57 protein-coding genes, 2 pseudogenes and 1 other annotated feature (2 of these 60 cut by a window edge) are annotated in these 57,671 nt (G+C 33.4%); of the genes and pseudogenes, 2 read left to right on the top strand and 57 right to left on the bottom strand.

Annotated elements, in window-relative coordinates:
• From RGC78_RS01180 to RGC78_RS01115, 14 genes are all read right to left on the bottom strand, one after another.
• A protein-coding gene (locus tag RGC78_RS01180) for a methyl-accepting chemotaxis protein (RefSeq protein WP_309555841.1) crosses the window boundary here: on the bottom strand, nucleotides 1–1,728 show its 5' portion. It extends 21 nt beyond the left edge of the window; 1,728 of the gene's 1,749 nt are visible here — the first part of the coding sequence; its start codon is at nucleotides 1,726–1,728; its stop codon lies off the left edge, out of view.
• A 252-nt stretch (nucleotides 1,729–1,980) separates the two neighbouring features.
• The gene (locus tag RGC78_RS01175; protein WP_309555840.1) at nucleotides 1,981–2,889 is read right to left on the bottom strand and encodes a PLP-dependent cysteine synthase family protein; all 909 of its coding nucleotides are present in this window, start codon (nucleotides 2,887–2,889) and stop codon (nucleotides 1,981–1,983) included.
• Nucleotides 2,873–3,325 carry an S-ribosylhomocysteine lyase gene (locus RGC78_RS01170; RefSeq protein ID WP_252211658.1) on the bottom strand — a complete coding sequence of 151 codons (453 nt, stop codon included), beginning with the start codon at nucleotides 3,323–3,325 and terminating at the stop codon, nucleotides 2,873–2,875. The genes RGC78_RS01175 and RGC78_RS01170 overlap by 17 nt, the downstream gene beginning before the upstream one ends.
• Complete coding sequence (locus RGC78_RS01165; RefSeq protein WP_252224012.1) at nucleotides 3,318–4,469, bottom strand: trans-sulfuration enzyme family protein; 1,152 nt, start codon at nucleotides 4,467–4,469, stop codon at nucleotides 3,318–3,320. Before RGC78_RS01165 ends, RGC78_RS01170 begins: the two co-directional genes overlap by 8 nt.
• 17 nt (nucleotides 4,470–4,486) lie before the next feature.
• On the bottom strand, nucleotides 4,487–5,113 hold the full coding sequence (locus RGC78_RS01160) for a class I SAM-dependent methyltransferase (RefSeq protein ID WP_252211656.1): 627 nt from the start codon (nucleotides 5,111–5,113) through the stop codon (nucleotides 4,487–4,489).
• Nucleotides 5,114–5,326: 213 nt separating this feature from the next.
• Nucleotides 5,327–5,576: a binding site (T-box leader), on the bottom strand.
• A 349-nt stretch (nucleotides 5,577–5,925) separates the two neighbouring features.
• A complete protein-coding gene (locus tag RGC78_RS01155) occupies nucleotides 5,926–6,693 on the bottom strand; it encodes a pseudouridine synthase (protein WP_309555838.1) in 768 nt (255 codons plus the stop codon).
• Between the two features lie 365 nt (nucleotides 6,694–7,058).
• Complete coding sequence (locus tag RGC78_RS01150) at nucleotides 7,059–7,877, bottom strand: FAD binding domain-containing protein (protein ID WP_252211654.1); 819 nt, start codon at nucleotides 7,875–7,877, stop codon at nucleotides 7,059–7,061.
• On the bottom strand, nucleotides 7,871–8,347 hold the full coding sequence (locus RGC78_RS01145) for a (2Fe-2S)-binding protein (protein ID WP_252211653.1): 477 nt from the start codon (nucleotides 8,345–8,347) through the stop codon (nucleotides 7,871–7,873). Before RGC78_RS01145 ends, RGC78_RS01150 begins: the two co-directional genes overlap by 7 nt.
• Before the next feature lies 1 nt (nucleotide 8,348).
• Nucleotides 8,349–10,478, bottom strand: coding sequence for a xanthine dehydrogenase family protein molybdopterin-binding subunit (locus tag RGC78_RS01140; RefSeq protein ID WP_252211652.1), 2,130 nt, complete (start codon nucleotides 10,476–10,478; stop codon nucleotides 8,349–8,351).
• Nucleotides 10,479–10,841: 363 nt separating this feature from the next.
• Nucleotides 10,842–12,845 carry a KUP/HAK/KT family potassium transporter gene (locus RGC78_RS01135; RefSeq protein WP_309555836.1) on the bottom strand — a complete coding sequence of 668 codons (2,004 nt, stop codon included), beginning with the start codon at nucleotides 12,843–12,845 and terminating at the stop codon, nucleotides 10,842–10,844.
• A gap of 485 nt (nucleotides 12,846–13,330) precedes the next feature.
• On the bottom strand, nucleotides 13,331–14,176 hold the full coding sequence (locus RGC78_RS01130; protein WP_309555834.1) for a GNAT family N-acetyltransferase: 846 nt from the start codon (nucleotides 14,174–14,176) through the stop codon (nucleotides 13,331–13,333).
• 22 nt (nucleotides 14,177–14,198) lie between these two features.
• Entirely contained in the window at nucleotides 14,199–14,954 is a 756-nt protein-coding gene (locus RGC78_RS01125) for a class I SAM-dependent methyltransferase (protein WP_309555833.1), read from the bottom strand.
• Between the two features lie 71 nt (nucleotides 14,955–15,025).
• Nucleotides 15,026–15,889: a sugar nucleotide-binding protein gene (locus RGC78_RS01120; RefSeq protein ID WP_309555832.1), complete on the bottom strand. Its 864-nt coding sequence runs from the start codon at nucleotides 15,887–15,889 to the stop codon at nucleotides 15,026–15,028.
• An 83-nt stretch (nucleotides 15,890–15,972) separates the two neighbouring features.
• Nucleotides 15,973–16,623: a TetR/AcrR family transcriptional regulator gene (locus tag RGC78_RS01115; RefSeq protein WP_309555830.1), complete on the bottom strand. Its 651-nt coding sequence runs from the start codon at nucleotides 16,621–16,623 to the stop codon at nucleotides 15,973–15,975.
• A 314-nt stretch (nucleotides 16,624–16,937) separates the two neighbouring features.
• Between RGC78_RS01115 and catA the strand changes: the two genes are divergently transcribed.
• Nucleotides 16,938–17,597, top strand: coding sequence for a type A chloramphenicol O-acetyltransferase (gene catA, locus RGC78_RS01110; protein WP_309555829.1), 660 nt, complete (start codon nucleotides 16,938–16,940; stop codon nucleotides 17,595–17,597).
• Nucleotides 17,598–17,725: 128 nt separating this feature from the next.
• Nucleotides 17,726–17,926 (top strand): annotated as a pseudogene (locus RGC78_RS01105) (ATP-binding protein); the annotation flags it as partial.
• 202 nt (nucleotides 17,927–18,128) lie between these two features.
• On the opposite strand, the gene RGC78_RS01100 reads toward RGC78_RS01105, so the two are convergent.
• The 43 genes and pseudogenes from RGC78_RS01100 to RGC78_RS00890 form a co-directional block, all read right to left on the bottom strand.
• Nucleotides 18,129–20,714 carry an ABC transporter permease gene (locus RGC78_RS01100; protein ID WP_309555827.1) on the bottom strand — a complete coding sequence of 862 codons (2,586 nt, stop codon included), beginning with the start codon at nucleotides 20,712–20,714 and terminating at the stop codon, nucleotides 18,129–18,131.
• Nucleotides 20,711–21,394, bottom strand: a complete 684-nt coding sequence (locus RGC78_RS01095; RefSeq protein WP_309555826.1) for an ABC transporter ATP-binding protein — start codon at nucleotides 21,392–21,394, stop codon at nucleotides 20,711–20,713. The genes RGC78_RS01100 and RGC78_RS01095 overlap by 4 nt, the downstream gene beginning before the upstream one ends.
• An 82-nt stretch (nucleotides 21,395–21,476) precedes the next feature.
• A complete protein-coding gene (locus tag RGC78_RS01090) occupies nucleotides 21,477–22,466 on the bottom strand; it encodes a sensor histidine kinase (RefSeq protein WP_309555825.1) in 990 nt (329 codons plus the stop codon).
• Complete coding sequence (locus tag RGC78_RS01085) at nucleotides 22,453–23,139, bottom strand: response regulator transcription factor (RefSeq protein WP_309555824.1); 687 nt, start codon at nucleotides 23,137–23,139, stop codon at nucleotides 22,453–22,455. The genes RGC78_RS01090 and RGC78_RS01085 overlap by 14 nt, the downstream gene beginning before the upstream one ends.
• On the bottom strand, nucleotides 23,136–23,330 hold the full coding sequence (locus RGC78_RS01080) for a helix-turn-helix domain-containing protein (protein WP_309555823.1): 195 nt from the start codon (nucleotides 23,328–23,330) through the stop codon (nucleotides 23,136–23,138). The genes RGC78_RS01085 and RGC78_RS01080 overlap by 4 nt, the downstream gene beginning before the upstream one ends.
• Nucleotides 23,331–23,823: 493 nt before the next feature.
• On the bottom strand, nucleotides 23,824–24,510 hold the full coding sequence (locus RGC78_RS01075; protein WP_309555821.1) for a hypothetical protein: 687 nt from the start codon (nucleotides 24,508–24,510) through the stop codon (nucleotides 23,824–23,826).
• Nucleotides 24,511–24,760: 250 nt separating this feature from the next.
• Nucleotides 24,761–25,387, bottom strand: a pseudogene (locus RGC78_RS01070) (GyrI-like domain-containing protein); the annotation flags it as partial.
• 131 nt (nucleotides 25,388–25,518) lie between these two features.
• Complete coding sequence (locus RGC78_RS01065; protein ID WP_309555820.1) at nucleotides 25,519–25,686, bottom strand: hypothetical protein; 168 nt, start codon at nucleotides 25,684–25,686, stop codon at nucleotides 25,519–25,521.
• Between the two features lie 19 nt (nucleotides 25,687–25,705).
• Nucleotides 25,706–26,587 (bottom strand): hypothetical protein, encoded by an 882-nt coding sequence (locus RGC78_RS01060; protein ID WP_309555819.1) that lies wholly within the window; start codon nucleotides 26,585–26,587, stop codon nucleotides 25,706–25,708.
• A gap of 29 nt (nucleotides 26,588–26,616) precedes the next feature.
• Nucleotides 26,617–27,036 (bottom strand): hypothetical protein, encoded by a 420-nt coding sequence (locus RGC78_RS01055; protein WP_309555818.1) that lies wholly within the window; start codon nucleotides 27,034–27,036, stop codon nucleotides 26,617–26,619.
• 71 nt (nucleotides 27,037–27,107) lie between these two features.
• On the bottom strand, nucleotides 27,108–29,450 hold the full coding sequence (locus RGC78_RS01050; protein WP_309555817.1) for a DUF262 domain-containing protein: 2,343 nt from the start codon (nucleotides 29,448–29,450) through the stop codon (nucleotides 27,108–27,110).
• 43 nt (nucleotides 29,451–29,493) lie between these two features.
• Nucleotides 29,494–29,727, bottom strand: a complete 234-nt coding sequence (locus tag RGC78_RS01045) for a helix-turn-helix domain-containing protein (protein WP_309555816.1) — start codon at nucleotides 29,725–29,727, stop codon at nucleotides 29,494–29,496.
• A gap of 137 nt (nucleotides 29,728–29,864) precedes the next feature.
• Nucleotides 29,865–31,433 carry a recombinase family protein gene (locus RGC78_RS01040; RefSeq protein ID WP_309555814.1) on the bottom strand — a complete coding sequence of 523 codons (1,569 nt, stop codon included), beginning with the start codon at nucleotides 31,431–31,433 and terminating at the stop codon, nucleotides 29,865–29,867.
• Complete coding sequence (locus tag RGC78_RS01035; RefSeq protein ID WP_309555813.1) at nucleotides 31,420–31,854, bottom strand: serine integrase family protein; 435 nt, start codon at nucleotides 31,852–31,854, stop codon at nucleotides 31,420–31,422. Before RGC78_RS01035 ends, RGC78_RS01040 begins: the two co-directional genes overlap by 14 nt.
• 4 nt (nucleotides 31,855–31,858) lie before the next feature.
• Entirely contained in the window at nucleotides 31,859–33,418 is a 1,560-nt protein-coding gene (locus RGC78_RS01030; protein ID WP_309555812.1) for a recombinase family protein, read from the bottom strand.
• Between the two features lie 52 nt (nucleotides 33,419–33,470).
• Nucleotides 33,471–33,698 (bottom strand): SHOCT domain-containing protein, encoded by a 228-nt coding sequence (locus tag RGC78_RS01025; RefSeq protein WP_309555810.1) that lies wholly within the window; start codon nucleotides 33,696–33,698, stop codon nucleotides 33,471–33,473.
• A 166-nt stretch (nucleotides 33,699–33,864) separates the two neighbouring features.
• Nucleotides 33,865–34,545 (bottom strand): N-acetylmuramoyl-L-alanine amidase, encoded by a 681-nt coding sequence (locus tag RGC78_RS01020; RefSeq protein ID WP_309555809.1) that lies wholly within the window; start codon nucleotides 34,543–34,545, stop codon nucleotides 33,865–33,867.
• Nucleotides 34,545–34,949 (bottom strand): phage holin family protein, encoded by a 405-nt coding sequence (locus tag RGC78_RS01015; protein WP_309555808.1) that lies wholly within the window; start codon nucleotides 34,947–34,949, stop codon nucleotides 34,545–34,547. Before RGC78_RS01015 ends, RGC78_RS01020 begins: the two co-directional genes overlap by 1 nt.
• A 20-nt stretch (nucleotides 34,950–34,969) precedes the next feature.
• On the bottom strand, nucleotides 34,970–36,322 hold the full coding sequence (locus tag RGC78_RS01010) for a hypothetical protein (RefSeq protein ID WP_309555807.1): 1,353 nt from the start codon (nucleotides 36,320–36,322) through the stop codon (nucleotides 34,970–34,972).
• 196 nt (nucleotides 36,323–36,518) lie between these two features.
• Entirely contained in the window at nucleotides 36,519–36,806 is a 288-nt protein-coding gene (locus RGC78_RS01005; protein WP_309555806.1) for a hypothetical protein, read from the bottom strand.
• Between the two features lie 193 nt (nucleotides 36,807–36,999).
• On the bottom strand, nucleotides 37,000–37,146 hold the full coding sequence (locus RGC78_RS01000; RefSeq protein ID WP_309555805.1) for a hypothetical protein: 147 nt from the start codon (nucleotides 37,144–37,146) through the stop codon (nucleotides 37,000–37,002).
• Nucleotides 37,147–37,260: 114 nt separating this feature from the next.
• On the bottom strand, nucleotides 37,261–38,388 hold the full coding sequence (locus RGC78_RS00995) for a hypothetical protein (protein ID WP_309555804.1): 1,128 nt from the start codon (nucleotides 38,386–38,388) through the stop codon (nucleotides 37,261–37,263).
• Nucleotides 38,389–40,245 carry a phage tail spike protein gene (locus RGC78_RS00990; RefSeq protein WP_309555803.1) on the bottom strand — a complete coding sequence of 619 codons (1,857 nt, stop codon included), beginning with the start codon at nucleotides 40,243–40,245 and terminating at the stop codon, nucleotides 38,389–38,391.
• Complete coding sequence (locus RGC78_RS00985) at nucleotides 40,245–40,952, bottom strand: distal tail protein Dit (RefSeq protein WP_309555802.1); 708 nt, start codon at nucleotides 40,950–40,952, stop codon at nucleotides 40,245–40,247. The genes RGC78_RS00990 and RGC78_RS00985 overlap by 1 nt, the downstream gene beginning before the upstream one ends.
• Nucleotide 40,953: 1 nt before the next feature.
• Entirely contained in the window at nucleotides 40,954–43,404 is a 2,451-nt protein-coding gene (locus RGC78_RS00980) for a phage tail tape measure protein (RefSeq protein WP_309555801.1), read from the bottom strand.
• Between the two features lie 201 nt (nucleotides 43,405–43,605).
• Complete coding sequence (gpG, locus tag RGC78_RS00975; RefSeq protein WP_017894908.1) at nucleotides 43,606–43,890, bottom strand: phage tail assembly chaperone G; 285 nt, start codon at nucleotides 43,888–43,890, stop codon at nucleotides 43,606–43,608.
• 41 nt (nucleotides 43,891–43,931) lie between these two features.
• Nucleotides 43,932–44,762 carry a major tail protein gene (locus tag RGC78_RS00970; RefSeq protein ID WP_294180996.1) on the bottom strand — a complete coding sequence of 277 codons (831 nt, stop codon included), beginning with the start codon at nucleotides 44,760–44,762 and terminating at the stop codon, nucleotides 43,932–43,934.
• A gap of 3 nt (nucleotides 44,763–44,765) precedes the next feature.
• The gene (locus RGC78_RS00965) at nucleotides 44,766–45,098 is read right to left on the bottom strand and encodes a hypothetical protein (RefSeq protein ID WP_217821407.1); all 333 of its coding nucleotides are present in this window, start codon (nucleotides 45,096–45,098) and stop codon (nucleotides 44,766–44,768) included.
• Complete coding sequence (locus tag RGC78_RS00960) at nucleotides 45,095–45,475, bottom strand: HK97-gp10 family putative phage morphogenesis protein (protein WP_294180999.1); 381 nt, start codon at nucleotides 45,473–45,475, stop codon at nucleotides 45,095–45,097. The genes RGC78_RS00965 and RGC78_RS00960 overlap by 4 nt, the downstream gene beginning before the upstream one ends.
• The gene (locus RGC78_RS00955; RefSeq protein WP_294181001.1) at nucleotides 45,468–45,794 is read right to left on the bottom strand and encodes a phage head closure protein; all 327 of its coding nucleotides are present in this window, start codon (nucleotides 45,792–45,794) and stop codon (nucleotides 45,468–45,470) included. Before RGC78_RS00955 ends, RGC78_RS00960 begins: the two co-directional genes overlap by 8 nt.
• Nucleotides 45,791–46,363, bottom strand: a complete 573-nt coding sequence (locus RGC78_RS00950) for a head-tail connector protein (RefSeq protein ID WP_294181002.1) — start codon at nucleotides 46,361–46,363, stop codon at nucleotides 45,791–45,793. The genes RGC78_RS00955 and RGC78_RS00950 overlap by 4 nt, the downstream gene beginning before the upstream one ends.
• A gap of 59 nt (nucleotides 46,364–46,422) precedes the next feature.
• Nucleotides 46,423–46,884 (bottom strand): hypothetical protein, encoded by a 462-nt coding sequence (locus tag RGC78_RS00945; protein ID WP_294181003.1) that lies wholly within the window; start codon nucleotides 46,882–46,884, stop codon nucleotides 46,423–46,425.
• Nucleotides 46,885–46,991: 107 nt separating this feature from the next.
• Nucleotides 46,992–47,474, bottom strand: coding sequence for a PDDEXK-like family protein (locus RGC78_RS00940; protein ID WP_294181005.1), 483 nt, complete (start codon nucleotides 47,472–47,474; stop codon nucleotides 46,992–46,994).
• Between the two features lie 164 nt (nucleotides 47,475–47,638).
• Nucleotides 47,639–48,922: a phage major capsid protein gene (locus RGC78_RS00935; protein WP_294181007.1), complete on the bottom strand. Its 1,284-nt coding sequence runs from the start codon at nucleotides 48,920–48,922 to the stop codon at nucleotides 47,639–47,641.
• Entirely contained in the window at nucleotides 48,919–49,758 is an 840-nt protein-coding gene (locus RGC78_RS00930) for a head maturation protease, ClpP-related (RefSeq protein WP_294181009.1), read from the bottom strand. Before RGC78_RS00930 ends, RGC78_RS00935 begins: the two co-directional genes overlap by 4 nt.
• Nucleotides 49,745–51,031: a phage portal protein gene (locus RGC78_RS00925; RefSeq protein ID WP_309555797.1), complete on the bottom strand. Its 1,287-nt coding sequence runs from the start codon at nucleotides 51,029–51,031 to the stop codon at nucleotides 49,745–49,747. Before RGC78_RS00925 ends, RGC78_RS00930 begins: the two co-directional genes overlap by 14 nt.
• Nucleotides 51,032–51,042: 11 nt before the next feature.
• Entirely contained in the window at nucleotides 51,043–52,593 is a 1,551-nt protein-coding gene (locus RGC78_RS00920) for a terminase large subunit (RefSeq protein ID WP_309555796.1), read from the bottom strand.
• Between the two features lie 2 nt (nucleotides 52,594–52,595).
• A complete protein-coding gene (locus RGC78_RS00915) occupies nucleotides 52,596–53,066 on the bottom strand; it encodes a phage terminase small subunit P27 family (RefSeq protein ID WP_309555794.1) in 471 nt (156 codons plus the stop codon).
• Nucleotides 53,067–53,131: 65 nt separating this feature from the next.
• Nucleotides 53,132–54,340: a protein NO VEIN domain-containing protein gene (locus tag RGC78_RS00910; RefSeq protein ID WP_058953047.1), complete on the bottom strand. Its 1,209-nt coding sequence runs from the start codon at nucleotides 54,338–54,340 to the stop codon at nucleotides 53,132–53,134.
• Between the two features lie 100 nt (nucleotides 54,341–54,440).
• The gene (locus tag RGC78_RS00905; protein WP_309555793.1) at nucleotides 54,441–55,160 is read right to left on the bottom strand and encodes a virulence-related protein; all 720 of its coding nucleotides are present in this window, start codon (nucleotides 55,158–55,160) and stop codon (nucleotides 54,441–54,443) included.
• Between the two features lie 239 nt (nucleotides 55,161–55,399).
• Nucleotides 55,400–55,711, bottom strand: coding sequence for a hypothetical protein (locus RGC78_RS00900; RefSeq protein WP_309555791.1), 312 nt, complete (start codon nucleotides 55,709–55,711; stop codon nucleotides 55,400–55,402).
• Nucleotides 55,712–55,779: 68 nt separating this feature from the next.
• Complete coding sequence (locus RGC78_RS00895; protein ID WP_309555790.1) at nucleotides 55,780–57,024, bottom strand: site-specific DNA-methyltransferase; 1,245 nt, start codon at nucleotides 57,022–57,024, stop codon at nucleotides 55,780–55,782.
• 277 nt (nucleotides 57,025–57,301) lie between these two features.
• On the bottom strand, nucleotides 57,302–57,671 hold the 3' portion of the coding sequence (locus RGC78_RS00890) for an HNH endonuclease (RefSeq protein WP_309555788.1). It continues 8 nt past the right edge of the window; the window shows 370 of its 378 coding nt (coding positions 9–378); the start codon falls outside the window, past its right edge; the stop codon is at nucleotides 57,302–57,304.

Genomic DNA, 57,671 nt, shown 5'->3' with positions numbered 1-57,671 from the left:
AATTAACTCACTTAACTCTTCTGCAATAATAGCTAAACTTTCACCTGAATTTGCAATCTCCTGAATTGTTGCTGCTTGTTCTTCCATTGATGCAGCTACTTCCTCTGTTCCTGCTGCATTTTCTTCTGAAATAGCAGATAAATTTTGTGTAATTCCTATAATCTTATTTTTGTTATTAATCATTAATTCAGCTGAGTGATTTAATTTTTTAATAATATCTTTTACTGAATCTATTGCCATTGCTATAAGATCAAACTTATTTTCTGTATCTTTTACACTTCTTGCTTGAGAATCTACGATACCTTTTACATCTTCCATAGTTTGAACTGCATCTTGAGATTTTAACTTTAACTCATCAATTACTACTTTAATATCATTTGTAAAACTATTTGATTGTTCTGCAAGTTTCCTGATTTCATCCGCGACAACAGCAAATCCTCGACCTGCTTCTCCTGCTCTTGCTGCTTCTATTGCTGCATTAAGTGCTAAAAGATTAGTTTGATCAGCTATATTTTGAATCATAATACTAGCTTCTTCAATTTTTTCTGCACTTTCATTATTTCCTACTATAATTTCATATACTGATTTTGTCGCTTCATTACTTTGATTTGTCTTATTTACTAGCTCTTTTAATATATGAAATCCTTCTTCTTTCTGAATATCTATATTAGTTGTAGCCTTATTTAATTCTTTAATATAATTTGAATCATCTTCAATTATTCTTCCCATTTCCTCTATACTTTCAGCAGTTTCTTCAGTATCTTTTGCCTGCGCGCTTGCTCCACTTGCTATTTGTTCAATTGTCTTTGCAACTTCTTCTGAAGTAGTAGCAGTTTGATGTGATGTAGCTGTTAACTCTTCAGATGAAGCTGCTACTTGCTGTGCCACATCAGAAGTTTTTATAATAAAATTACGCACATTATCATCCATTATCTTAATAGAATTTGCCATACTGCCTATTTCATCTTTTCTTGTTATATAATTTATTAATTCTGATTTCTTATCAACAGTAAAATCCAAATTTGCTTGTTTATTTATAAGTTTTGTAATTACTGTTATAGGCTTTACAATTGACATTCCTACAAAATAACTTATTGCTGAAGCTATTACTAAAACAAGAATAACTAGTAAAGCTACAGATTTAATTGTAGACATCATACCTTCATTAATTATTGACTCAACAGATTCAATAGATTTACCAACAAAGTAAATTCCAATAATTTTTTTATCCTTATCATACATAGGTGTATACTTTGTTATGTATTGTTTTCCAAGAATATTTGCTTCACCAAAATATACATTTCCATTTGCTACTTCTTCATATGCCTTTCCTTTATTATCTAATTTGGTGCCAATAACTCTTTCACCATTCTCCTCATTAATTGTAGTAAGTATTCTTGTATAATCATTACCATTTTTAACAAAAACAGTTGCAACAACATCCATACCTTTAGATAACTTATCTATGTACTCAGATCTCTCCTCAATAGAATTTCCAAAACTATCCACCATCTTACCATCACCATCAATACTCAATGTTCCAAACTGTTCATTAAGATATATTTCAAGCATATTGTCTGCTGAAGTCAATTTATCTTCAAATTGTGCTTGAACAGTTTTTTTAGTTACATTAAATCCATTTATTAATCCAATAGTAACTGTAGATAATGATGAAACTATAACTAAAATTAAAATAATGCTTATAATTTTCCCTTTTAAACTTTTCATCTTTAATTAGCCCCCTTTTATAAACTTTTATTTAAATAAAAGTTATTGAATTAAATATGATAAATATTAATTCTTTAACACCTTTATTCAACTCAATTTTTGTTTTTAAGTATATCTATATTAATTATTTATATTGTCGAATAATATATAATAATGTTTAATTTATTATATATTAAAAACTAAAAGAGGACTAAGAGATTTTTCCCTTAATCCACCTAATAATCAATATATTATTTAAAATATCCAAATATATTAATATATATTTTTGCTAAAATATCTTTCTCCTCTATCTGGTAATAACGTTACGATATTACCACTATCTATTTTACTTGCTAGTTTAAGAGCTGCTGCTACTGCTGCTCCAGAAGATGTCCCAACAATTAATCCTTCTTTTAAAGCAAGTTGTTTTACAATATGAAATGCTTCTTCATCATTAACCTTTATAACATCATCAACATAAGTCATGTCCATAGTTTTAGGAATAAAGTTATTTCCTATCCCTTCTATGTCATAACAAGCTTCTTCTCCGCCTCCCATAGTTGACCCCTCTGGATCTACTAAAACTCCTTTTACATTAGAATTCTTTTCTTTTAAATACTTTAATATACCAGTATACGTTCCTCCACTACCTGCACCACAAAGGAAATAGTCTATTTTTCCATCTAAATCTTTATATATTTCAGGACCTGTAGTTTCATAATGGGCTAATGGATTAGATTTATTCTCAAATTGTTTTAAAGTTACAGAATTCTTTATTGTTTTTAAAAGTTCATTAGCCTTTTCAACAGCTCCTAACATTCCGTCTTCTCTAGGAGTATTTACTATTTCTGCCCCAAGGGCCTTCATTAACGTCTGCTTTTCTACAGAAAATTTTTCTGGTACAACAAATATTACTCTATACCCTTTATTTATGGCTGCTAATGCTATACCAAGCCCTGTGTTACCTGCTGTAGCTTCTATTATTGTATAGCCTGCTCTAAGTAATCCCTTATTCTCAGCATCTTCTATCATGTATATACCTATTCTATCTTTAACACTTCCACCAGGATTTAAAAATTCTAATTTAGCAAATACATTTACGCCAGCTCTTATTCCCATATTATTTAGTTTCATAATAGGTGTATTTCCTATATAACTTCTAATGTCATCTATATATCTCACTACTAATCCCCTCTTTTAATATTAATTTAATATATTCTTTTGCTGCAAATAATGAATGATCTCTATAATTCCCACATTGAAATTTATTTGTTGCTGGTATTTCTTCTGTTTCTAATATTTTATTTAATGAATAATTTAATGCTTCTATTACTTTCTCCACTTCAGGAGTTCCCCATGCAACCATATAAAATCCAGTTCTACATCCCATAGGAGATATATCTATTATTCCATCTAATTTTTCTCTCATATATCCAGCTAATAAATGTTCTAATGTATGCATTGCACCTGTTGGCATCTCTTTTTCATTCGGTTGTAAAAATCTTAAATCAAATTTAGAAACTATATCTCCATTATTACCCTTTTCAAAGCCACATTTTCTTACATATGGTGCTTTTACCTTTGTGTGATCTAATTCAAAACTTTCTACTTTAACCATTAATTTTCCCCCATTCTAATGCTTTTTCTAAATCCTCAATAATATCTTGTGCACTTTCTATCCCAACTGAAAGTCTTATCAAATTATCAACAATACCTACCTTTTGTCTTATTTCATATGGTATTGCTCCATGAGTCATACTTGCTGGGTGGCATGCTAAAGATTCCACTCCTCCTAAACTTTCTCCAAAAGTTATAAATGCTAATTTTTCAAAGAATTTTTTATAATCATATCCATCATTTAATACAAAAGATATCATTCCACCATATCCTTTTGCTTGTTTTGATTGAATATTATATCCCGGATGTTCTTCAAATCCTGGATAATAAACTTTATTAATTTCTGGTCTATTTTTCAAAAATTCTGCTATAGATTTAGCATTTGAATTGTGTCTATCCATTCTAACTGCAAGAGTTTTTATACCTCTTATAAGTAAGAATGAATCAAATGGTGATAGTATACCCCCTGTAGAATTTTGTATAAAATGAATTTTTTCTTTTAATTCCTCATTATTTACTACTATTAATCCAGCAATTAAATCACTATGTCCTCCTAGATACTTAGTACCACTATGAATAACTATATCTGCTCCTAATGTTAGTGGCTTTTGCAAGTATGGTGTCATAAAAGTATTATCCACTATTGTAAATAGATTATTATCTTTAGCTATTTTAGCTACTTCTTCAATATCTGTTATATCCATTAATGGATTTGTTGGTGTTTCTATATATATTGCTTTTACAGTCTCATCAATAGCTTCTTTAATTTGCTTTAAATCTGTTGTATTTACTATCTTATATCCTATATTAAAATTCTTAAAAATTTTATCTAATACTCTAAAACTTCCACCATATAAATTATCTGAAATTATTATATTATCTCCTGACTTAAAAAGAGAAAATATTGCTGTTATGGCTGCCATACCTGAAGAAAATGCAAATCCACCAACACCTTCTTCTAGATCAGCTATAAGTTTCTCAAGAGCTTCTCTTGTAGGATTACCAGTTCTTGAATATTCATATCCTTTATTAATTCCTAAGCCTTCTTGTTTATACGTAGATGTTTGATATATAGGAACATTTACTGCTCCTGTAAACTTATCTCCGTCAATTCCTCCGTGTATTAAAACTGATTCAAAATTCATAATATTTTTCTCCCCTCTTATAATTTTTTAGCACTTGCTATAAATATTTTTGTTTCTGTATATTCGCCTTTACTTGAATACCCTTTGCAATATAAATCCGTATTTTCTATTTCTACATTTTTAAAATTATATTTATTTAACCAATTAGTTATTTGATCATTTGAAAATCCTAACCATTCATCGTACATTTCCTCTTTTGCCCATTCTCCATCATGTTCTGTAACATCAGAAATTACTATACTTCCACCTTTTTTTAATACTCTATAAATTTCTGATATAGCTTTTTCTATATTAGCTACATGATGTAATGCCATATTTATAAATACAACATCTACTGACTCATCAAACAATACAATATTTTCCATATCAGACTTAATTGGATATATATTTGTTATATCTCTTTTAGAAACTTCTTTTTTTAATTCCTTCAACATGTTATTAGATTGATCTAGAGAAAATATTAAATTTGCTTTTTCTGATAAAGCTAAAGATATAAAACCAGTACCACATCCTAAGTCTGCTGCAATCTTATTTTCTATTGATGCTTTAGATAAAACTTTATATTTTAATTTTTCCTCAAAATATTCACTTCTTATTACATTCCAGCTATCTGCTATAGAATCAAAGTAATTTAATGACTTCATAATTAATCTTCCCCCTATTTTATAACTCTTCATTCTTAAATATTTTTAAATTTTTATACTATATTGTTTGTGTAAATTCTCTGAGATTTAGATAAATATTAATACTACTTTAAAAAATTTCATTTTAATTCTAGAATTACTTAATAAACTTATATATTAAATACGTATTATACAGTTTTATATTTTTATATAAACAAAAAAAACCCTACCTCATTTAGAGGCAGAATTTTTATTCCGCGGTTCCACTCTAATTATTATATACAAAAAATATAATATCTTATTTTGGTACAAACATACCTCAACGCTATAACGTGCGTACACGCTGACTCCTACTAAAAACGTATTTTTTCGGGACAGTGCTCAAAGATGCATTCTCATAAGTTATAACTAAAGTCTTTTTCAGCCTAGAAGACCATTCTCTGAAAGTTTCCCTCATGATACTATTTCTTTTCTTAACATATAACAATATAATATTTTATTATAAAACATATTATTCTTATAGGATTACTCTGCTTTATAATAAATAATATATCCCTATTATTTTAATTTGTCAATATATTTTTTAATATAAATTAAAAATATAGGTATAGGTGATATTTAGATATAATTATTAATAACCAAATCTTTAGTTATTTCTTTTCCAAAAACGTAGTTAATAATTTTCTTAAATATCTCATATATCCTAAATTAAACGTATTTTTTATTTTCATAATGTTCTTAATGCTAAAATAATCAAAGGTACCATATTTCCTCTTATATAAGAAATATGGTACCTTTTAATTATCTTTATTTATAAAATTTTGTACATATCTTTATTCAAATATGCTTTCAATTTCTTTCTTTGTTAATTCTCTATAATCACCCATTTTTAAAGATTCATCTAACTTTAATCCACCAATAGATATTCTTTTCAAATATATTACATAACAACCTACTGCCTTTAACATTCGTTTAACCTGATGTTTTTGCCCCTCTGAAATAGTAAGATATCCTGAAACAACAGGCTGATGATCTTTATTCTCTAAATTATTACTAGGAATTTCTTCTTTAAATTCTATATATGATCCTGATTTATGTACATCTATTTTTGCAGGCTTTGTTAATGCTTCATTATTTCCAATAAAAAGACCTTCTTCTAATTGCTTTTTATCTTCATCATCTAAAGAACCTAATGCCCAAAAGAAATAAATTTTTTCAACATGTTTTTCTGGATACATTACTTTATGCTCAAATTCACCATCATTAGTAAGCAACAATAATCCTTCAGTATCTTTATCCAATCTCCCAACATGGAATACTCCACTCATATTTTGATTGTTAAAATAATCAAATACTGTTCTATGAATATTATCTTTTGTTGCAGTAATGCATCCTGATGGTTTATTAAACATATAATATACCTTACCAGTATGAATAACTTTTTTTCCAAGGTATTCTACATCATCAAATTTTTCACTAATATCTATTGAAGGTTCAGTTATAATTTCACCATTAACCTTTACCATTCCATCTTTAATATAAGTTCTAACAGTTTTTCTTCTACCAACAGCTGATTCTGCCAAAAATTTATCTAATCTCATACGTTTATAATTTCGCTTCCTTTGTAAATTTTCGTATCTCTTAAAATAATTATTATATAATTTAGCTAAATAATTTTTATTTAAATATATTAATATAATACCATTGATATTTTACTAAAAAAAGTTTCACTTAAATTTTTATGTATTTAATCCTAAACTCTCTTAAAATTAACCTTAAGTTTCTTTATATATTTTTATTACTAAATTAAAAATCCAAGTATATCCTAATAAAAGAGAGCGATTAAAGTAAATATATACTTTCTCGCTCTCTTATAAAATATATCCTAAAAATATATTAAATATTATTCTTATCTTATAATTAATAAATGCTAATATTACAATTTTCTATTGCTCTAACTTAACTCTTATATACCTTTCTCATTTAAAAAATCCTTTATTAAATTAATACATACCCTTTTTCTATAATCGGCTGAAACTCTACCCTTTGTAGGTATAATTTTTTGTTTATATGCATCAATGAAATCTTCTTTTATTTTACTTGCCTCCACTAATGTTTTACCTATCATCATTTTTTCTAATTCTTTAAATCTTAATACTGTACCTGACACTGCTCCAAAAGCAATTGCAATATCTTTTATTATTTCATCATCAATTTTTATTATCCCAGCAAATGAAACACGAGATATCGCTAATGCATTTCTAGCTCCTATTTTCTTATAGTAATAATTCTCTAAACCAGTTTTAGGCAATAAAATTTCTACTATCAATTCATCTTTTCCTAAATCTAGCTCTTTTCTTCCTTTATAGAAATCATCAATATTAACTATTCTAGTATTTGAAGCAGATGATAATACTATTTTTGCATCTGTAACATATTCAATCAATACAGAATCTGCCTTTGCTGAACCATTTCCTATATTACCTGCCATGGTTCCAGAATTTCTTATAGCAGGTGCAGCAATTCTTGAAACAGCTTGTTTCATAATTTCAGGAACAATATCAGATTCTAATACCTCAGTAAAAGTACATGATCCTCCTATTCTGATATACTCTTCATCTTCAACAATACATTTCATTTCAGGAACTTTATTTAAAAACAAATAGTTAACATCTTTTTGTCCTTCAATCATTAAATCTGTTCCCCCACCATATGGAACAACATCATAATTTGAACGAATATCTAAAGCTTCCTTTAAAGATTTAGGCATAAAACCATTTACCATAATCCCTTTCCCTCCTCTGCTGAAATTTTAATTGCCTTTACAATAGCATTATATCCTGTGCAACGACATAAATTTCCAGAAATTCCTTCTCTAATTTGTTCTAATGTAGGATTTGGATTCTTAGATAATATAGCTTCTGTAGCTAGTACCATTCCTGGAATACAATATCCACATTGCACTGCTGACACATCAGCATAAGCTTTATCTATTACTTTAAAACGTTCTGTTTCTCTAAACCCCTCTATAGTAACAATTTCACTTCCTTCACATCTTCCCATTGCTACCATACAAGAATTAATTAATTCACCATCCATAAGAATAGAACATGCTCCACATTCACCTTCTTTACAACCACATTTTACACCTTTTAAATGATAATAATCACGAAGCACATCTAATAATCTATCAGTAGCTTTTCCATCATATATTACCTCTTTACCATTTAGCTTAAATGTTATATTATTACTCATCTTACTCTCCCTCCTCCATTAAAACTTTTATTGTATCTTCTGCTGTAAATGGTGCATGATTAACCTTTGCTCCATGTCCAAGTGCCTGTTCAATAGCTTCAGCATAAGCCCCTGGTGCTCCAACTAAAGGTAACTCTCCTGCACCCTTAGCTCCATAAGGTCCATAAGGATATTTTTCATCTACATACATATCTACTTTAAGATTAGGTACATCAACTGCTGTTGGTATAATATAATCTGAGAAAGAGTTGTTTCTGATACGCCCCTTAGCATCTGCCACCATATATTCTGTTGAAGCATATCCTATACCTTGTAAGAATCCACCCTCCATTTGACCAACAGCAATGTTGTAATCCATAGGCGTTCCTATATCAAAGCATCCATATGCTCCTAGTATCTTTGCAAGACCTGTGTAAGTATCAACTTCAACTTCTATTGCATTAACTGCCCAAGAATAAGTTGGATAAGCATCACCTTGGAATTTATCAATATAAAATGGAATCATAAAATCTGGTTCTTTATAATGCTCTTCTATAATTTGATCTTCTCCTTCTATCCATTGATCACGAAGTTTTATAGCTGCACGACGTAAAAGTTCCCCAACAGTCATTAAACTACGTGAAGCAACTGTAGGACCTGAATCTGGTACTACATCCGTATCTGGATATTCATAAAATACATTTTCTAAAGGTAAATTTAGCTCCTTTGCCACTATCTTAGGAAAAGTTGTACGAAGTCCTTGTCCTATATCTGTATTTGAAGCAAGTACTTGAACTCTTCCATCAGGGTATTTGTGTAATTTAGCTACTGCCTTAATAATGTCCCTTTCACCTGAACCTGTAAAACCAGCTCCATGAAAATACATAGATATTCCTATTCCTTTTCTATATCTTCCATTTTGATCATTAGAATATTCTTTATGTTTTCTTCTAAAGTCGCAAGCTTTATCGATGCGTTCAATCATATTTGGAATTGGTACTGGAAAATGATACTTACCAGAAGTTGAAGTACTATCTCCTTGTTTTACTAAATGCATTTCCTTAAATTCTAAAGAATCTTTTCCTAAATCCTTTGCAATATGATTCATCATGACTTCAGCAGAGAAAAATGTTTGTGGTGCTCCAAATCCCCTATATGCTCCACTAGGAGTTGTATTAGTTTTTACAGCTCTTCCACGTACTTTAAGATTTGTAATATCATAAATGCCATTTGCGCATATAATTCCCCTTTGAAGAACAACCGCTGATAAAGTTGTATAAGCTCCTCCGTTGAATTTTACATCTATATCCATAGCTGTAACCCTTCCATTTTTCACAGCTACTTTATAAGTATTTAATGAAGGATGTCGCTTTGATGTAAACTCCAAGTCTTCTCTTCTATCAAAGATACAGCGAACTTTTTTTCCAGCTTTTTTTGCAGCTACAGCAACTTGACATGCTAATATAGATGGGAATGCTTCTTTTCCTCCAAATCCACCACCTGTAGCATCTTGCGCTATTCTAACTTTATCTGGACCAAGATTCATAGCTCTCATAACTGCACCTTTAACATAATATGGACATTGCATAGATCCATGTACGTAAACCTTTTCATCTTCTAGAATTTCAGCCATGAGTCCTTGAGTTTCTAAATAAGTTTGATCTTGATAACCTGTTTCGAACTCTTCTTCATATATTTTATCTGCCTCTGAAAATGCCTTTTCAACATCTCCTTTTCCAAATCTATAATCAAAAAAAACTGTATCAAAGTCTCTTATATTAATAACAGGTTCTAATTCTTCATATATAACTTCAATTTCAGATAATATTTTATTTATAATTTCTTCATTAGGACCACAAACCATCCCTATAGGCTCTCCGATATATTCTACTGTGTCTGTTGCATAAACAGGTGTATCGTCTTTAACTATGTTAACCTTGTTATCCCCAGGTACATCTGTTTTATCCACATAGTAATATCCATCTAATAATTTAGGAACCTTAACATCAATAATTTTTGCTTTTGCCTTTGTTGACCTTAGCATTTTACCTATTAAAATATCATCTTCTTCATAATCTCCTACGTAGATAGCTTTTCCTGAAATTTTTGAACTATGGTCTCTTTTAACCACTGATTTACTAATCTTCTTCATATCTACCTCTCCTTTACCATTTAATGCCCCAATATATTTGTTAATATATGTTAATTATATTGTAATAAAAAAATATCATCAAATTCTTCTTAAAAAGAACTTGGTGATATTTCATAAATAACATAATATAATTTTTAATATAATTATCTAGTCTATTTAAAATTTTATCAATATACAAAAAGGATAGTAAATTAGTTTTACTATCCTTTTTTTGTATTTATGTATATATTTATTTTTATATCATTTTAATGTTTTATTATTATATTATTTTCACCCAAAATAAGGATTTAGGCACTTAGTTTTGGCTACCAGTATTATTGGTCAATGACATAAATCTAGAAAATGAATAAAATTCAAACGAAATTATTTTGAAGTTCTTTTTAAAATCGTACCCTCAGTGTGTCCTAAAAATAGTGGGATTTTTTCAATATAAACATCACTAGTATCAAGCCCAAACCATTTTTCTGGTGAAACGGTAAATCTTTTTATAAATAATTTAGACCTAAGTATAAATGAATCCCAAAAACCTAATCCTGATTCATATGAAAGTTCTTCTTGAGTTAAAATAAAACGGAAATCTCCAACTTTTCGATTAGGAATTATAGTATACGTTCTAGATTGAAGTTTTATTTCTCCACTCTCAACTAATTCAGTTGAAATTTGACGCAAAAAAACATTTAATTTTTGCTCTACTCTGAAACCAAGTTTTAGTCGAACTCTTACAATATTAGATGTTCCAAAAGTATCTACACTATACTCTGATTGATATGGTTCATCAGTAACAGAAATATGAACAAACCAGTAAACATCTGCTTTCTTAGGTCTTTTATCAAAGATTGAGTACATTATTGATCTTTCAATTTGTTTAGGATCATGAGTAGAAGTTAAACATACAAGGTTAGTTGTATATTTAGGACGGTCAGGATCTTGACATAATCTATTTAATTGATTTATATAATCTTCAATTTGAACATTATCTGCTAATTCCATTTTAATATTGTAGCCTTTTATCCAAATATACATAACATATAATATTGCACAGGCAATTAAAACAGCTATAAATCCTCCATGCATAAATTTAGCAACATTTGCAATAAAGAAAGAAAATTCAAAGCTAGCAAAGAAAATAAGCATAACTAGAGCAATAATAAATGGAATCTTTTGCTTTAATAAATAGTTAAATAACAGAATAGTTGTCATTAACATAGTAACTGTAATTGATAATCCATAGGCTGCTTCCATATGTTCGGAATTTTTAAAGTAAAGCACAATTCCAATACAAACAATCCATAAAAGTCTATTAACCGCTGGTATATAGAGTTGGCCCTTAGAACTAGATGGATACATAGTATGTAATTTAGGAAATAAGTTCAATTTAATAGCTTCAGATACAAGTGTAAAAGACCCTGAAATTAATGCCTGAGAAGCAATAATTGCAGCTAAAGTTGAAATTATTATACCAAATACCAGAAGACTATTTGGAATCATTTGAAAAAACGGGTTTAAGTCTTCCGAATTAATAAAGTTAGGATTGTTCTTCACTGCCAATATCCAAGCCCCTTGACCAAAATAATTTAATAATAAACATATTTTTACAAAAGGCCAAGTTCCATAAATGTTATTTTTACCAACGTGTCCAAGATCTGAATAAAGAGCCTCAGCACCTGTTGATGATAAAAATATACTACCAAGTATAAAGAATCCCAATTTATTTTCACTACTAAAAAGAATGCTAATTCCGTAGTGCGGAGATAGTGCACGTAATAATGTCCAATCATGAGAAATATTAATAATTCCAAAGAATGCTAAACTACAAAACCAAATAAGCATAATTGGACCAAACATTTTCCCAATTAAATCAGTACCAAAATGTTGAATAAAAAAGAGAATACTTATAATTACTATTACAATTGTAATAATACTATTTTGATGACTACCAAAAACTGTATTAAATTCTGGAATTAACTTTAACCCTTCAACTGCTGAAGTTACAGTCACAGCGGGTGTCAACATTCCATCAGCTAAAAGTGCAGATCCACCAATCATAGCAGGAATAATAAGCCACTTTGCACGATTACGAACTAAGGTGAAAAGAGAAAAAATACCACCTTCACCCTTATTATCTGCTTTTAAAGTGATAAGAACATATTTTATTGTTGTTAAAATAGTAATTGTCCAAAAAACCAGAGATAAAGTTCCAAGAATAAAATTTTCAGATACATTTTCTAAGCCACCATTACCATTTAGGACTGATTTCATTACATAAAGTGGTGAAGTTCCGATATCTCCATACACCACACCTAATGTTACTAAAATCCCTCCTAAGGTCAATTTAGAAATATTGTTTTGTTTTATAATTGATCGCATGTTTAATCTTCCTTTTCTGCATTTAAAATAGTAATATATAAATTCTAATTACGCTTATATATTTGAATTAATTTTTTTAAATTATTCTTTAAACTTTTTTTACATTGCAAGTGTATATTATTAATTCAACACATTTAGTATTTGTTTATTATTGAAATAATATTTATTATAAAACGGTAAAAAAATAAGTCAATCTAATTTTTCTAAGATTAGTAAAATTAGATTATATTTTAATATTCTAAATTATATAAAACAAAAATCCCAACTAGATAAATTTCTAATTAGGATTTCTATTACTGCATTTAATACCTATTTTTTATTAATTTTACTAAATTTTCAATATGTGCCTTTACGCCAATTATGATAGGTAAATTACTTTGTTGAGTCTTATTTGGCAAGAAAAATCGTTCTATCAAACTTTTTGAATCCATTTTTAATATAAATTTTTCTATAATTCAGTATTCATAACATTTTTAAATAAACAGTTATATTTTCAAAATCATCTCGTACTGTCCAACAATATATTCAAACCCTAAATTAATCAGGAAGTCTTTAGTACATTTAGATTCATCATCTACATTAAGAACACTGATTTCAAATGATTCTGTGTTCTCTATTAAATCAGTAATGATGCTTCTGGCAATTCCTTTACCTCTATAATGTTTATTTACTGCGATTTGAGGGATATCTCCTGTTCTTTTATCAATAATGCCATATCCAACAATTGTATTATCAAAACGTACAATAGAATATAGAAATTCCTCTGACACTGCATTAATTGAATCGATTGAATTTTGCCAAGAGGGTTCAAAATCCCAAAACTCCGTTAATTGTTCCCATACCATTTTGTCCGTGTGCTCAACTTTATAGGTTTTCAAAGGAAGATAACTCTCTTTATCTAATTGAAAGCATGGAAACTTCCTTTTAATCTCGAATCCTTCTTTATTGTAAAATTGAAATGCAGATGTATTAGATTGAATAACCTCAAGCAAATACTGCTCTACTTGTTTTTGTTTAAGTATTTCTTTGGCTTTCAAAAGCATACTACTAGTGATGCCTTGTCTTCTGTAATCAATGATAACGCCTGTTCCAATATCATACACAGTTGTTTTTCCGTTCAAACTTCTAAGTCCATTTAGAATAAAACCAACCAATATATCGTTTTCAAACGCACCTATTGATATCTCTGGAGCATATCCTCTTCTTTGAAGTGTTTGTTTAAACTTTCCAATAGATAAATCAATTTTAACCTGATAATCAGAAAATGCACCCAGAAATGCTTTGTGAAGTGTTTCTATACTTGTTTTATTTAAAGTTCTATATTCTAACATTTTTCCTCCTATACCTAATGGCTTAACAATCACAGCTGAATTCTGACTTTCTCGCTTTTATGATTAAAAATGTAGGTTTAATAAATTCTTTCATCAAATCAGGTTTTTCTTCCAATGCCCATGCTTCTGGCGTAGGTTCTATCATATCTGTAATCATAAAACCTGTATGTGCTAATGTTGATACGATTTCTCCCATAGAACGATGGTAATTAATCACACCATCAACAAACCATGTACCTACACGTTGCCCGCTCTTTGCATAGTCAGAAAAAGTGTAGGACACAAAGTTTCCATTTTCATCCAGATTATGATGCCCCTTACAATCCATGGTAGCAGTTACAATGGGATGTTCCTGCGAATAAATTAAGTACCCTCCCTTGTTTAAGAGATCATAAACATCTTTGATAAGCTTTTGAAAATTCTCAGCATAATGAAATGCAAGCGAACTGTATACCATGTCAAATTTTTGTGTCAAAGCCAATATTTCAGACATATCCATCTGGCGATACTCAATGCAAGGATGACAAGATTCCTTTTTTGCTACTTCAAGCATCTTTTGTGATATATCAATGCCGATTACTTTTTTAGCCCCGTTCTGTGCAAATAAAAGACTATTGTGTCCGTATCCACACCCTATATCTAAAATCGTTTTGCCCTTTATATCTGGTAATAATTTATTTATTTCCGGTTGCTCTAATAAGTCATTATAGCTTTTTTCGTTCCTTAGTTTCATATACTCTATAAAAAATATTTCATTGTCGTATATGTTCTGGCTCATATAAGTTCCTCCTATTTTAAATGACAATCATAAATAGCAATGACTTTTTAGCTAAATCTTAATAATTGTTATCATTTTAGTAAATTAAATGCTATTGTTCGCCATGAATGGTTAAGCCTTTCCAATAGATCTTCTTTTTCTGTGGCTACTGATACAATAAAATTATCTTCTGGTAAACTCTCTACACTGCTATTCTTATCTTTTCCCAAGGCTTGCAAGTACGTACTTTGAGTTAAATGTTTGACCAGATAATCCACATCTTTTCTGCCCAGCTCATGTAATACAAAATCAATAAATTCTTTTTGTCCTGCAATATCACTACTAGCTAAATGATAGATACCTTTTTTATTTTCTTTTATTAAGAACTCTATTGCCAGTGCGACATTCTCACCTGTGTTTAAACTAATATACAGATTCTCAAAAATTGTTTCTTGTCTATTTGCTACCCTCTCAACCATTTCTAATAAGCTACGCCTTGTGTATGTATGAGGCAAACGAATAATAACTAGATTTTCTCCAAGAGCATTTTTTAATAAATGTTCACATTGAAACTTAAATATTCCATAGTCGCTAATAGGGTTGGGGTTATCAGATTCTGTTGCTCTTTTAGATGGATCTCCATCGAATACATTTGCAGTAGAAAGAAAGAAACATCGTCCCTCTGTCTGTTTTAAATATTTCGCAACAAGTTCATGAGTTTTTAGTTGGTCTTCAAACTCGCCACGCAAACAGGAAATAACAATATCTGGTGAATACTCCTTCAATATAGAACTGATATGTGAAAAGTCCTGTGTATCAAAAAAAAACAAATCGTTTCCACTTATGTTTTCTGGAATATTATTACAGTAAGTTCCTTTTACATTATAATTTTTACAAAAATATCGGTAAATACTTCCACCAACAACTCCACTCATACCTAATATTAATATCTTCATCTTACTTCTCCCTTAAACTATTAATTACTTATTTTGCTGCGTAGTTTCTTGTTGTACTTTTTCTCACATAATATACTAAGTAACTATTTATCCTCTTGCAAAAGCAATGATAGTTCATTTAAGCCTTTGAACATATCCTCTGATAAAGCAGGTACACCTATTTTATCAAAAATATCTTTCATAAATACAAAGATATTTCGCATTTTTTCAGGAGACCACTGATACATCCATGGATTTACCCATACATTTATGAATAACAAAATCATTTGCGATAGCTCGTGAGGTTGTTCAGTTTGAATCGTACCGTCTTTTATACCATCCTCTATAACACTGGAAAGTAAGTCAGATGCAATACCAAGGGTATCATGCATATGCATTACCAACAGTTGTGGGTTCTTTTGATATGAATTACTTGAGTGATTGGTAATTTCTAGTTTAGCGGATACAATAGCAAGCGATAATACTTTGCGTAGCTTTTCTATTCCAGATAAATCGCCATCAATTATGATTGACTTTATAGGTTCAAATCTCCGCGCCATCATCTTTTTATTTACTTCTTCTAAAACTTCTTCTTTTGACTTAAAATGGTGATAAAACATACCAAAAGAGCCGTTTACCTCGGTGTAAATATCTTTAACCGATGTGTTTTCATAGCCTTTTTCAATGAATAGCCTCTCAGCAGCATCCAATAATTCACCTTTTCTTACCTCTGGTTTTTTTACTATTCGTGCCATAAATATTCCTCCTTGACAGAGCTACACTCTGTATATTATAATACCAACAGAGTATAACTCTGTCAAGTAAGTAATAAGAGTTGGAGATTAGTATATAATCAAACTATATTTTAATATGCACTTGTAAAATAAGCGTCTATTATATATTGTGTAATTTCATAGATGTATAATAGACATGTGAAAGATACTTCATACTTATAAATAAATTTAAAATAAAGAATATTTATTTAGATAACAGGAGGTTGTAAAATGATTATTACAATTGAGGTTGCCTTCTAAAATGTGTTAATAAAACTTTTTAGGAGGCAAAGATTATGAAATTTAATTTAATAGATATTGAACATTGGGACAGAAAGCCATACTTTGAATACTATTTGAATTCTGTTAGGTGTACTTATAGCATGACAGCAAATATAGAAATAACAAATCTATTGCATGAAATTAAACTTAAAAAACTTAAACTATATCCAACACTTATTTATATCATTGCAACTGTGGTTAATAATCATAAGGAATTCCGCACTTGTTTTGATGAAAACGGTAATTTAGGATACTGGGATAGTATGAGTCCGAGTTATACTATCTTTCATAAGGATAACGAAACATTTTCAAGTATCTGGACAGATTATGACGAAAGCTTTTCATGTTTTTACAATGATTATCTTGATGATATCAAAAACTACGGAGGCATTATGAAATTTACTCCGAAATTAAATGAACCAGCCAATACATTCCCTGTATCCAGCATACCTTGGGTGAATTTTACTGGATTTAATCTGAATGTGTACAATGATGGAACATATTTAGTTCCTATTTTTACTATGGGCAAATATTTTGAGCAGAATAATAAAATATTTATTCCTATGTCCATACAGGTTCACCATGCAGTTTGTGATGGTTACCATATCAGCAGATTTATTAATGAGGTACAAGAATTAGCATTAAATTATAAAACATGGTTACAACATAAATAGGAATATTAGATAGTTGGGGTTAGATTATATGTAAGAGTCTTCAGCTTTTAAATTACTGTTTTTTCTGCCTCACCAAAAAGAGATAATTGGGATATTTACCTATAAGATAAAGAAGATCAAAATTATTTTTCCAATTAATTGATATAAGGTATGAAAAGAAAAGCACAATTTTAACTACTAACATAAATTTTAATTCTTGGGATGATATTTTTTATGATACAGTTATAGCTAACGCTATCTTAGATAGAGTTTTACACTACGCTCTCATCGTTACAATTAATGGGAAATCATATAGATTAAAAGATCATTTAAAACAAGAAGATGATTAAAAAACTACACTCTTAAATGATCAAAAACTTAACATTAACTTAACATTTATATTTTTTAATGAGTAACAGAAATTAGGGTATGAATCATAATAAAAACGGACATGCCGATACCTCCTTGATATCGTCATGTCCTAAAAAATGTGTGACTTTAATACACCCAACCGAATTTTCAATTTTAAAAAAGGGAGATGGCGGTTTTAAATCAAGTCATATCATCCCGAAGCGCGTCAATAATATTTTCTTTTTTTATCTTGCTAATGGCATACAGCATTGTAATGAACACGATAAAGAACACACTGAACACACTGATTGCCATACTGCCCCACGGGAACACAAAATCGATATTGTCCGTCCCGCCGACCATCCATTTGTAAATCAGCCAAGAAGAGATTGCCGCTATGGGAAGCCCGAAGAGCAACGCCCTCATGCCATAAAAGGCACACTCGAAATTCATCATCTTTTGGAAATCGCGGTCAGACATCCCCACAGAGCGAAGCATGGCAAGCTCCTGTCTACGTAGTTTGATATTCGTGGAAATTGTATTGAACACATTGGCAACTGCAATTAGCGAAATCATGATGATAAAAGTATAAGCGAACACGTTCGCAATGAATACGTAATTGCGGCTCTCATCAAGCATTTTATGAAAATTGTACAGAGTATACTTGGATTTAATTTCCGCACCCTTAATCATCGCTTCCATTTTAGCCGCCGACTGTGTGGGATTCTTTGACCGAAATGTCAAGCCCTTAATAGCCACATGGGTATCGGAGGTTTCAAACTTCTCTTTGAGCGAATAGGGGACCATCACCCTAAAAAAGAACGGATTCTTCGACCCGGAGTTTTCTGGGATCGGGGGTCCATCAGGCGGCACGGTATTGACAAACTTAATGCTTACGTTTCGCCCCTGTTCCATCTTCGGATTGCCATTTGTTTCGGGAGCGATGGTAAAATTCATGGAAGAACTCTTGAACAGATCACTAATATTCTCAACCTCTTCCTCCCGATTATCTTTCATGTGGTTTGTCATTTTGGCAACGGCGATCATTTTCGCATTTTGCCCGGTATATTCCTCTGCGGGCAAGCCCAAGCCTTTGATAATATTAAGATAGGCGCTGTCATCAAGAAACTGGATTTCCATTGGCAGATTAACCGTTTCATCCGGTGAATGTAAACCTGCGTCTTCCCAGTAATAGTCTGAAAGATCGCTTGCTTTGGCAGCGCATGAATACTTCATAAGCGCTTGATACGAGCCTTCGTAAACACCGTCGGCGGTTTTTAGTTTGTCGTAAAGCTGCAACATTTTGCTATCGTCCATGTCCTGCGTGGCCAAAACGATGTCAAAGTTAGTAACCACTACTGCCCGCTCCGACACCTGCTTAAAATGCGTTACAAAAGCACTGGTCGATATAAACAGCACAACGCTTAAAACAAGGGATAGCACAATGCTGCGATAGCGTTTCTTGTTTCTTTTAAAATTCTTTAGTGCAAGAGTTCCCTCCAAACCGTAAATGCGCTGTGCCAGTTTTGACATTTTTACGGCTTTGGATTCAACCTTGACCTCGTTAGTCTGGCGGATACACTCCATCACTGGCGTGTTTGCAGCCTTTCTTGCCGGGATATAGGCCGAAATCAAAATCGTAACCATGCTGACCGCTGCCGCAACGACAATTACGGGGATAGACACTGTCAAGGTTAAAGGTACGTTGCTATACATAACGTTCCCGAAATTCCTGGCGACAACGGAAATCACAAGTTCGATGCTGCCTATGCCAACGATAACGCCAATCGGTATGCCGACCGCACCTATACAAAGGCCCTCAAACAGCACTGAATTTCGCAGTTGCTTTGCTGTGGCTCCCACAGATGAAAGAATCCCGAACTGGTGTGTGCGTTCGTTCAGCGATATGTTGAACGAATTATAAATCAGAAAAATCGAGCCTATCATAATAACGGCAACCAAAATGCCACCAACCGAGTACAGAAACACGTTGAACACATTATCGTCCGAAAGACCCATGAAGCGCAACACATTATCGTTAAAGACATAGCTATGGCTTCCGGCTATGCTGCTTGCGTAAGCATGTACTTGTCGCGGATTTTTAAGCGTGACAAATAGGTTTAAGCTGTCCGCTTTGTCTTGTGCATCTGCTTTCGTTATCAATGTATATCCCGGTGCGGAATGTTCCTCAAAGCTGGGTCTTTGGCAGATACCAACAACCGTGTAAGTTCTCTCGTCTTGTGGCACAAGAGTTTCGCCCCCAGAAGTGTACGGGTCGTGTTGACCAAGACTCTTGTTGCCATTCATGCGGCTTCCGACAGCAAGTGAAAGCTTGTCACCCTCCGCGAATTTAACACCACCGTTTGCTTCAACGCTCATTGAAACAAGAATCTCCCCACTGTTTTTCGGCAATCTACCTGAAACCAGGGTTATGGGCAAGGTACCAAAAGCCTCCTTGCTAAATCCGGCTATAGAAAGATATGGCTTGTTGGGGTTTTTCCCTCCGTCAAGTTTTGCGTAGCCGATATTTTCAAATGTTACAGTGTTTGCAACTCGATTGTCGAGAGTTCGTTCCTGTGCGAAAGAGGAATCAACGTTCAAAAACTCGACGTGCCAACCGCCGTATTTCTTGGCCGCTCCGTTTGCCAAATAGTTCAGCAGGGAAACGCCAAAGGTAGTGACTGCTGTGATCATTGCAGCGGACAAGATAACTCCGATAATCGTTACAATTGTTCGTGTGCGACTCTTTTTCATTCCTTGCAAGGCAACTTTGTTTAAAATATTCATGTTCTCACCCTCTCATCACGCACTACTTTTCCGTCTGCAATGCAGATAATGCGGTCTGCCTGCAGGGCGATGTTTTCGTCATGTGTAACGATGATAAGGGTTTGGTGATATTTGTTATGACTTTCTTTAAGTAGCTGAATAATCTCATGTCCATTTAGGCTATCTAAACTACCTGTTGGTTCGTCTGCAAGCATGACCGCTGGTGCATTCATCAATGCGCGACCGATTGCAACACGTTGCTGCTGGCCACCCGAAAGCTGATTCGGCAAATGTATTTTTCGTTCTTTTAATCCAAGCAGCTCCAACAGGTCATTCAGTCTCTCCTTGTTGACCTTCCGCTTGTCCATCAGTATAGGTAATGTGATGTTTTCCACCACATTCAGAGTAGGAATAAGGTTGTGAAACTGATAAATCAGTCCTACCTGACGTCTACGAAAAATAGCAAGTTTTTCATTACTCTGGGCATATACATCCTGACCCTCTAAGTATATCTTTCCGCTTGTCGGCACGTCCACACCAGCTATGGCGTGCAGCAAAGTTGATTTACCAGAACCAGAGGAACCGATAATTGCGGTAAATTCACCCTTTTCGATTGTAAGCGAAACATGGTCAAGGGCAGTAACTTGGTTTTCGCCATTGCCGTAGACCTTACATAGATTTTCAATTTTTAAAAATTCCATTATGTGAGTCTCCTTTCTTATGGTTTATCTATATAATATAACCTTCAACTTACATCTGTGTGACTTTCAGGTGACAGATTCGTCACTTTGGGAAACGAATGGAAAATATCGCACCACCATGCGGGTGATTTTTTGTGGTAATCGTCCCACCGTGCTGTGTTATAATCATCTTACAAAGAGCCAATCCAATCCCGTATCCTGTAGCATTTGGTACTTTCCCTCGATAAAATCTGTCAAACAGGAATGGTAAATCTTCTTTTTCAAAACCCGCACCGCTGTCGTGGATGGCAATCTCGGTAAACAATGAATTGTCCGTGCAGACAATCTCAATCTTCCCATTCTCTCCTGCGCTTTCCATGCAATTTTTTAGAATGTTTTGAATTGCTTCCGAAAGCCAAGCAGAATCACCCTGAATAATTATCTTTTTCGGCACATCTATTTGCACAACAATATCGTGCAACTCCATTCGGATTAGAAACGGACGAAGTGCAGCGCATATCAAGTTGTTTACATCTATCTGCTCACTTTGGAACACCACAATTCCAGCATCCAGGCGGGATAATTTCAACAATGAAGTAAGCAGCCAATCCATCTGTACAAACAATTCCTTTGTTTCCCGTATCAATGCTTTTCGTTCATTTTCGTCAGAGTTATTCTCTAACAATGACAGAATAAGGCTTACGGATGTAAGAGGGGTGCGGAGTTGGTGGGCTATGTCAGCCAGCGAATCGGCAAGATGTTCTTTTTCTTTTTTCAATGCGTCATTTTGTTCCCGAATACGCAACATCATTTTTGTTATCTCGCTTTGCAGAATGGAAAGTTCACCCTCGTCTGATTCACCAATATACAGATGATCAGCGTTATGAAGCACAAGATCAATTTGATCTGAAATCTGCGCAATACTTTTATATCTAGCTTTGGTAAAAGCAAAAAATACTGTTCCAAAGGTAACTGAAGAAGCAATGGCAAGGATTCCAGCCAACCTATTGATTGCAAATCCCAGCGTTACAGTGGCAACAACTATTAAGAAGAACAAAATGGCAAGCTGCCTAAACTCTCTATTCCGAAGCATACCCGTCCCCCAATCTATATCCTGTCCCACGAACTGTTATAATGATTTGCGGGCTTGCTGGATCATTCTCTATCTTCTCCCGTAAGCGTTTGATGTATACTGTCAATGTATTGTCATTGACAAACTCGCCCGCTGCGTCCCACAATTCGTCAAGCAGCCTGACCCTTGTGATAATACTTTTAGGGTTACTAATAAATATCAACAACAAACGATATTCTAAGGCTGAAAGAAAAACTTCACTGCCATCCTTTTTCACAACTCCACTTACCATATCAACATGAAGCCCGCAGATTTCAAAAGCCGATGGAGAACGTCCGCTTTTTCGCAAAGCTGTTCTTATTCGTGCAATCAGTTCACGCGGACGAAAAGGCTTAGTGATATAGTCGTCTGCTCCAATGTTCAGCCCAGTAACAACACTTGATTCATCGCCGGAAGCTGTCAAAAAGATGACTGGGATATCTTGCTTTTCTTTGATTTCCGTACAAACCGTAAAGCCATTTCCATCAGGTAAAGAAATATCAATCAACGCCAAGTCAAATTTATTCCCAGCAAGCGTTGTAATAGCTTCACTCCTCGTAGTGTCGTGAGTGACTGTAAATCCCTCCGATTGGAGCAGAAGCACAAGGTTTCTGGCAATTGCCTTATCATCCTCAACTAAAAATATCCGTTTCATTTATTTTCACCATCCTTTACTTTACTGCTCTTGTATCGTCCGTCAGCCGGTTTTTCAGTGTCAATCGGAACAAGCCATGTATTTCCTATTTTTTTATCTCCATTAATACGTCCAGCAGAACAATAGTACACTACCATTCTGGCTGTAATTCCCCAATTTTTCGCTGCTTCTTTTGTTGTTATATAATCCACGCATAACACCTCTATAATTTTATTATATTTCTTTCGACGGAAATATACAAACCGAGGTATAAAAATAGCAAGAAAAAAGACGCTCATTTCTGAACATCTAAACAAGAGAAGAATAGATATCATTTTAACGGTACCCCTTTGATTCTTCACCTTTATTTTATTGTATCCCCACACTCTATATCTCAACTACCACAGAAACATTGATATAGTTCTTAATGACCTTATTTCTGATTTTATCCCCATCACCAGTGAAGATAATATATTTGAAAAAGTGCCTAAAACAAAGGATTTCTACGTATTTGCTCGTTGTAACAACACACAGCACTCCACATGGCTAATAGGGCTTGGATTGATGTCGTAACCCTAGTTGCGTATATGAAAGCAATATTTTTTGTGTTTTTTTCATTTCTCCGTTCGTGGGAATAAATCGACGGTACTTTTTTTGATTTTGACGTTTGTGGAAATATGTCAACCTACTAAAAATCTAGTTTCGTTATTTTTTTGTGATATTCTTTTTGATTTTTTCTTTATTCTTCTCTAAAGTTTCACTATCCATTATATTTAATCTGTGAATTTCTTTATGAGTTTCATCATTTACATTTATTCCTTTTTCAGGGTCAAGTACATCATTAGGATAATTAAATATCTCTTTTTCATTACTATGGTGAAAAGCTGCTTTTTTTTCTAATGGTTCTCCAGTTATCTCATCAACATCACTACCTCTTTGCTTTTTTAGTTTAGGTAGTTCCTTATTAGTATGAGTGTCAAGTTGACGTCTAATCGCTTCAGCCTGATCAGAATCACCAATACCAATAAGGTGATTTCTTGCATATCTATTTAATTCTGCATCTTCAGCATCTCTTGTTTGATGCGAATTTTTATCCAAATAATAATTAATTCCAGCTGAATTAATCACTTCCTGACCAGCAATATTTCTTTTATCAGCATCTGAAATAATATTGTCAATAATATAGTTGGCTCTTTTTTTCTGTTGATTTATTATAGTAGGTACACTTTTAACTGGAATATAAACATTTCCATCATTTGATAAGAATACATTTTCAGAACATTCTTTATCGATTTTATCGTACTTTTTAGAATCAATATTCTGATTTTTTCTTTCGGGTTTTTCATATGAATTTGACTTAACAGGAATGGCAACTAGTTCAAATTTACTCATCCTTATCCACCATCCTATTATATAAATCACTTAATTTTGCAGAAGCTTCAGCAGCACCTGCAATTTTACATTTATCAGGATGTATTAATAAGGCAATTTTATTTCTCCACTCTTTTGCTTTTTTTTCGTCTTCATAAAACTCTTCACTTATGCCTAATAACTCTTGTCTTAATCTAGTGTCCGTATATAATAAAGCAAATATATATTTATGAGCAACCGATGTGAAATATGAATCTTTAATATCTTCCTTTTTCTTTATCGGGTGGCGAATAACTGTTTTCAATTTTTCCGGCTCAACTTTTCTGGCATCTGAAAGATATATTTCATGATGCAAGCGTTTATCTGTAAAATCATTTTCATATCCATTATCTTCTACATATTTATCCATAATAGCTACTGTAGCTGGTTCATCATCAAATGCCCCTATATGCATAATTTGAACACATAAACCTTCTTCAATAGTCAGATATTCTACCGATGAGCAATCCATTTTTTTCTTTCGTGTAGCCTCTTCAACAGCCCAATCGAAATCTTTTTTAGTAACAAAGTCAGGTAACCGAATTACTGATATCCAGTTAAAACCATCTTTATTAGTATAGTCGACACCGCAAATATCATCTTGCCACCAAAATCCTTCAAGTGGTGGGACAACATAATCAAAGAATCCTTCTATTTTATAATTACCTTTATAACTCATTTTTAATGTATAAGCCACAGCATACAATACTCCGATAGCTTGTTGGTATGCACCACCTTCTATATTGGGATTGCCCTTTCCACGTACTGCTAAATAATTCATGGCAGGTACCATCATGATTTCGGGATTGCTTTTAGCCACATAAAATTCTTTATATTCCTTCTTAAAATCAAATGCCATTATCATTTTCCTCCTATATATGAACTGTTCTATTTAAATATATCTTTACAATTTATTATTTCTCACTTTCACAGACAGTACTGAGAAAATAATTCTAAGATTTCATCAATAATTATCTTTTCAATACTAAACTATTGTTTTCTACTTATTCTATATTTTCCAAAACCACCAGCATAGTTGTAACCTATAAACCATACTCGCTCATTTGCTGATATAGTTAAATGCTGTTCTAGTTCATCTGTAGTGGAAGGTTCTGGATCATAAATTTTAAAATTTTCACGTTTAAAGGGGTATATCATTAAACAATTAACTATATTTCTACCTTAACATTTCCCATGTAATTTCTTCTTTGTTAATAAAGTATTCTTTTTGCATTACATCATCGTCTGCCAACCTAAGAATTGGATTATCATGGTCAAACACATATCTAATATCTGTTACCGCATAGTCATACAATCTATGTAATACTTGGTTTAATAAATATCGCTGTTTGCCTTCCTTTGGTAACCCCTCAGCGTCATCAAAATATACTTTGTCGATTGGAACAAGATATTCAAAACAATAGTATTTACTGTTTTGAAAATAATCTGTTCCAATGTTTCGGTTTCCCAAGAACGTTGCCAAAACTCCTATAAATTCAGGTACATCATATAATTCACGTGCATAGTGGTTTCTATATAGTAAATCCCTAAGCATAAAACCATTAAAACAGTAATCTATGCGATTACTATTATAACCCAAACGCCATCTCAAATAAGGAACGTGTTCTTTTTCATTGTTATCTAAAGATATAAGTTTTCCCTTATAATATAAATCTAAATGCTCATTATTCGGTTGAAATGCTACTTCATGATTTTTTAAAAATGTGCTCATCTCATTTTCAGTTGATAGTAATTCAAATAGATTCTTTCCTTCTACACAATTACTAGCAGAGTTCAACCTCCGCCCTAAGTGAAAAAACAAAATCTTGTCAATGGATTTGTTGGACATTTTTAAGTCAATGAACTGATTTATAACCTTGTTAAACTTATCTCCATCCATATAATTCTCTGTACAAGATGCTTTTCCAGCTCTCTCAAAAAGTTGTTCTAGTTCTTTAACCGTTATATTAAAAACTTGGCATACTGATTGTTGAATTGTTTCTTTTGTATGCGTGTCTATATACATATTATCTGCCCCCACTAATTCTATTTTATCCAAACCTCTCATTTATATAAAATCTTATCAAATTAGCTACTAAACACAAATAAGCCATCGATGGGGATGTGTTTCCTTATATAATCTGTTAAATCCGTATCTCCAACAGATACTCCACCACAAAGAGAACCTTTAAAAATATATTTTTTATTCTCTGTATCTGTAATTTCCATTTCCCATATACCTATATCTGTTGCATAGCAAAGTAGTTGCTCACTTTCACAGTATTGAGAAAAAAGATTTAATATTTCATTAATAGTTATCTTTTCACTACTAAACTGTTGTTTTCTCCCGATTTCATATTTCCCAAAACCTCCACCGTAGTTATACCCTGTAAACCATACTCGTCCAGTAGCTGATATAGTTAAATGTTGTTCTACTTCATCAGTAGAGAAAGGCTCTGGACCATAACAGATATTGTTTGACGTAATTCTTATTTTTTGTATATTCATACAATACTTCACAATCCTCTATCAATATAATTCTCCTAATAATCATTATATCAAGCAATTTACCATATCACTTAATCTTCTAACTGATAATCAGTGATATCAATTTCTTCAAGTTGAGGTTTAGATAGTAACCATGCCATTTTTCCGTTTTTATCTTTAAAAAATACCATATGCCAATGGACAATATTTCCATCTTCATCCTTAGATATATTGATGCAATCAAGCCTCTTTTCAATTTCACTGATAGGTAATAAAATTATTGTAGATTCATCTTTGCATCCATAAACAACATACTGTTCTTCACAACCTTGAATATCCTTTAATGGATTTTTACGATATGCAAACCAATACTTTTCTCTGCTACCTTGTATATACATCTTTGAAGTTGTGATAATAAATCCCTTATTGCTGTCTTTGGTTTTATATGAACTCCTACCAACCTTAATAAGATCTTTCCCCATTGCTTGTGCAAGTTTCAATATACATTTATCTGCAAATTTTACTTGTTTACCAGGATTTCTTTCTTCTTGTTTTGGCAACACAACTTCTTGAACAACGTCTGTTTGCGTATCGATTTTTTCATATTCAATACTTAGCGAATCACATAAAAGATGTTTTAATCTATCAAATCGCTTTGTACAGTAATCAGTATAGTAGTCTTTTAGCACCTCAAAGTCTTCCATCTTTTCATACGGCATATCCATCCATTCTAAATCTTCACTCTCTGTAAAGCTATACTTGCACTCCACTTCTTGCAGATTTATGTGCTGCAGATATTTCTTATCTTGATAAAAGTTTCTATCCCTCTTACTTCTATTGATATATTCAGGCAAATAACATAGATTTGCAATACAGCTTATTGGCAAACCTTCGCCTTGACAAGCTTCAATTAATCTTCTCACCTGATCTTTGGGAGCAATATGCTCAACATCAAACTTCTCTATAGAAAGTTGATCCATTGCAGTAAAAGTATTAAGGTAAATACAATTTAATATTACATACTCCTCGCTCTTCAGGCTTGCTACCTTTTTAGTTTCAGCACGGAGCATTGACTTTTCAAAAAAGCTATCCAACGCAACCATCCATGTTCTACTTGAAATTTGAATCATATACCGATTTGGTTTTGCAGCACTATGTATCTTATTAGTCCCACCTTCACTCCAGTAATTTGTAATTATGTCATAAACATAATACAGCATTAGGTTTTTAGAAAGCATATGCTTTCTATCATTCCACTGAGGCGATATTGTTGTATAATTTCCATGTTCATACATCTCTTTAAATGTTGTTGAAATCATAGATAAAATCTGATATTTCGAATGAAACAGCTTATTTGCACTTCGTGAATTACCTTTAAATTTAGTAACAATAGAGATAGATTCAGCCACAAAATCTATTGATTTATATAATGCTTGTTCAAAGGCATTTACATCTATAGTCTGTAGATTTTTATAAAGCGTCTTTATTCTATCTGTATCATTTAAACAAGCATTAACGAGTTCGAATCCAAGTGAATTCACAGTATCATCTGATAGACCCGTATTAAATGCCAAGATACTATATTTATTAACAAGATACTTGCTCAAGCCAAACAAATACTCAAATGCATTGACTGCTTTTTTAGAACGCATTTCTTCACGATTATATCCATGAATAACAAAATCATCTTCAATGAATGTATCATATTTTCTAACAACACATTCAATAATTTCAGAATTGGCTATAGTATAGCGCTGATTAACCGGCCAAGATGCAGCATACACCTCATATGGATCAAGTGGAGTACCCTGTGAATTGATTCTATCAAATATTTCTGGAAGATTATTTTCATCCCCATTATATACAATAACAGGGATTACTGTACTAGCTATTTTATCGTATAATGCTTGTCTTTCTTCAAAAAAAGCTTTTATTATTTCGATGATTTCACCAATTGGCTCATATCCAGCAGAAAATTTTTCAGCAATTTTTTTCGCTACCTCATAATACTGCAAGTTTTTAAAAGTTTTTTGTTCCTTAATAAACTCTGATAAAATATTACGTACTGTTACATACTCACTTTCATCGCTCTTACTAATTAACTCCAAAATACTAGCACATAATTCATCTGATATACTATCATCATAAAAAAATTCCGTAGGACTAGTCATATATTTTTTTATACTATTTCCCCTTTGCAGACCATCAACAAGAATATATGTACGTTTATTATCCTCAAATGTTTCATAAAAAAGCATAGTTCCAACTGGATATCCCTTAATAACTGAATCTATAAATTTGTGTTCCTGGTCTTTTTTCCAACGCTTTCCTCTTTGAAACATGGGAACAACAATCCGTTTACTATCCTTATGCATATCTCTTAAAGCACATGATAAATCTTGAATAGTCCAATTTTCACAAGTACACCCCGCCACCTCAATCACCTCATAAAGTATTTTTTATTAACGATATTTATTATTAATCACTTTTCATATTGCTTACTTTAATTTTAGACCCATCAGCAAATGTAAAAGATTGCTCAAAGGTAACCCCAAAAGCATCTGCAATCGCCATAAGTTCCTCCAAATTCACAGTATTTCTCTTTAGTTTTTTATTGAAATTTTGTGGTGACTGCCCAATACGTCTTGATAACTCAGCAATACTTATATTCAGTTTTTCACATAACTGTATTAACATATCAGATGTTGTCATACAGCACCTCCATAAATATATTCACATAATAAACCATTTGGTTGATAATTACAATATTTTCAACTCTTTTTACAAAAATAAATAAAAAAGTACCTTGAAGGCTTTTTTCTTACCCACAAGGTACAAATGATTATACGTTACATTACAACATCTACTTTAACTCCAGATTTGAACTCAACTAAAAATTTCTCTTGAAACACTGAGATTTTCTTAATCAACCGCTTTATCAACTGCTCATCACAATCATCAATAAGCGTTGGCTGTTCCTTTAGAAAAACTGTCATATCCATAAGTCTTTGACCCACTGCTTTCTTTTCTGCATCTTCTGCTAAAGCATTATGCTTTTCTTCTCGCAACCGATAAATTTCATCAGCAATATCATTATAATCCTCTTTAGAATTGGCCCGTATTAATAGTTGCTTTTGTAATTCTTCCAGCTTTTTCTCTATTTCAGTTACTGCACTTGTATCCTGTTCGTTAATTACTGTTTCTATATTATTGCTAAGAACTTCTAAAAAATCATTCTTTTGCCCCAGCAAATCATTAATTGCTTTTACAACGGCATCCTTTAATAAATCCTCAAGCACTGTCCTTGAATGGCAAGCTAGACCTGTGTTCTCAAGTCTGCTGACGCACCTCCAAACAATAGATTTCTTTCCTCTGTTATTCCAATGAACTCTGCGATATATCTCTCCACATTCCCCGCAGAAAACAATCTGTGAAAATGGCTGGCTGCAGCTAAAGTTTCTTTTCTTCCCACTGCTGCTGATATGACCTGTACTTCTTCTAATTAGTTCTTCCTGAACCTGCATAAAAATCTCTTTTGGAATTATAGCTTCGTGGCTGTTTTCTACATAATATTGTGGGACAACACCGTTATTTTTAACTCTCTTTTTAGTAAGAAAATCAACGGTATAAGTTTTCTGCAGAAGTGCATCTCCCATATATTTCTCGTTGCTGAGTATCTTCCGAATTGTACTGGTATGCCACCTCTTTTTACCTGCACTTGTAAGTATCCCATCTCTTTCAAGTCCTTTTTTAATTTTGTCCATGCTGGAGCCTTCAAGATATTCTCGATAAATACGTTTTATTATCTCTGCCTCTTCTGGAACAATAATAAGGTGCTTATTTTCATCTTTTGTATATCCTAAAAACCTATTAGTATTTATTTGAATGATGCCTTGTTGGTATCGATATTGAATACCAAGCTTTACATTCTGACTTAAGGATTGGCTTTCCTGCTGAGCAAGGGATGCCATAATGGTAAGCATAATTTCTCCCTTGGAATCCAAGCTATTAATATTTTCTTTTTCAAAATATACTGCAATGTTCTTCTCTTTTAATTTACGGATGTATTGTAAACAATCCAAAGTATTCCTAGCAAAGCGGCTAATTGACTTGGTTATAACCATATCAATATTTCCAGCCATGCATTCCTCAATCATTTTATTAAACTCATCACGCTTTTTAGTATTAGTACCGCTTATGCCATCATCTGCAAAGATACCTGCAAATGCCCACTCTGGGTTCTTTTTTATAAATTCTGTATAATGCTCAATCTGCACTTCATAGCTGCCTGCCTGCTCATCACTATCGGTAGAAACTCTGCAGTAAGCAGCAACACGAAGTTTTGGCTTTTCATCTGCTATGTTATTTCCAACACGTTTTCTTGCAGGAATGACCATGACATTTCTACTGACTGCCATTCACAGCACCCTCACTTTCTATTAAACTGTAAGCATACTCTGCCTGCTTTAATGGATTTTTGTATTTTTGCTCTACTGCTCCAACCTTAAAAGTTGTTGGAAAATATGACTCCTCTACTGTTTCTTTTTCATTCCAAACCCTGCCAAGAGCTATAGCTCTCTTTATTCGCTCTGCTTCAGCCTTTTCAAAGGTATACCCATCAATAATAGCTGGATAATAATCATCACCTAGATAACGCTTATTCATTAGCATTTTTCCTGCTGTTCCATGATATGTGTCTATACCTGCCTCTTTAGCTGATGCTAATAAAGATAGACCTCTTAAATAGCCTTGATACAATTTCTTTACTTTATTTGCTTTTTCCTCATCAATTAGAGCCTTCCCATTTTGAATTCTATAACCATATGGTATGTGTGACATTTCCTCACAGCCCCTCTCTTAGTGTAATCCCGCATTTCATTTGAAACCCAACCTCTTCTCTTGAGTAAACAAATACTTGATTTACAAAGCTTTCAAATATCTTCCCATCAAAGGTTATAAGCATTTGAGCTTTATTTGTAAATCTCAATAATTCTCTAACCTCATGAGTTTTTGATATTTCGCTGTTCATAGCAAAATTTAGGCTTTCTATTTCATCTCGATAGCTTTCTGCCTCTATTTCAAGTTCATTATTTTCCTTATTAAAAAGAGCTGGCTCAAGATATCCCTTTGCCATAAGCTTTATCAGCATTTCTTTCTGCTCTGTATTTTTCTCTATCAATTTTTCAAGCTCTGAAATTCTTGAAATGCTGTCTGCTTTCCTCATATCTCTTAAAGCTTTAAGAAGTGGCTTTAAAATAACTTTACGCCCAAATATTAGTTTGTTCATCATTGTTATAAAAGCTCTTTGTAGATTACCTTCTCGGACAAATTTCATTGAACATTCATCCGCCTGAGTAATATGTTTTTGGCAGCACCAAGCTATATACTTTTTATTTCCATTTGTATGAATTCTTCGCTTAAAGGTACCGCCGCACTGGGAACATTTTAACTTTCCTGAAAAAGGATATCGGTTTTGATATTTGCCGCTTCCTTTTACAATGCCCTTTTCTTTACCACGCTGATTAATTAATTTGTCCACCGTTTCAAAATCCTCTCGGCTAATGATAGCTTCATGATGATTTTGAATATAATACTGGTCTTTCTCTCCATAATTGGTATGCCTATTAAAATTATCATCTGTGTAGGTCTTTTGCAAAATGGCATCTCCAACATACTTTTCATTTGACAACATTCCTCTGATAGTTGTGGAGATCCAGTTGTTACCCCTTTTAGGTTTAATGCCTTTTTTATTCAATGCATCTGCAATCTTTCCGGCACCCTTTCCTGCCAATGCTTCTTTAAAAATAAACCTCACAACTTCTGCTTGCTCCAAATTTACAAGCATTTCACCATCTGCATAGTCATAACCATATGGAGGATACGAAATCTTAAAGGTTCCATTTTGGAATCGCCTTTGCACTGACCATCTGTTATTTTCTGCAATGGATAATGACTCATTTTCTGCTAAACCACTTAGAATGGATAGCATTAGCTCACTTTCCATTGACTGTGTATTTATATTCTCTTTTTCAAAATAAATGTAAACTCCAAGGTCAACTAATTTACGCACCAATTCCAAGCAATCGGTAGTGTTTCTTGCAAACCTGCTGATAGATTTTGTAACAATAAAATCTATCTTCTTTTGTTCACAATCTGATATCAGCCTTAAAAGTTCTGAGCGTTTTTCCTTTTTTGTACCAGAGATGCCTTCGTCATAATATATCCCTGCGAACTCCCAGTTAGGATTTGCTTTTATATAAGCCTCATAATGTAACTTCTGAGTTTCAAGGCTTACAAGTTGTTCCTCGCTATCAGTTGATACTCTGCAGTAAGCAGCTGCACGAAGTTTCTCTTTCATAACTGTATCTTTAGAATCCTTAACTATCTTCGTTATCTTTTTCATCGTCTCACCTCGCTTTCGTTACGTCACATGTTACCTCTCAAGCCTATATATATCAACGATTTAGGGGCATAATCTCCGCTAGAAACGGTGAAAAAGTTTTACGATTTAGTTCTGTTATTTTATTAAATTCCAAAGGAGTAATAAACCCTTTTTCAAGCAAAGTTTTCAATAATCTTTCTGCCCTAAAATAATCAAATTCTCTTTGCAATTGTTCTGTTGTAATTTCGCTTGCAGGAGTTGAATTTTTTATATGTTCCTCTAAAATTTTTGTTACCTTCATAAATCAAACCTCCATTTCTGCAAATATGACTTGCACCTATATGCAAAAAACCGAGGATAATCGAACCCTTAAAAGTATAAAAAATTTCAGTACAAATAAAAAAATCCTGCAAGAGTGATTAAACTCCTACAGGCAATTCCTTATTCGTTATTTATAAAATTTCTGCTTAATTATATATCATTATGCAGGCATCAAAGCCTGCTGCCTTTAACTTTTTCAGTTGAACTTCAGCATTTTCTCTTGATGAGAAAGAGCCTGACATAATTCTGTAAACAGTTTTTTGGGTGGATATCTGCTTTGTCGGTATTTTTTCTGTATGACTGATCCCCATCTGGGATAATACAGCTTTGGCTATCGCCTTTATTATTTCATTTTTCTTTGCATCAAACAGATTATTGTCCGCACTGTTGTCAATAAAGCCCACCTCAATTAAAACTGCCGGTGCCTTGGTCTCTCTGAGAACGTGGAAGTTCGCAGTTTTCACTCCCCTGTCTATAAAACCTAAAGCCGCAAGGGAGGTCTGTATGCTTTGTGCCAGTGACTTAGCCTTTGTTCCTGCGTTTAGATAGGTATAAGTTTCCACTCCTCTCGCTTTTTCAGGCTGGTATGCATTTCTGTGAAAGGATATGAAATAATCATAATTGCCTCTGTTTTCGAAGCCGCTCCTCTCTCCAAGACTTACTGTAACATCTGAAGTCCTTGTTTCATCTACACTCACTCCATATTTTCTGACTTCCGCCGCCACAGCTTTTCCTATACTCAACACATCATCACTTTCTTTCCTGCCTTTATAGCAGGCACCGCTGTCTGACCCACCGTGTCCGTAATCAAAACATAATACCGCCATTATTTATCTCCTCTCTCATTTATCTGCTCTAAAATATTCTTCAGTTTTTCAGGTACAGGAAGTCCAACCTTAGCTGAATTTTCCATTATACTGATACCTTCATTGGAAATGTAGAAAAAAATAACAGCGGTGCGTACTGCACTGCCGTTTTTAACCAGATGCACATCTATTATATTTCCTATTCCCACGAGTACAAATATAAGTATCTTTTTAAATATTCCCCTGAAGCCAATTTCACTTGAAAGCTTTTTCTCAAGAACTGCTGCCATAAGTCCTGTGATGTAATCAACTGCCACAAAAGCAACCAGTGCATACAAAAAGCCATCGAAGCCTCCCAGAAACCACCCGGCATATGCTCCGACAGCCGTAAATACTAATTGAAAACTATTAAACAAATTTTTCACTTTATCTCCTCCATATATTATTAATGCTGCGGCATCTCCAGCGGATACACGTAGTCACAGGTAAAATCATACTGTATTTTCATGGTATTTGTAGGGGTTTTGGTTACTGCCTCCGGAAGCAGAGTATGTGCTGAAGCCGGGACAATATACTGCTGTTTTAACTCTCCATAACTATCACCGCTGAATGTAAACAAAATTGAGGTATCTTCGTCCCACACAATACTGTCGTAATCAGTAGATGTAAAATCTGAAGTGCCGTAAATACTCATATCGCTGTTAAGCTGCAGGCAGGCACCATAATCTATTATCACCCACAATTTATTGTTGGGTATTTTAGTCAGAGTAATCTCATTGTAATTTCCAGAATATATTTGAGCTTTATCAGAAAAAGTGCCGTCTTTATTATATTTAGCTATACAGCTCTTGTATTTGGACATTGCGCCGGAGGAATCTGTACATCCGTTGTAAGTTATATAGACATTGGCAGCATTTACTGCTATATCATAATAATGCACACCATGTACAAGATCACCAGGCACAGCATCACTTTTAGGATAGGACTCTATTACTGCAAAATTTTTGTCCAATTTCTTAAAAGAACCGTCACTTATAAGTATCCAGAAATTCGTGCCGTCATAAGCTGCAGCCTTGGCGGCTTCAGGAAGTGATGCATCATTTTTCCTGTCACCTGTAATCTTGTCATATACACACAGTGTTTCTGAATTAATTTCCAGGGCATAAAGATTTGTTTCATCTGTGCATAAGTTATAATCAGGCAGATAATTCCCACTGCTGCCTTCTTCTAAAGTTTTCCTGGCATACATCGGATTTATCCTGGGAACTTGAGCGCTGCTCCCAACTCCTGCACCGCCTGTCCAGTATATGCTTTTAAAAGTTCCATTAGCCGCATTTGTCGGAAAATCCATGACATAATGTTTTGTGTTTCCACTTTTCGTCGTTTCGACACTATTCACATTGCCCTTTAAGCTGTCACTGCTGCTGTACTTATATAGGCTGTCAGCATAACCTACAATACTTCCCCAGGTAAAATAATCATAGGGATCTTCTGCAATATCTCCCGTAGTAAGAACCATTATCCTGAATGGATAAGTTGTATATATCCGGGTAAGCAGATCATCCTGATCATTATCCAGCATAGGATAATAAAAGCCATCAAGATAAGCCATATTGCCAAATACAGCGGATATCCTGTTTTCACTTTCAGCTTCATAAATCTGTTTTCCTGTAAGTGAATCATATAACTTGACCGTAGCTGTACCTGTGAAAGGCATTATCAGTTTTTTCTTCAATACTTCTATTTTAGTTCCCTTTATTAGATCTTTGCTGTAAGCTAAACTTTGCTTGTAAGCCATAGGATTCCTCCTCTCTAAAATTTTGAATATAAAAAAAGCCTATACCATTTTGATATGGGCCTTTAGTCATTTAATAAGAAATGTTTGTATTAATCTTTAATAACAATTTTTATTAATCATTTTCTTATGTGTTTTTTTATTGATTTTATTGTATCCATATTAGTCTCCCTAAAATCTGAACAACACTCTACTCTGCTTATTTTTTCATAGTCTCAAAGATTCCAATCGTCTTTAAGGCATCCTTATAAGCACATATATAAATCTCCCTGTATATAATAGCCATCTGGGCATTTATAATATCCCCGTATTCTACAAATAATGCCTGTAATTCTTCATCAGTCTTACTTATTAACTTATCTTGTACTTCCGATAATGTAATTTCTAATTTTTTGTAATGGTCATCTTTCTTTCCTAAACCAAGTGAAATATCATTAAGTCTTTTATCAATAAAAAAATCAATAAACTCTTGAAATTCTTCCAGCATATCCATACCTCCAAATCTTATGTTTGTGGTATGTTAACTCTTAATCGATATGCTTTCAAGTTATACTTATTAAATGCAAAAAGAAACTTATAAAAATTAATTAGTGATATCATACTGATGACTCTCATATTGCACATAATAAGAATATAGTATCTATACAAGTTTAAATAGACATTATTACCCAATGCTAGTTTTATTCAATTATAAAAATTAGCGATTTATCTGAAACCGTTCTTTCTAAAAGAGCTTTTATCTCTTCATCACTCATAGGTTTCTCATTATCCATAGCTCCCTTTGCAATATCATATACATTTCTTATTGCTTGTATTGAATTAGCCATAATATTATCTCCTAACATCTCGATAAATTACTATTTTACAGTAACTAATTCTAGTATATCATGAAGTTTGAGGAAATTTAAATCACTCCAAAAATTTTTAGACTACTTCCTCTTCTACACAGTATTATAATTAACCCTTATCTCCTTCAACTTTAAAACATCTGTACTTGAGCTAATCTCCATATACCAGGCAAATCTTATCTTTTTATCTGAAAGCCCCAAGGAGGTCCACTGTGCTTCAGTAATTCCCTGAAGATCTGCAGCAGACATTCCTTTACTTTTTACATCCTGCATATTTGTTATATCCACCATTATCCACGAACTTCCGTCCCATGCTTTCCATGAAACTCCGCTGTCTGTACTCACTATAAAAATTATAATTCCATTACCTGTGCTGTCCATGGTCAATACAACATTTGTGATATCCTGTATATAGGCTTCACTAAATAAAACATCCTCCAGCATTCTTACTATTACAGGTTTAGGAACAATTATCTGGGTTATTTTTGGTACAGGCAGTTCTTCTGAAGGCGACCATATTTTTAAGACCGGAGATGAGGATACAAGTCCTGTTCTTTCTTTGCGGAAAATATCATCACCATAGGTCTGAAATTTTTCTGCTGTCATGGGAAGTTCTGAAACTTTGACATAGCTTTCGCTTACAGTATCCCAGTGTTTGATATCACTTCCGTCAACTATAAGATATTTTATGTCGGTCTGAATATAGGAACCTTCTTTGACAGTATATGCTTTTCCCTGTTCCTGCCCGGGGATAAAAGCATAGGATTTACTGTTTTCAAGAGTTAAAGCAGTAGTCCCAAGCACAGGATTTGCAAAGGAGTTAGTACCTGTATTAGGTATTTTGTCAATGACAAGCACCATGGCGCTGTCATTAAACAGTATAAGTTCCCATACCAAATCAAGAGTGCCCCAGCTGCTGTAGCTCTGATGTCCTTCCCATCTGATTCTGAATGTTGGTCTGCCGTTCACTATTTCTTTGGCATAGTAAATATTATCCGCCCCGGCATCTCTCCTGTTTATTTTAAGCTGTTCAGCTGCACCGGTGAAACCAACCCAGGAATTTCCGCTTACGCTGATTGCAGTTTTGCAGTTTGTTCCATTATAGAAAAAATCGAAACCAATGTCCGGGAAACTAACTGTGCTGTCATCATTATGAGAACTCAACAAAGTCATGCCGCTGTTTCCCTTTGGAGAAATCACAGCTACAGTGTATATGCCCAATTATTCCACCTCCAGTTTTTCAATGCCTGCAAAATTACCGCTGTCCAGAAGTTCAAAGCTGTACATTTTACCTGAATCTACAGACTCACTTGCTGCCGTTCCCTCGTAAATTGTCCTGAAGCAGAGTCCATCACTGTCCAGTATTAATACATTTTCATCTATTGAATATCTGTAATTGTACTGTGGAATAAAATACAGGATATCCCCGTATTTTTTAATTGAAACAGCATAGTTTGTGTTCATTTCTCTACCGCTTATAATTGCTGATATATCTGCTGTTTCATGAATTCCGATTATCTGAGTAAGAGGATTCTGAAATTCCGTTTCTATATAGTTACTTTTCACCTTGCTTAAATACAAGCTGTTTATATTCACAAGTTTCTGACTCTCAAGACATTCTGCATGCGGGTGCTGGGCACTTAATCCACCTTGTAGATTTCTTCCGTCAATCATACACTGAAGATTGAACATCGGTATATTTATCGTACCTGTATCCACCTTTAAAAACACAGCTATATAATGCGCTCCCTGCTGAACCTGAGGTATTCCAAGAGGCATACCTACAACATTATCACCCTGCTGCAATTTCTGCTTAGGTGTAAATACAATATCCACATTGTCCAGCTGAATCTGAATTGTTATTGTACATGAACTTTCTGCTGTGCAGTACATGCTAAAATTCATTGAAAGGTTTGTATCCGCCACTGCCGTTATCCCGAGATAAACCGGCTCAACAGGTGATGTGCCTACAGTCAGCGGCACAGGATTGGCATAATAAAGCATTGAGCTGAAAGACTCAGCTACCTTATTACCCAGTTCATCCAGGGTTGTTTTAATATTTGCCGTATCAAGCTTGTTAAATATGCTGTCCTTTGGCTGTCCAAGTTCAACTTCATCATTTACACCTGTTAAGACATCCTTCTTTATTTTAATTACAGGTACTTTCACATCAATGCCAAAATCTTTGTGCCTTACTATAACCAGATCTCCTATGCTTACTGTCTGGAGATGTTTATAATTTTCATACTCCTTTGTCCTGCTGAGTTCAACAAAATCAACATCAATGTTAACCCTGCTTAAACCTATTACCTCTGCCACCTCCTGTACCAATGATCTTAATGTGACCTCATCTTCTGCATCCTTGAATTCCACCTTTTTTATTATGGGAAAAGGCGGATAATCGTCACTGTTCCAGTTGGGCACGCTTATATATTTTTCAGTAAGTTTTACACCATTTTTACCTACGGGGTAGAGTTTTGTCACAACACTTGTCGTATCTGTATTGAACTTCAGTCCTGTTATATTCTTACCCCTGGCAATGAGAACCCCTGTATCTCTGCCCATGGCTTTTAATATCTTGATATCAAAGTTGTCTCTTTTAAGTTCCCCGCAGCCCCATATATCAATTATTGAAAATATGGCTTCTACCGGATTTTTCTCTATAACACTAATGGAGTTTGAAGTTATAATATCGCTGTCTGCAGAATATATGGTTATCAAATCTCCTACTAAAGATTTTTCCAAAGCTGTTTTTACACTGCAGTTTTCAGCTTTCATACTTTCTATAAAATAATAGGAGAGATCATAGAAGATATGCTTTGCCCATATTTTAATTACATTTTTGCTATCATCGCTTTTCTCTATCTTATATATTCTAAAAAGCTGATCCTCTGCCTTGATAATATTCCACTCCACTATATACTTTGATTTTTTAGAATTAGAAGGATACTCTAGCTCTAAGGAATAATCTCCATTTAGTTCTTCAGTAATATAACAGCTTATGGCTTCACTTAAAATTCCAAGACCATTATTGTCAAAGTTTCCTTTAGTAGTTTTCTTATCGTAGATGCATATCATCACAGCCACCGCCAGTTTGGCAGAAGTTCAGCTTTAACAACATCCCCGCTCCATTCCATTATATTTTCCCAGGGTTTCAGTTTTGGAAACTCCCCTCTCATCTTTCCGTTCAAGTTATTTCCAGCATTATCATAGCAGTCCTGTATAACTGAATCCACTATGATTTTTTCAGATACGCCTTTAAGACTTATCTGCTGTCCATTTATTTTTAAAACTATATCACCAAAGCCATAAATACTTATTACAGGTTCACTTTCAATAGTTCCCGGATTATTTATAGTGGTTCCAGTTTCAATTATATTTACTATATTATTCTCTACTGCATACTTAAATGGTCTGCAGTTAAATATTATAGGAAACTCGCTAAAATATTTATAAACCTGTTTAAAATCAATAGAATTTACCACTTGAGCAATATATTTTTTATCTGGCTGAAAACTAAATACCAAATCACTTTCACCTGCTTCAAAAAGCCAAACTGCTATATCATCAATTTTATCTGCAAGATTCTGCGTATCCTTTACTGAACACTCAACCGTTAGTGTTATATCATCATAGGTTTTTTCATCAAACCTTAAATTAGAATTTCTTCCGGGAATATTTATCATATTTACTCTGCGTTTAGGAGAAGGAATATTTGGTCTTTGAGATATTAAGATCCCATAATCATCATAGCTATTCTTGCCAGCAAAGTTAAAACTAAGCATACTAAATTCCTCCCTTCCCCATAGAAATTTTCTGCCTGTAAAATTCTAATTCATATGCAAGCTGCTCTATATCTTTTTCAGTGTAATTATTAAAGTTCTCTATATACAGGGTAAGTCCGTTTCTGCTACCCATATTCCTGTTTTCTTCCGAGCTATTGCTGTAATTACGGGATACTAGTATTTCTGACACCCCGGGACTTACCTTCATGTCAAGTGACAATCTGCTTACAGCATCAGAGACAAGATATCTGCTTTCGTTTATTCCTTCCGCCAGTCCTTTCATAAAATCTGGCATCCATTTTTCATAGTCAGTAAGAGGACCTTCGTCCGGAACTGAAAAGTGAAGATAGCTTCTTATTTTAGCAGCCAGAGCACTTACCGCATCTTCTACTCTGCCTATGGCAGATCTTATGCCGTTAACAATTCCATTTACAAAGTCTGCTCCATAGCTCCATGCCCTGCCCGGCAAACTTGCCAGATAATTTAATGCATTATTAATACCACTTTCTATGGAACTTCTTACACTTCCTATAGTACTATTTACTCCATCCTTCATTCTTGTGAACATACTTGATCCATAATTATAAAGCTTGCCCGGAAGTTCTGAAAACCAAGTTAAAATAGAATTCCATATGTTAAGTACTGTTTCTTTTATGTTACTACAAAGATTTATTACAGTTTCCTTTAATTTAGTCCAGGCATTTACAGCTGTATTTTTTATAGTTTCCCATATATTTGTCAGAGCTGTTTTTATATTATTCCATATATTCTCTATATCTGATTGTAGCTTTGTAAAATTTCCTGTAACTATATCAAAGATTATAAGTACAGCACCTAAAACAATATCTTTTATAATATCCCAGGTATTCTGAAATATTGTCCTGTAAAAATTTAAGGCGGGTTCTAAAAAGCTTTTTATACTGTTAAGGCCGCTGCTTACTGTACTTTTTAAAGTTTCCCAGGCAGTAAATGTAGCAGTTTTTACATTTTCCCAGGCACCGGATACAGACATTTTGATATTTTCAAAAACAGCGGTAAGATTATTCCAAAGCTGAGCAGCTCCCTGCGAAATAACATCCCAGTGCTTGTAAATTTCGTATCCTGCAAATATGGCAAGGCCTATGCCAATAACCCAGGGATTAAACACCATTCCTAAGATCTTAGACATACCACCTAATTTTCCTGCTGCAGTTGAAACCTTTCCTATTGCTGTGGATATATCTCCCACAGCTCTTACCACACTTCCAACTGCAACAAGAATCGGACCAGATGCAGCAATTAATGCCCCTGTGATTATTATTATTCTCTGAGAACCCTGATCCAGTTTTCCAAATGCCTGTATCCATTCATTTAACCTGGCAATTATAGGAGTTATTATAGGGAGTATATTCTGTCCCATTGCAGCACCCAGTTCTTTTAAACTCTCCTGAAATACTCTCATCTGGTTGGCAGTGCCTGCACCTGTGCGTTCAAAATCGCCGTGAGCGTTTTTTGTTTTGTCCAAGACATAGTTATACCTGAGCTGTACCTTTTCCGCTTCGGTCATATCCTGGGTTCTCTTCTGTATTCCCTTAGAATAGGCATACTGCTGGAGATTCGTGTCTGTCATAACTACCCCGAGCATTTTCAGACTCTCAGTCTCTCCTGTGAATATGCCGTTTAAAGCTTCCTCCGCCTGCTTTATATCTATGTTTTTAAAACTTGAGAGATCTCCGGCAAGTCCTACAAGGGACATAGACATCTTTGCAGCTTCTTGCTGACTTAATCCCATACTTGTTGCCATATCTCCGTAGAGAGCTGACATATCAAGTGCTGTCCCCTTTGCTATGCCGTAGCCTTTTAAAGTAGTATCTGACCAATTTTTTACACTTTGACTGGTGCTTCCAAATGCAACTTCAACTTTATTCATACTTTCACTTGTATCTGAAGCAAGCCTTATACTTGCGGCTCCTGCTGCAACAAGCGGCGTAGTTACTGCAAGGGAAAGTTTAGATCCTGCACCTGCCAGTCCGTCACCTATGGATTTCATTTTACTCCCTATATTTTCAAAACTTTTACTTAAAGAAGTCCACCTGCTGCTCTGGGTCTCTATTTGTTTATTGGTCTTTGAAAGTTCATTTTCCATCTGTGACAGGGTTTGTCTTGCCTTATTTAATTTTATCTCAAGGTCTTGGGTGGCTTTGCTGTCTTTACCTTTAGTTTCAGCACTTTTGGTATAGACATTTTCAAGAGTGCTTACTTTTTGCTTTTGAAGCTCCAATTGCTTGGATAGATTTTCTGATTTCAGCTTAAGTCCCTCAAGACCTTTTCCATTTTCTCCAAGTGCCGCAGTGTTTGCCTTAAATTCACTGTCAAGCACTCTTAGATTTCTGTTTATACTGCTTATGCCATTTTGAAACCCGCTTGAATCCAGTCCTATCTTCACAGCCAGACTTCCCAGTTCTTCAGCCACGCTCTCACCTTCTTTACAATATATTTAAAACTGCATCTAAGTTCTGCTTATATTTCTTATTTGCCCTGTAAATTAAGATATCAAAGTAAAAAAATATATCCATTTCATCAACATCATTTAGTGTCCATCCTTGCTCTAAAAGCTTAGAATAGATCTCCTTTATAAAATCAAGCGGAGAAAGCTTTTCATCTGCTTCTCCGCCTACTTGTTTGGGAATTCATTCAATTTATTTCCCAGGTTTCCCACTATTCCGTTTATGCTGCTGTTAAGAGTTTCTATCAGTTTATCTGCATCCAGTCCGTCATAAAAATCATCTCTGGTAAATTTATTACCATATAGCTCCACTATAAAATCCACAAGTCCATCTAAATCTTTTGTCTTCATATTGCTAAAATCTATATTTTCGTTAATTTCAATAGCCTTTCTAAGCATTCTTGTTTTAACTTTAGGCATTACATAAGTTTTATTGTTCAATGCTATCTCCATAGACTTTACCCCCTATCAATGAATCTTACTTATCAGATAAATTAACCTGCAGTATATGCTGAAGTTGAACTTAATACTAATCCCGCTGATCTGCCAGCTTCCGCATCTGCCTTTATCCTTACCTGTATTTTTCCTAAATCATAAGCACTATTTCCAACATTTTGTGGATTTTCTGTCACTGCTGACCATGTTGCTCCTCCATCTGTACTGTACTCATAATCTGATGCATTATCATATCCGCTAACATTAGTCCATCCAAAAGTATTAGCTGTATCATCCTGTACTGGGTTAGTTGGTGCTGCTGGTATAATCATTGATTTATACACACTAGCAAACCATGCAGCCCCACCTGTAAATCCACTATCTTCGTCAGCTGTATATTTCCACTTACCATCTGTTCTTGTAACAAATGTACCTTTAATTTTAGGTGTCTGAAATTTTGTTTTGTCTTCCTGTGATGAATGTTCTTCTTCCGGTTCACTAAATTTGCCTTTAAGAAGCCATACATATCTATACTTGGCATTAGCTTTTTTAATTTTAAAGCCTACAGCAACATATGGTGCTGAATCCTGAACATCAGAACACATAACTTTAGTTGTTGAATCAATCGTATGTCCAAGAAGTGCCGCCTGTACTTCAAGTGGTAAATCCTGTGTTTCAATTTCAACATCTATTTCACCTAATGATGTAGCTGTTTCTACAGCTTTATTATCAGCATACAGCGTATCCGAATTGCTCTTTGGACTTATTTTTACATTTATTGCTGGTGAAATTAAAGCCGGTGTACCATAAATTGAAGCAATTTCATCTGTTAAAACTGCATAGACTAAATTTTCTACTCCTATAGGAGCACTGTTTACTATTTCTGACATAAATTATTGTCCTCCTTCCATCTGAATAAAGAACCTTATTATCTTGTGATATATTTTAGTATCATCCTCAAATAAATCAGCCGCGGAAGTTCTCATAAACCCTGCGGCTTTCATAGCATTTTTTACTTTTTCTACAAGCTCTGTATAATCATTTTTACTCCATACATCTATCTGAATATAATATCCTATAGCTTTTTCTTCATTATCAGCATACTGCTCACCCTGTTCTAGATAATTAAAAAAAGTTATATAGGTATTTTCTTTCCCTTTATATTTTTGAAATGAAACAGGTACATTGAGTGGTTTTAAAGCTTCTACTACTAATTTATTTATCACTTTAATCCTTCCTTTAGAGTTTCAGCTATAATTCTTTTTATATCATCTTTATTTTTTTCATAAGCAGGCTGGAGGAAAGGATGTGCAGCTCTTTTACCGGTTCCAAACTCAATAAATTTCCCATAAAATATTTCTGAATTGTCTCCCTTATCTACACCTACAAGAATGTATTTTATTCCCTCTTTCTTTTTTACATTGGTTATCTTAAGACCTTTTTTAAGTTTTCCAGTCCTCACAGGAACATTTGTCTTTGCATCTTCAAGTACAGGTTCTGCCGCATTTTTTAATGCTTTATTTTCAAGCCTTCCTACATTTGAACCTATCTTCTGAAGTTTGTTTAATATTTCATCAACACCCATAAGTTCTATATTACCCACTATTCTCAACCTCCAAAGCTTTTATTTCTATATATTTGTTTTTATATTTAATATTATCTATGAAAGTTATATTGTACTGCTTGTCTTCAAACAGTATTCTCATATCATCTGTTATGCCATGTAAATATCTTATAGTGAATTTAACAGTTTTCTCTGCCTGCACAGCCGCAGCTGCAAAATATTCTCTTCCAATCAGATTTGATATTGCTGCCCAAACAGTTGAGTAATCCTCCCATATTTCAACTTCAAATCCATTTTCATTTGTAGTTGCTGTAAGTTTTTGAAAGATTATTTTATGTTTCAATTCCTCAGTTCTCATACTGGTATCACTCTATTCATACTCAATAATGAGTTTCTTGCTTCTTCAATTTTAGTTCTTTCATCAGGCTTATAATCATCATAGAGAAGCCTCATATGAAGGATCATTGCCCATTTAACTGTTTCTGGAATATCTGCTCCTTTATCTCCAAAACCAGCTGTAAATATAATTCTTACAGCATTAGCAGTTTGTAATGCTATTGTTGGCCATAATTTACAGTATCCAAGTACAATTCTATTAACAAAACTATCTGTATCAACAATATAATTACTTGAATCAAATATATACTCCTGTCCACCTGCATCATAGTATTTTACACTTTCTACACTTTGAACTGGTGAACAGTTTTTAAATGAAATACAATTATCCTCCGGGAAATAATCCCGCACCATTTCTAAAGTTTGAGTAATATACTTTCTATTTTGAAAGTCCTCACAAAATTCTCTAGCCTGCTTGATCATGCTGAGTAAAATAATATCATCATCACTTCCGGTTACTCTTAAATGCTGTTTTGCTTCCTCCAAAGTTATAGGTTCAGCTGCAGGTGGAGTTATAATTTTTAATGCCATAAAATCACCCCAAAAACAAAAAGAGCCTAAGCAGCTCTCAAAATGTACTTAACTAATATCTAATTTTTTTCATCCCCAGCATATTTGTTCTCCAATATAAATTCGCCACTTGCAAAATTTGTAGCCTGTGAACTAGCTCCAATCCTCACATTTAAACAAGTAAACCCATTATTTATATCAAGTTTAGCTGGATCAACATGAAATATAACCTGCTTATTTTTTGCAGTATTTGCTACAGTATAGCTTACTCCATCTGCTTGCCTTACAAGTGTATCACTTGCTGAAACATCTTCATTTGCAAGTACTGGAACATTATTTTCTAAAGGTTTTGCGCCAGTTCCTCCTACATCCTGTGCCTGGTACAAAGATATTTGTGTTTCATGCCCTGCTGTCTGGGCTAAATTTACAACAACTGTTGCTGTAATAGAATTCTTTAAAGTTATATAATTACTTGTTATTGCAGCATTTGTTGTTTTAGGTTCAAATGCTTGTATTAATTTATATTTTTCAATTAATGCCATGATAAATTTCCTCCTTAAATAGTAAAGACAGCACTAAGGCTGCCTTTTTGAAATTTATGGATATAAATAGAATAACATTGGCTATTAAAGCATTTACTATTATTTTGTTAGAATCTATTTCCAATTACCTCATCCTTCCAACACGAATAGTCTACATACTGACTATTTATTAAATCTAGCTTATTTTTACTACTAAAGCGAATGCTATACCCATCTTTTATTTTATTTAATACCCTGCCTTCTAAAATATCTTTAACCTTAATAATAAATACTTCTAATGTCTTATCATCTTCTGTAATTAAAACAAAAGCTATTACCGGTTCTAAATTAAACTGATTTGAGAAAAACTCAATTTTTTTAATATGGTCATCACTAAATGAATACATTCTGCTTTCATTAGAACCTTTTTTAAAATTACGAGTTTTTACTGAAATTGCATACCTATTTCCATCTTTCTCTGATATTAAATCTGCTCCAACATGGTCTACATAAGCAACTTCATAACCCTTCTTAATTAGCACATAATTTACTAACCCTTCTCCAAAATCCCCCATTTGTTTTGGTGCTCTTGAATTTTGTGTTAATGGCATTTTAATTTCCCCCACTTCCATTATTTAAAAGCTTCATTTTGTATAACTTATATGTGTTCTAACGTCCTTTTATATGAAGCCATAATAATATTTATAAATATTATACCAGAAACTACTATTAGTTTGGGCTTTCAAGTTATTTGTAACATAATAAGCCTGAATTCCTATCTATCCTCCAAAGTAACAAATGGACTTAAAGCATTAGCTCCCTTATAAGGTGTAATTGGTTTATTTCTATAAGGAGCACCATTAAACTTATAGATAAATCTAAATACCTGTTCATCGTATAAAAATCTTACATGTATTGACACATCTGCTGTCGGTGCTTTTTTATCTATTCCTATATATTGTGTAGGATCTGCAAGTATAATATCTCCTTTTTTACCTAATGGAGAGCACTGTTCTATTGGAATTATTGGTCTGTTTAAAAGAGTGCTGTACTGTGAACTTGAAGCTCCTCCAGATGGTAAAAATACAGGTGCTCCTCCTGTTCCTATATTAAGTGCCATAGTATAAAGCTGAGGTTCTATTTCTTGATTAATATACCACACGGCATTTGCTCTAAGCCTTGCAGGCACTGAACTCCACATTTTAAGTATATTTTCGTACTTTATAGTTCCTGCAGCTTGATTTGATTCTTTTGGTACTGATACAAGTGCATCTGAATTAAGTATTCCAAGTGGCATACCAACACCACTTCCATTAATAATTGCGTCATCTATTTTAAAACTCATTTCATCAGCATAAGCTTGTTTTACTATAGCCTCAAGAGCTGTTGCATCCTGAAGTAAATCATCTGTAACATAGCAAAGTGCCAGTAATTTCTGAAGTGCCATATCAATTTCTCTAAACTTAGGCTTTGACTTTGTAACAGTTTCTGCTTCAGCTATCCAGTAAGCTTGAACACCGCCCCATCTGCTTCCATTAGCCCTGCTGGTTTCATCAATACCAAGAGTTCTTAATCTATTTGTATTTGCACCAATTGGAATCATCCTTATTCTGTTTGCAACCTGACTTTCAGACATCATAACATCAAACATATCCTGTATAAAATCATTTTCCAGCATAAAGCCGCCTTCTGAAGTTACACTTTCATTTAGTCCTGATGCTGAATTTTGATATATGAGCCTGTTATCCATTATTCCACCTGGTGAAGATGCCTTTGCTACAGCTTGAAGAAATTCTCCCATGCCGCCTTTCCATTTCTTTTCATTAGGATCTTTAGGTTTAGCATATATAGGTTCATTGACTGGTGTCTTATTAAGCTTTTCTCTTTCTTTTAGCTTGTCTTCTGCTTCTATTGTTTTTTCAAGATTTTTAATTTCTACCTCTAAATCATCATATAACTTTTGCTCCTCTTCATTCATTGCTCTTGCTGCATCAATTGCACCTTGTACTATAGCTGCTTGTGAGTCAAGTTTTTGTTTTAATATTTCTTTTAAACTCATATATTAAATCTCCTCTCATGAATTTCATTTAGTTTTTTGTATAAATCTATAGGAACTTGCTTTTCATCCTTAGCTGCCAGAACTTTATTTTTGTCTGTAACTTTTTCTTTAATTTCTTCTACGTTAACAGGCTGTTCTTTAAGCTTATTAACTTTACTTTCACTTGGAATTGACTCTTTAAACTGAATTTTACCTACTTGAAGATTTTTATATCTAGTAATATCAACCTTTAATCCATTAATAGCAAATATTCTATTATTCAACGAAGCTGCTACTTGTTTTTCTTCTTCAATTTCATCTGCAAAACCAAATTCTAATGCTTCCTCCGCTGTCATCCAAGTTTCTGCATCCATTAGTTCAACTATACTTTCTTTCTCCATTCCCGTTTTATCTTCATATACTGAAATCATACTTTCTCTTACTTTATCCAGATCATCAGCTAATTTTCTAAAATCATTTGCATTCCCCATACCAAAAGACCAAGGATTGTGCACCATAAGCATTGCGTTTTTAGGCATTTTAACGTTATCTCCTGCCATAGCAATTATTGAAGCTATACTTGCTGCAAGTCCATCCACATAAACATTAACTGTTGCACTATGCCTTTTTAGCATTGAATATATCGCCTGTCCTGCAAACACATCACCGCCGCCGCTGTTTATATAAACATTTAAGGTTTTAATGTCTCCAAGTGAATCTAATTCTTCCTTAAAATTTTTAGGCGTAATTTCGTCTCCCCACCAAGTTGAATCACTTATATCTCCATATAAAAGAAGCTCTCCTTCATCACTATTTTCTTTTGCATTAAATGTCCAGAACTTCTTACCTTTGCTCACGCTTTTCACCACCTTTTGAAATCATTTCATATATTTGCTCCGCCAATTTCTTATTTTTATTTTCTATATCATCAGCACCAGCCTCACTCATATTTAAAGGCTGTAAATATATATCCCCATTTTCAATTGGGTCCATGTTTTCAAGTCTTCTTATATCATTTACACTAAGCCATCCCCATTGTCTGCCCTGTGCATAAGCTGAAGCTCTAGTCTGTGCATCCCCTCTTAAAAGTGCATCCACCTTAAACTCGAAATATCTATTTTTTCTTTTTGATTCATCTGAAAGCAGCTGCAAGTTCAAATTTTCTTCCCATCTTTTAAACCATGGGAGCATAGTATAAACAATGAATTCAAGACTTTGGTGTTCTATGTTATTGTTGGTTGACCTTGTTAAATCTTGTACCAAATGAAGTGGTATTCTAAATATTCTACATACATCTTCTATCCTAAATCTCTTGGATTCTAAAAACTGTGCATCAGTAAGTTTCATAGTAACTTCTTTAAATTGACCTCCACCCTCAAGTATCATAGGCACCCCTGCATTTTGAAGTCCTGTATAATTTTTCTTTATGTCCTTTTTTAATCTCTTAAAAGCCTCGTCTCCTAGTTCATTAGGATACTGAAATATTCCACTTGTCGATGCCCTATTAAGATAAAAATTTCTTTCAAATTTGTCTTGAGATAATCCAATATCAATAGTTAACGCCGCATAAGTTAGAGGTGTTACTCCTATATAACCATCTAAAGTTAAACCTGGAATATGTAGTATTTCATCTCTTGTCTTCGGCTCAGTTTTACCATCAATAAAGTAAAGAAGCCTTCCTGTGTCTTTATCTATATCAATCCTTACTCTGCTCCATAAAATAGGTCTAAGTTCTAATAAATCACCATGAAGATTAAATACCTTTTGAACTATAAAGTTTCCACCCAAATTCATATTACTCATCCCTGTTTCCTTAAACTGCCCCGGTGTCATTTCTGGATTTGGATTATAATGCATCAGCTGATATTCTGGAGCATCTGTAACTTGAACTCTATTACCTTTACTGTCTTTCTCATATAAAAATATAGGACAACTTGCAAGTGTTTCTGAAAGTACCCTGTTGCAGGCAAAAACTGCTGTAAAACTCATAGCTGTATTAGCATCTATAGTTGTATTATCTGCTGTAGGAACATCTTCACCAGCTAAAAAATCCTGAGAATATTTCTGCAGAACTTCAAATAATGCATTCTGTGGAGTTAAAAAAAGCTTACATCTATCAATAAATTTCAAAACATCACTTCCTAATCAAGTAAACTTCTCATTCCTCTTTTTTCATAAACTGATTCTTTAGATTCATGTCTTATTGCTCTATCAAGAGCCATTATTAAAGCTACAGCTCCATCTATTTTTTCAGTGGACTTTTCTTTATCCGGCTTTATGTTTCCAGCTGGATCTGTTCTTACAAATATGTTATCCATCATCCAGCTTAAAACTGGATGTCCCCCATGAGCTATTTTCTGTTCTAGAGTTATTTTCATAAGCTCTTTTGTTGGTGGACTCATATCTTTATATCCTTGTCCAAAAGGAACTACAGTAAAACCTAAGCCGTCTAAGTTTTGAACCATCTGCACAGCTCCCCAGCGGTCAAAGGCTATTTCCTTTATATTAAATTGTGTTCCAAGTTTATCTATAAAATTTTCAATAAAAGCATAATGAATAACATTTCCTTCTGTAGTTTCAAGAAAGCCTTGTTTTTTCCATACATCATAGGGAACATGATCTCTTTTTACTCTAAGTTTCAAATTATCTTCTGGTATCCAGAAGAAAGGTAAAACATAATATTTATCATCCTCATTTATTGGCGGAAACACTAGAACAAAGGCAGTAATATCATTAGTACTTGAAAGATCCAAGCCGCCATAACATTCTCTACCTTTAAGTTTTTCAATATTAACTTCAAAAGAACACTTGTTCCAGACATCCATAGGCATCCATCTTACAGATTGTTTAACCCATTGATTAAGCCTAAGCTGCCTGAATATATTTTCTTCAGCTGGATTTTCCTTTGCACTATTAAAAGCATTCCTAACTTTTTCTATGTCAATGGTATGCCCTAGCGATGGATTAGCTTTATACCAATTCTCCTCTAAGCTCCAATCATCCTCATCTTTAATTCCATATATCACAGGATAAAAGGTTTTATCAATTTTCTTACCTCTTAAAATATCCTCTGCCTTTTGATGTACCTCATAGCATATAGAATTTCTATCTGTTCCAGCCGTTGTAATTAAAAAGAACAGCGGCTGCATTCTTGCATCACCACTGCCCTTTGTCATAACATCATATAATTCTCTATTAGGCTGTGCATGTAACTCATCAAAAATTACTCCATGAACATTAAGTCCATGTTTACTAAATGCCTCTGAAGATAAAACTTGATAAAAGCTTCCAAGAGGCATATACACTAATCTCTTTTGAGATATTACAGGCTTTATTCTTTTTTTAAGCGCCTGACATTGGTCAACCATATCTACTGCCACATCAAATACAATAGATGCCTGCTGCCTGTCTGCGGCACAGCCATAAACTTCAGCTCCCCATTCATTATCTGCACAGGTAAGATAAAGAGCTATAGCCGCGGCAATTTCACTTTTTCCATTTTTCTTTGGGATCTCTACATAGGCTGTATTGTATTTTCTATAGCCATTATCCTTAACTGTTCCAAATATATCTTTAATAATTTTATCCTGCCAGGGTAATAAATCAAAAGGAACTCCATGCCACACACCTTTTGTGTGCTTTAAATTATTTATGAACTTTACTACTTTTTCAGCTTTCTTTTCGTCAAACATTTTCACACCATCCTTAGAATATCTTCCATAGGATCATCAGTTTTACCTGTTTCTGCACCTACTCTAATCCTAGTACGGGATGATGGTGTTAATCCAAATTCAGAACAAAAGTCTTTCATAATTTTAAGATAGGTCTGAGCAATAGAAACCTGCGGTACCTGTTGAATATATCCTGATGGTGTTTTAAAAATAGTACCATGCTTTGTTAAAAACTCTTCTGCTTCCTTCCATCTTGCATAAGCTTGGCAGTATCCGGCAAAAGCAGCTGCATCTACTTTTGTAAGTACCCCTATTTTCTCTAATGTCTTTGTCATCCTTCTCCATTCTTTTTTAGCTTCTGGTTCAAGCCATGACGGACATTTTGGAGCTTTCTTTTCGGGTTTTGGTTCGTTCATATTTAAAGGTCTTTTCCCTGGATTTCCTTCAAGAACCTTTAGAGCTGTTGGTTTTGGTTTTCTTCCTCTTGTCGCCATGGTTTCACCTCCATTTCTCCATACAACACAAAAAGAGCCATTCAATGACTCTCCTCATAAATTAATTACTTTGTTTTAATTCTTACTCTATATGCAATTGGCTGCATATAATCCTTTTTTAACATATTTTTATTTAATATGTGTATTTTAGGATTATTTGTTTCAACTTCATAAATAAGATATATCATATAATTTTCTTTTTCCATAGCTTGTCTATACTCATTATCTGTAATAATAAAATTTATGTTATTTGCAGTACTTATTGTTGACTTAACTTCAATATATATTTCATTACCATGTTTATCAAATGATAAAATATCATAGCCAAGTCTATCATCTTCTGTAGAAACAACTGTTACTTTTTCTGCAAGGTCTTCTCTACCGATTTTTCTTAGACTTTTAATTTGCTCATTAAAAACAATATTTTCCCCAAGGTTACCTATATATTTTTTTCTTTTCATCTCTTTTTCATAATCTGGTTTCTTATTTTTACCTTTAACAGATTTATCATTTTCTAATCTACCTATATAGTTAAAATCGATATAATCGACTTTAGGATTTAATTGGTATTTTCCTTTATCACCACTATTATCTTTTTTCTTAGGTGAATAGTATGTGTATAAGAAAACCATATATATATAATTATTCCACAGCTTCATTTTTTCATCATTTTGCTTAAACTCCAATAATAATTGTTTTTTCATTTCTATTGTCTTAGCTTTTTCATACTCAAAATAAATAGGTAAGTGTTGTAAAAAGTAATCTATATGTTCCTCTGAAAATATACTTATATATTTTTCTGGAAAATACGTTGATAATATTTTTCCTTTAAACATAGGCGATAATTTATTCTCATGAATTTTAATAAAGTCTTCATTTTTACCATCCATAAGCAAATGGTAAATTGATAATTTTATGTTTCCGAATGCTTCTTGATAATTATTTCCCCATTTATTAATTGTTCTATATTTCTTTTCATCCTCATTTTTAGTTTTGCCATAATATACTCCGAACTTTTTATCAGCTGTTGATCCTCCCTTGATTTTCCCAAGATTCATTAATTTCGTTTCTAGCCAATAACAAAATGTGTCATCCCCTCCATTAATCAAACCTTTTTTACCCACAATATATTTATCAATTTCTAAGCTTAGTATAGTGTCTAGTTTAAATTTATTGATAAACTCTTGTCTTAATTTTTCCAACTTTTTAAATTCTTTATTTTTCTCATCAGACAAATTACTATTTATAAAATTATCAATATTTTCCTGAATCATTACTTTCATCTCCTATCACCAACAATAGTATACTAATTTAAAGAAAGTAACAATTCAATAATCATTTATTTATTAACTTTGCCTTACTCACAGTAAGATTTTATTTTTCTGATTTTCCTTTTCTAAAAGCACTATTACCATCTAGCTTACTAAGTAACTCACTTCTTGCATTTTTATATTCATTTCCTATAAATCCAAGCCTTAAAAGCCAGGTTCTGAAGGTGTATTTTTCATTATCCGTTTGCCTTTCCTTTGGAGAAGAATGTTTAAACTTCTTTGAGCTTTCATTAAGTGCCCCAGCAAATTGGTCAGCAATTTCAGCATTTTCAAAACCTTTTATAAATTTAAATTCTAAAGTTTTCTTTTCAAAATCGAAACTAATGCCCGGACACTTTTCTACTCCAATTTCTAAAGCTGCTGTTTTAAAATCTTCAATGCTCGCAATCCTTATGTTATTTATACCTTCCACAAATTCTTTTGTGACAATTTCTGTTTCAATGCCTAGTGCCTTTTTTATAAGAGTCTGCTTACTGCTTATCATATTTATTAGATTTCTTAAGGTGATCCCTGTATGCCCAGCCATTGAGAATATAATTTCTGAATGCTCAGTCTCTGCTTTTACACTTTCTTCTTGAAAATTATTTAACAATTCCTGAAGTTCTACTTCAACACCTTTTGAGTTTTTAATTTTACCATCTCTATCGATAGTTATAATTCCTCCTGATGTTTGTATTTGGTAAGCAAAGCTTGGTACTCCCATATATTCTGGTCTCACCCCAAAACGCTCACCTAATATTTTTACAGTTTCTTTTCTATCCAAATCAATTACCTCCTGTGCTTTTTTGTTATTACATATATCACTCTAAAGCACGGATATATCAAGTTATTTATGAAGGTTTATTTTCTTTAAATAAAGGCTAATATGAGTACCAAGGCGGTGATATCAATGAAAAAATCAAGTTTTATAAGAATAGATACTCTTGTAACTATTTCAGCAATTATAATTTTTACATTAGCAGCAGTTAAATTTATCAACTAAAAAAAGCCCCTGCAGGCTTTTTATTTTTCTAGGGCTGTATATCTTGGGTATGTATATCCTTCTGAATCTACCAAAATGATTTTATTTGTTTTTATATTTTTTACTCTTATGCATCTCAACTCACCTTTTTCGTTGCAGCCCCCATCTTCTTCTGATATCCATGTCTGATCCTTCCAAAGTTCCTTTGCAAACTGTTCAAATTCATTATCACTTAATTCTATTTCTTTTACAACTTCATAAGCTGTTCCTTTCATTCCATCTTTTTTAGCTTCTTTTGTAAATTCCTCAAGTTCCTTTAAATTTAAAACCTTTCTTCCAAATAATGCTCTCATTTTCTTTCCCTCCATGTGCTTTTTTGTTATACTATATATCACTCTAAAACACAGTAATAGCAAGGGTTTTATTCAACTTTAAGTACATTTTTATATTCTATCTTTTTGCCATCTCTAATTAGAAAAACTCCTTCATCTCCAGCAGTTTCTATATATCTTTTTACAATAACATCACAATATTTTTCATCAAGCTCTACTGCATAACATATTCTTTCCGTCTGCTCACAAGCAATTAATGTAGAACCACTTCCTGCAAAAGGTTCAAATACTATACAGTTTGTCATGCTGCTATTCTTAATTGGGTATGCTATTAATGGTACCGGCTTCATTGTTGGATGATCCGGACTTTTGCTTGGTCTATCAAAATTCCATACAGTTGTCTGTTTTCTATCTGAATACCATCTATGCTTCCCTGTTGGTTTCCATCCATAAAGTACAGGCTCATGCTGGAATTGATAATCACTTCTTCCTAAAACCAATGACTGCTTTACCCAAACACATACACTTGAAAGATGAAATCCAGCTTCTCTAAAAGCCTTTCTAAAGTTCAATCCTTCTGTGTCCGCATGGAAAATATACGCTCCTGCACCATCATCCAATACTGAGTAGATATTTTTAAAAGCAGCCAATAAAAATTCATGAAAACTCTTATCATCCATGCTGTCATTTTTTATAACTCTTTCATTTTCTTTTCCTGCTGAATAATTAACGTTGTAAGGCGGATCGGTAACACATAAATTAGCTTTCTTTCCATTCATAAGCTTTTCAACATCAGAGGTTTTAGTGCTGTCGCCACATATTAACCTATGTTTTCCTAATACCCACAGATCACCTGCTCTTGTTATAGATTCTTCTATTTCTTCAAGAGCTTTATCTGCATCAAAGTTATCGTCACTAACATCTTTATCATGAACTTTAGAAAATAAATCTTCTATCTCTGCGGCATCAAATCCTGTAAGAGAGATATCAAACATAGATTTATCAAGTTCATCTAAAATATCAGCTAACTTTGGCATATCCCATTCTCCACTTACTTTATTAAGAGCTACATTCAATGCCTTCTCCTCATCTGAACTTATATAAACGACTACGCATTCAATTTCCTTTGCGCCTTCCTGTTTTAAAACTTTAAATCTTTGATGTCCTCCCACAATATTTCCTGTTTTCTTATTCCAAATTACAGGTTCTACATATCCAAAGGTTTCAATTGATCTTTTAAGTTTTTCATATTCAGGATCTCCCGGCTTTAAATCTTTTCTTGGATTATATTTAGCTGGATTAAGTTTTTCAACAGATACCTTTTGAATCTCCAAATTATCACCTTCCTTAAAAGCAAATAGAAAACACCTTAAAAAGTATATTTTTCATTTAACTTCTTAAGGTGAAAAACTTTCTGTAATTCCTTTAAAATTCAGCACTTTTCATATTTGATTTTTAGATTATACCCCCCTCTGCAATTTTGCGGTTTTTTACACAAAGGGGGCCACCCGGCCTTTCCGGTACAACTCCAGAGGAAATTATACCCCCTACCTCTTCAAAAAAATTATCAACAAGTTGCCAACAGGTTATTTACAAGTTTCTGTTGATAACTTAATAAGAATAAACTTCATTCTTATTTCCAAACCTACCATCTTCCTTTGCAGTCTTAACATCATGATGATGCTTGCATAAAGACTGCCAGTTGCTCTCATCCCAGAAAAGTTTCTCATTACCTTTGTGAGGTATAACATGATCAACTACTTCTGCGGCAGTAATTACTCCTTGTTTCTTACATTCTTCACAGAGAGGATGCTCTTTTAAAAATTGTTTTCTAATCTTTCTCCACCTGCTGTTGTAGAGTTTCTTAAAAGGTCTGCTTGTCTTGTCATATCTGCTATCAATTTCTTTTTGATGCTTACTGCAGTATCTTTCACTTGTAAGTTCAGGGCATCCTGGATAACTGCAAGGTCTAGCTGGTTTT

It is taken from the genome of Clostridium aquiflavi (assembly GCF_031344075.1).
In the GTDB taxonomy this organism is placed as follows: Bacteria; Bacillota; Clostridia; order Clostridiales; family Clostridiaceae; genus Clostridium; species Clostridium aquiflavi.
This window is presented reverse-complemented; position numbering and strand designations above follow the sequence as displayed.

Excerpts from the sequence above, each read along its gene's own strand:
- RGC78_RS01170 (WP_252211658.1), bottom strand. The coding sequence starts at position 3,325 with ATGGTTAAAGTAGAAAGTTTTGAATTAGATCACACAAAGGTAAAAGCA.
- RGC78_RS01165 (WP_252224012.1), bottom strand. The coding sequence starts at position 4,469 with ATGAATTTTGAATCAGTTTTAATACACGGAGGAATTGACGGAGATAAG.
- RGC78_RS01160 (WP_252211656.1), bottom strand. The coding sequence starts at position 5,113 with ATGAAGTCATTAAATTACTTTGATTCTATAGCAGATAGCTGGAATGTA.
- RGC78_RS01155 (WP_309555838.1), bottom strand. The coding sequence starts at position 6,693 with ATGAGATTAGATAAATTTTTGGCAGAATCAGCTGTTGGTAGAAGAAAA.
- RGC78_RS01150 (WP_252211654.1), bottom strand. The coding sequence starts at position 7,877 with ATGGTAAATGGTTTTATGCCTAAATCTTTAAAGGAAGCTTTAGATATT.
- RGC78_RS01145 (WP_252211653.1), bottom strand. The coding sequence starts at position 8,347 with ATGAGTAATAATATAACATTTAAGCTAAATGGTAAAGAGGTAATATAT.
- RGC78_RS01140 (WP_252211652.1), bottom strand. The coding sequence starts at position 10,478 with ATGAAGAAGATTAGTAAATCAGTGGTTAAAAGAGACCATAGTTCAAAA.
- RGC78_RS01135 (WP_309555836.1), bottom strand. The coding sequence starts at position 12,845 with ATGCGATCAATTATAAAACAAAACAATATTTCTAAATTGACCTTAGGA.
- RGC78_RS01130 (WP_309555834.1), bottom strand. The coding sequence starts at position 14,176 with ATGTTAGAATATAGAACTTTAAATAAAACAAGTATAGAAACACTTCAC.
- RGC78_RS01125 (WP_309555833.1), bottom strand. The coding sequence starts at position 14,954 with ATGAGCCAGAACATATACGACAATGAAATATTTTTTATAGAGTATATG.
- RGC78_RS01120 (WP_309555832.1), bottom strand. The coding sequence starts at position 15,889 with ATGAAGATATTAATATTAGGTATGAGTGGAGTTGTTGGTGGAAGTATT.
- RGC78_RS01115 (WP_309555830.1), bottom strand. The coding sequence starts at position 16,623 with ATGGCACGAATAGTAAAAAAACCAGAGGTAAGAAAAGGTGAATTATTG.
- catA (WP_309555829.1), top strand. The coding sequence starts at position 16,938 with ATGAAATTTAATTTAATAGATATTGAACATTGGGACAGAAAGCCATAC.
- RGC78_RS01100 (WP_309555827.1), bottom strand. The coding sequence starts at position 20,714 with ATGAATATTTTAAACAAAGTTGCCTTGCAAGGAATGAAAAAGAGTCGC.
- RGC78_RS01095 (WP_309555826.1), bottom strand. The coding sequence starts at position 21,394 with ATGGAATTTTTAAAAATTGAAAATCTATGTAAGGTCTACGGCAATGGC.
- RGC78_RS01090 (WP_309555825.1), bottom strand. The coding sequence starts at position 22,466 with ATGCTTCGGAATAGAGAGTTTAGGCAGCTTGCCATTTTGTTCTTCTTA.
- RGC78_RS01085 (WP_309555824.1), bottom strand. The coding sequence starts at position 23,139 with ATGAAACGGATATTTTTAGTTGAGGATGATAAGGCAATTGCCAGAAAC.
- RGC78_RS01075 (WP_309555821.1), bottom strand. The coding sequence starts at position 24,510 with ATGAGTAAATTTGAACTAGTTGCCATTCCTGTTAAGTCAAATTCATAT.
- RGC78_RS01065 (WP_309555820.1), bottom strand. The coding sequence starts at position 25,686 with ATGATATACCCCTTTAAACGTGAAAATTTTAAAATTTATGATCCAGAA.
- RGC78_RS01055 (WP_309555818.1), bottom strand. The coding sequence starts at position 27,036 with ATGAATATACAAAAAATAAGAATTACGTCAAACAATATCTGTTATGGT.
- RGC78_RS01045 (WP_309555816.1), bottom strand. The coding sequence starts at position 29,727 with ATGACAACATCTGATATGTTAATACAGTTATGTGAAAAACTGAATATA.
- RGC78_RS01040 (WP_309555814.1), bottom strand. The coding sequence starts at position 31,433 with ATGGCAGTCAGTAGAAATGTCATGGTCATTCCTGCAAGAAAACGTGTT.
- RGC78_RS01035 (WP_309555813.1), bottom strand. The coding sequence starts at position 31,854 with ATGTCACACATACCATATGGTTATAGAATTCAAAATGGGAAGGCTCTA.
- RGC78_RS01030 (WP_309555812.1), bottom strand. The coding sequence starts at position 33,418 with ATGAAAAAGATAACGAAGATAGTTAAGGATTCTAAAGATACAGTTATG.
- RGC78_RS01025 (WP_309555810.1), bottom strand. The coding sequence starts at position 33,698 with ATGAAGGTAACAAAAATTTTAGAGGAACATATAAAAAATTCAACTCCT.
- RGC78_RS01020 (WP_309555809.1), bottom strand. The coding sequence starts at position 34,545 with ATGGCGGTATTATGTTTTGATTACGGACACGGTGGGTCAGACAGCGGT.
- RGC78_RS01010 (WP_309555807.1), bottom strand. The coding sequence starts at position 36,322 with ATGGCTTACAAGCAAAGTTTAGCTTACAGCAAAGATCTAATAAAGGGA.
- RGC78_RS01005 (WP_309555806.1), bottom strand. The coding sequence starts at position 36,806 with ATGCTGGAAGAATTTCAAGAGTTTATTGATTTTTTTATTGATAAAAGA.
- RGC78_RS01000 (WP_309555805.1), bottom strand. The coding sequence starts at position 37,146 with ATGGCTAATTCAATACAAGCAATAAGAAATGTATATGATATTGCAAAG.
- RGC78_RS00990 (WP_309555803.1), bottom strand. The coding sequence starts at position 40,245 with ATGATATGCATCTACGATAAGAAAACTACTAAAGGAAACTTTGACAAT.
- RGC78_RS00985 (WP_309555802.1), bottom strand. The coding sequence starts at position 40,952 with ATGCTTAGTTTTAACTTTGCTGGCAAGAATAGCTATGATGATTATGGG.
- gpG (WP_017894908.1), bottom strand. The coding sequence starts at position 43,890 with ATGGAGATAGCATTGAACAATAAAACTTATGTAATGCCTAAAGTTAAA.
- RGC78_RS00970 (WP_294180996.1), bottom strand. The coding sequence starts at position 44,762 with ATGTCAGAAATAGTAAACAGTGCTCCTATAGGAGTAGAAAATTTAGTC.
- RGC78_RS00955 (WP_294181001.1), bottom strand. The coding sequence starts at position 45,794 with ATGAGAACTGAGGAATTGAAACATAAAATAATCTTTCAAAAACTTACA.
- RGC78_RS00950 (WP_294181002.1), bottom strand. The coding sequence starts at position 46,363 with ATGGCATTAAAAATTATAACTCCACCTGCAGCTGAACCTATAACTTTG.
- RGC78_RS00945 (WP_294181003.1), bottom strand. The coding sequence starts at position 46,884 with ATGGCATTAATTGAAAAATATAAATTAATACAAGCATTTGAACCTAAA.
- RGC78_RS00940 (WP_294181005.1), bottom strand. The coding sequence starts at position 47,474 with ATGCCATTAACACAAAATTCAAGAGCACCAAAACAAATGGGGGATTTT.
- RGC78_RS00935 (WP_294181007.1), bottom strand. The coding sequence starts at position 48,922 with ATGAGTTTAAAAGAAATATTAAAACAAAAACTTGACTCACAAGCAGCT.
- RGC78_RS00920 (WP_309555796.1), bottom strand. The coding sequence starts at position 52,593 with ATGTTTGACGAAAAGAAAGCTGAAAAAGTAGTAAAGTTCATAAATAAT.
- RGC78_RS00915 (WP_309555794.1), bottom strand. The coding sequence starts at position 53,066 with ATGGCGACAAGAGGAAGAAAACCAAAACCAACAGCTCTAAAGGTTCTT.
- RGC78_RS00910 (WP_058953047.1), bottom strand. The coding sequence starts at position 54,340 with ATGATTCAGGAAAATATTGATAATTTTATAAATAGTAATTTGTCTGAT.
- RGC78_RS00900 (WP_309555791.1), bottom strand. The coding sequence starts at position 55,711 with ATGAGAGCATTATTTGGAAGAAAGGTTTTAAATTTAAAGGAACTTGAG.